Annotated in this window: 63 protein-coding genes (2 of these 63 cut by a window edge); 62 read left to right on the forward strand and 1 reads right to left on the reverse strand. The window is 42.5% G+C overall.

The features are described from left to right. From G590_RS0113310 to G590_RS19620, 44 genes are all read left to right on the forward strand, one after another. Nucleotides 1-2,291, forward strand: the 3' portion of a protein-coding gene (locus G590_RS0113310; RefSeq protein WP_022766161.1) for a VirB4-like conjugal transfer ATPase, CD1110 family. 139 nt of this gene lie to the left of the window's left edge; only the last 2,291 of its 2,430 coding nucleotides appear in the window; the start codon falls outside the window, past its left edge; the stop codon is at nt 2,289-2,291. A 4-nt stretch (nt 2,292-2,295) separates the two neighbouring features. Then, complete coding sequence (locus tag G590_RS19570; protein WP_196802500.1) at nt 2,296-4,005, forward strand: C40 family peptidase; 1,710 nt, start codon at nt 2,296-2,298, stop codon at nt 4,003-4,005. A gap of 24 nt (nt 4,006-4,029) precedes the next feature. Then, nucleotides 4,030-4,299: a DUF4315 family protein gene (locus G590_RS0113320; protein WP_022766163.1), complete on the forward strand. Its 270-nt coding sequence runs from the start codon at nt 4,030-4,032 to the stop codon at nt 4,297-4,299. Next, the gene (locus G590_RS0113325; RefSeq protein ID WP_022766164.1) at nt 4,283-4,948 is read left to right on the forward strand and encodes a DUF4366 domain-containing protein; all 666 of its coding nucleotides are present in this window, start codon (nt 4,283-4,285) and stop codon (nt 4,946-4,948) included. The genes G590_RS0113320 and G590_RS0113325 overlap by 17 nt, the downstream gene beginning before the upstream one ends. A gap of 61 nt (nt 4,949-5,009) precedes the next feature. After that, nucleotides 5,010-5,234, forward strand: coding sequence for a hypothetical protein (locus G590_RS0113330; protein WP_155828770.1), 225 nt, complete (start codon nt 5,010-5,012; stop codon nt 5,232-5,234). Beyond that, a complete protein-coding gene (locus tag G590_RS0113335; protein ID WP_022766166.1) occupies nt 5,231-5,569 on the forward strand; it encodes a DUF4316 domain-containing protein in 339 nt (112 codons plus the stop codon). The genes G590_RS0113330 and G590_RS0113335 overlap by 4 nt, the downstream gene beginning before the upstream one ends. Continuing rightward, nucleotides 5,526-5,858, forward strand: a complete 333-nt coding sequence (locus tag G590_RS0113340; protein WP_022766167.1) for a plasmid mobilization protein — start codon at nt 5,526-5,528, stop codon at nt 5,856-5,858. The genes G590_RS0113335 and G590_RS0113340 overlap by 44 nt, the downstream gene beginning before the upstream one ends. A 95-nt stretch (nt 5,859-5,953) precedes the next feature. Then, nucleotides 5,954-6,238, forward strand: coding sequence for a hypothetical protein (locus G590_RS0113345; RefSeq protein WP_022766168.1), 285 nt, complete (start codon nt 5,954-5,956; stop codon nt 6,236-6,238). A gap of 99 nt (nt 6,239-6,337) precedes the next feature. Next, complete coding sequence (locus G590_RS0113350; protein WP_022766169.1) at nt 6,338-7,510, forward strand: relaxase/mobilization nuclease domain-containing protein; 1,173 nt, start codon at nt 6,338-6,340, stop codon at nt 7,508-7,510. 141 nt (nt 7,511-7,651) lie between these two features. Then, nucleotides 7,652-7,945: a SpoVG family protein gene (locus tag G590_RS19575; RefSeq protein WP_022766170.1), complete on the forward strand. Its 294-nt coding sequence runs from the start codon at nt 7,652-7,654 to the stop codon at nt 7,943-7,945. A 27-nt stretch (nt 7,946-7,972) separates the two neighbouring features. After that, nucleotides 7,973-8,989 (forward strand): ArdC family protein, encoded by a 1,017-nt coding sequence (locus G590_RS19580; RefSeq protein WP_022766171.1) that lies wholly within the window; start codon nt 7,973-7,975, stop codon nt 8,987-8,989. Between the two features lie 134 nt (nt 8,990-9,123). Beyond that, nucleotides 9,124-9,423: a hypothetical protein gene (locus tag G590_RS0113365; RefSeq protein ID WP_026494151.1), complete on the forward strand. Its 300-nt coding sequence runs from the start codon at nt 9,124-9,126 to the stop codon at nt 9,421-9,423. 871 nt (nt 9,424-10,294) lie between these two features. Next, nucleotides 10,295-11,341, forward strand: a complete 1,047-nt coding sequence (locus tag G590_RS0113380; RefSeq protein ID WP_022766175.1) for a DMT family transporter — start codon at nt 10,295-10,297, stop codon at nt 11,339-11,341. 60 nt (nt 11,342-11,401) lie between these two features. Continuing rightward, on the forward strand, nt 11,402-11,773 hold the full coding sequence (locus G590_RS0113385; RefSeq protein WP_022766176.1) for a hypothetical protein: 372 nt from the start codon (nt 11,402-11,404) through the stop codon (nt 11,771-11,773). A gap of 310 nt (nt 11,774-12,083) precedes the next feature. Then, entirely contained in the window at nt 12,084-12,338 is a 255-nt protein-coding gene (locus G590_RS19585; protein ID WP_022766178.1) for a Fur family transcriptional regulator, read from the forward strand. Next, nucleotides 12,328-13,092 (forward strand): class I SAM-dependent methyltransferase, encoded by a 765-nt coding sequence (locus G590_RS0113400; RefSeq protein WP_022766179.1) that lies wholly within the window; start codon nt 12,328-12,330, stop codon nt 13,090-13,092. Before G590_RS19585 ends, G590_RS0113400 begins: the two co-directional genes overlap by 11 nt. A gap of 3 nt (nt 13,093-13,095) precedes the next feature. Further along, nucleotides 13,096-13,218, forward strand: coding sequence for a hypothetical protein (locus G590_RS21855; RefSeq protein ID WP_330361679.1), 123 nt, complete (start codon nt 13,096-13,098; stop codon nt 13,216-13,218). A 6-nt stretch (nt 13,219-13,224) separates the two neighbouring features. Continuing rightward, nucleotides 13,225-13,716, forward strand: a complete 492-nt coding sequence (locus tag G590_RS19590) for a class I SAM-dependent methyltransferase (protein WP_330361680.1) — start codon at nt 13,225-13,227, stop codon at nt 13,714-13,716. A gap of 18 nt (nt 13,717-13,734) precedes the next feature. Next, entirely contained in the window at nt 13,735-14,379 is a 645-nt protein-coding gene (locus G590_RS0113410; protein ID WP_022766180.1) for an L-2-amino-thiazoline-4-carboxylic acid hydrolase, read from the forward strand. A 16-nt stretch (nt 14,380-14,395) separates the two neighbouring features. Beyond that, nucleotides 14,396-15,001, forward strand: coding sequence for an L-2-amino-thiazoline-4-carboxylic acid hydrolase (locus G590_RS0113415; protein ID WP_022753577.1), 606 nt, complete (start codon nt 14,396-14,398; stop codon nt 14,999-15,001). After that, nucleotides 14,995-15,894 carry a methyltransferase family protein gene (locus G590_RS20795; protein WP_022766181.1) on the forward strand — a complete coding sequence of 300 codons (900 nt, stop codon included), beginning with the start codon at nt 14,995-14,997 and terminating at the stop codon, nt 15,892-15,894. The genes G590_RS0113415 and G590_RS20795 overlap by 7 nt, the downstream gene beginning before the upstream one ends. Before the next feature lies 1 nt (nt 15,895). After that, on the forward strand, nt 15,896-16,819 hold the full coding sequence (locus tag G590_RS19600) for a ketopantoate reductase family protein (RefSeq protein WP_022766182.1): 924 nt from the start codon (nt 15,896-15,898) through the stop codon (nt 16,817-16,819). A gap of 79 nt (nt 16,820-16,898) precedes the next feature. After that, nucleotides 16,899-17,678, forward strand: coding sequence for an alpha/beta fold hydrolase (locus G590_RS0113435; protein ID WP_022766183.1), 780 nt, complete (start codon nt 16,899-16,901; stop codon nt 17,676-17,678). Continuing rightward, nucleotides 17,648-18,835 (forward strand): alpha/beta hydrolase, encoded by a 1,188-nt coding sequence (locus tag G590_RS0113440; protein ID WP_022766184.1) that lies wholly within the window; start codon nt 17,648-17,650, stop codon nt 18,833-18,835. Before G590_RS0113435 ends, G590_RS0113440 begins: the two co-directional genes overlap by 31 nt. Beyond that, nucleotides 18,832-20,073, forward strand: coding sequence for a glycosyltransferase (locus G590_RS0113445; RefSeq protein WP_022766185.1), 1,242 nt, complete (start codon nt 18,832-18,834; stop codon nt 20,071-20,073). Before G590_RS0113440 ends, G590_RS0113445 begins: the two co-directional genes overlap by 4 nt. A gap of 6 nt (nt 20,074-20,079) precedes the next feature. After that, on the forward strand, nt 20,080-20,577 hold the full coding sequence (locus G590_RS0113450) for a hypothetical protein (protein ID WP_022766186.1): 498 nt from the start codon (nt 20,080-20,082) through the stop codon (nt 20,575-20,577). Between the two features lie 20 nt (nt 20,578-20,597). Next, nucleotides 20,598-21,290: a class I SAM-dependent methyltransferase gene (locus G590_RS0113455; RefSeq protein ID WP_022766187.1), complete on the forward strand. Its 693-nt coding sequence runs from the start codon at nt 20,598-20,600 to the stop codon at nt 21,288-21,290. Further along, entirely contained in the window at nt 21,287-22,225 is a 939-nt protein-coding gene (locus G590_RS19605; protein ID WP_051142158.1) for an alpha/beta hydrolase, read from the forward strand. Before G590_RS0113455 ends, G590_RS19605 begins: the two co-directional genes overlap by 4 nt. Beyond that, nucleotides 22,215-22,982 carry an alpha/beta fold hydrolase gene (locus G590_RS0113465; RefSeq protein ID WP_022766189.1) on the forward strand — a complete coding sequence of 256 codons (768 nt, stop codon included), beginning with the start codon at nt 22,215-22,217 and terminating at the stop codon, nt 22,980-22,982. Before G590_RS19605 ends, G590_RS0113465 begins: the two co-directional genes overlap by 11 nt. Before the next feature lie 19 nt (nt 22,983-23,001). Beyond that, nucleotides 23,002-23,484, forward strand: a complete 483-nt coding sequence (locus tag G590_RS0113470) for a hypothetical protein (RefSeq protein WP_242829786.1) — start codon at nt 23,002-23,004, stop codon at nt 23,482-23,484. An 18-nt stretch (nt 23,485-23,502) separates the two neighbouring features. Then, nucleotides 23,503-24,009 (forward strand): hypothetical protein, encoded by a 507-nt coding sequence (locus G590_RS0113475; RefSeq protein WP_022766191.1) that lies wholly within the window; start codon nt 23,503-23,505, stop codon nt 24,007-24,009. Between the two features lie 217 nt (nt 24,010-24,226). Then, nucleotides 24,227-24,814: an L-2-amino-thiazoline-4-carboxylic acid hydrolase gene (locus G590_RS0113480; protein ID WP_022766192.1), complete on the forward strand. Its 588-nt coding sequence runs from the start codon at nt 24,227-24,229 to the stop codon at nt 24,812-24,814. Nucleotides 24,815-24,892: 78 nt separating this feature from the next. After that, the gene (locus G590_RS0113485; RefSeq protein ID WP_022766193.1) at nt 24,893-25,672 is read left to right on the forward strand and encodes a class I SAM-dependent methyltransferase; all 780 of its coding nucleotides are present in this window, start codon (nt 24,893-24,895) and stop codon (nt 25,670-25,672) included. Between the two features lie 19 nt (nt 25,673-25,691). Next, on the forward strand, nt 25,692-26,411 hold the full coding sequence (locus tag G590_RS0113490; RefSeq protein ID WP_022766194.1) for a DUF6796 family protein: 720 nt from the start codon (nt 25,692-25,694) through the stop codon (nt 26,409-26,411). After that, nucleotides 26,408-26,890, forward strand: a complete 483-nt coding sequence (locus tag G590_RS0113495; RefSeq protein WP_022766195.1) for a hypothetical protein — start codon at nt 26,408-26,410, stop codon at nt 26,888-26,890. Before G590_RS0113490 ends, G590_RS0113495 begins: the two co-directional genes overlap by 4 nt. Before the next feature lie 12 nt (nt 26,891-26,902). Then, nucleotides 26,903-27,646, forward strand: coding sequence for an alpha/beta fold hydrolase (locus G590_RS21565; RefSeq protein ID WP_022766196.1), 744 nt, complete (start codon nt 26,903-26,905; stop codon nt 27,644-27,646). Between the two features lie 262 nt (nt 27,647-27,908). Then, nucleotides 27,909-28,736, forward strand: coding sequence for a class I SAM-dependent methyltransferase (locus tag G590_RS0113510; protein ID WP_022766198.1), 828 nt, complete (start codon nt 27,909-27,911; stop codon nt 28,734-28,736). A 20-nt stretch (nt 28,737-28,756) separates the two neighbouring features. Next, nucleotides 28,757-29,707 (forward strand): helix-turn-helix domain-containing protein, encoded by a 951-nt coding sequence (locus G590_RS19610; RefSeq protein WP_022766199.1) that lies wholly within the window; start codon nt 28,757-28,759, stop codon nt 29,705-29,707. A 118-nt stretch (nt 29,708-29,825) separates the two neighbouring features. After that, on the forward strand, nt 29,826-30,431 hold the full coding sequence (locus G590_RS0113520; protein WP_022753563.1) for an MptD family putative ECF transporter S component: 606 nt from the start codon (nt 29,826-29,828) through the stop codon (nt 30,429-30,431). Next, nucleotides 30,431-31,165, forward strand: a complete 735-nt coding sequence (locus tag G590_RS0113525; RefSeq protein WP_022753562.1) for an energy-coupling factor transporter transmembrane component T — start codon at nt 30,431-30,433, stop codon at nt 31,163-31,165. Before G590_RS0113520 ends, G590_RS0113525 begins: the two co-directional genes overlap by 1 nt. After that, nucleotides 31,162-32,643, forward strand: a complete 1,482-nt coding sequence (locus G590_RS19615; protein WP_022766200.1) for an ABC transporter ATP-binding protein — start codon at nt 31,162-31,164, stop codon at nt 32,641-32,643. Before G590_RS0113525 ends, G590_RS19615 begins: the two co-directional genes overlap by 4 nt. After that, entirely contained in the window at nt 32,585-34,363 is a 1,779-nt protein-coding gene (locus G590_RS0113535; RefSeq protein WP_022766201.1) for an ABC transporter ATP-binding protein, read from the forward strand. Before G590_RS19615 ends, G590_RS0113535 begins: the two co-directional genes overlap by 59 nt. Nucleotides 34,364-34,365: 2 nt before the next feature. Then, nucleotides 34,366-36,099, forward strand: coding sequence for an ABC transporter ATP-binding protein (locus G590_RS0113540; protein WP_026494160.1), 1,734 nt, complete (start codon nt 34,366-34,368; stop codon nt 36,097-36,099). Between the two features lie 87 nt (nt 36,100-36,186). Continuing rightward, on the forward strand, nt 36,187-36,522 hold the full coding sequence (locus tag G590_RS19620; protein ID WP_022766203.1) for a GNAT family N-acetyltransferase: 336 nt from the start codon (nt 36,187-36,189) through the stop codon (nt 36,520-36,522). Between the two features lie 76 nt (nt 36,523-36,598). Here the strand turns inward: G590_RS19620 and G590_RS0113550 are convergent, their stop codons facing one another. Beyond that, nucleotides 36,599-37,213: an HD domain-containing protein gene (locus G590_RS0113550; protein ID WP_026494161.1), complete on the reverse strand. Its 615-nt coding sequence runs from the start codon at nt 37,211-37,213 to the stop codon at nt 36,599-36,601. Between the two features lie 233 nt (nt 37,214-37,446). Between G590_RS0113550 and G590_RS0113555 the strand changes: the two genes are divergently transcribed. From G590_RS0113555 to G590_RS0113640, 18 genes are all read left to right on the forward strand, one after another. Further along, nucleotides 37,447-37,824, forward strand: a complete 378-nt coding sequence (locus tag G590_RS0113555) for a hypothetical protein (protein ID WP_022766205.1) — start codon at nt 37,447-37,449, stop codon at nt 37,822-37,824. A gap of 38 nt (nt 37,825-37,862) precedes the next feature. Then, nucleotides 37,863-38,528 carry a hypothetical protein gene (locus tag G590_RS0113560; protein WP_022766206.1) on the forward strand — a complete coding sequence of 222 codons (666 nt, stop codon included), beginning with the start codon at nt 37,863-37,865 and terminating at the stop codon, nt 38,526-38,528. A gap of 318 nt (nt 38,529-38,846) precedes the next feature. Beyond that, nucleotides 38,847-39,101 (forward strand): hypothetical protein, encoded by a 255-nt coding sequence (locus G590_RS0113565; protein WP_022766207.1) that lies wholly within the window; start codon nt 38,847-38,849, stop codon nt 39,099-39,101. A 340-nt stretch (nt 39,102-39,441) separates the two neighbouring features. Then, nucleotides 39,442-39,957, forward strand: a complete 516-nt coding sequence (locus G590_RS20800; RefSeq protein ID WP_022766208.1) for a sigma-70 family RNA polymerase sigma factor — start codon at nt 39,442-39,444, stop codon at nt 39,955-39,957. A gap of 403 nt (nt 39,958-40,360) precedes the next feature. Continuing rightward, nucleotides 40,361-40,945, forward strand: coding sequence for an excisionase (locus tag G590_RS20805; protein WP_022766209.1), 585 nt, complete (start codon nt 40,361-40,363; stop codon nt 40,943-40,945). Between the two features lie 89 nt (nt 40,946-41,034). Beyond that, entirely contained in the window at nt 41,035-42,210 is a 1,176-nt protein-coding gene (locus G590_RS0113580) for a tyrosine-type recombinase/integrase (protein ID WP_022766210.1), read from the forward strand. A gap of 132 nt (nt 42,211-42,342) precedes the next feature. Continuing rightward, entirely contained in the window at nt 42,343-43,440 is a 1,098-nt protein-coding gene (gene ychF, locus G590_RS0113585; protein WP_022766211.1) for a redox-regulated ATPase YchF, read from the forward strand. Between the two features lie 20 nt (nt 43,441-43,460). Beyond that, nucleotides 43,461-44,330, forward strand: a complete 870-nt coding sequence (gene lgt, locus G590_RS0113590; protein WP_022766212.1) for a prolipoprotein diacylglyceryl transferase — start codon at nt 43,461-43,463, stop codon at nt 44,328-44,330. Further along, nucleotides 44,323-45,714 (forward strand): shikimate dehydrogenase, encoded by a 1,392-nt coding sequence (gene aroE, locus G590_RS21570; RefSeq protein ID WP_022766213.1) that lies wholly within the window; start codon nt 44,323-44,325, stop codon nt 45,712-45,714. Before lgt ends, aroE begins: the two co-directional genes overlap by 8 nt. Further along, nucleotides 45,711-46,361: an epoxyqueuosine reductase QueH gene (locus G590_RS0113600; RefSeq protein ID WP_022766214.1), complete on the forward strand. Its 651-nt coding sequence runs from the start codon at nt 45,711-45,713 to the stop codon at nt 46,359-46,361. Before aroE ends, G590_RS0113600 begins: the two co-directional genes overlap by 4 nt. A gap of 38 nt (nt 46,362-46,399) precedes the next feature. Beyond that, on the forward strand, nt 46,400-47,311 hold the full coding sequence (locus G590_RS0113605) for a zinc ribbon domain-containing protein (protein ID WP_022766215.1): 912 nt from the start codon (nt 46,400-46,402) through the stop codon (nt 47,309-47,311). A gap of 28 nt (nt 47,312-47,339) precedes the next feature. Beyond that, complete coding sequence (gene argS, locus G590_RS0113610; RefSeq protein ID WP_022766216.1) at nt 47,340-49,142, forward strand: arginine--tRNA ligase; 1,803 nt, start codon at nt 47,340-47,342, stop codon at nt 49,140-49,142. Between the two features lie 164 nt (nt 49,143-49,306). Further along, nucleotides 49,307-50,644, forward strand: a complete 1,338-nt coding sequence (locus G590_RS0113615; protein WP_022766217.1) for an MATE family efflux transporter — start codon at nt 49,307-49,309, stop codon at nt 50,642-50,644. Nucleotides 50,645-50,682: 38 nt separating this feature from the next. Then, on the forward strand, nt 50,683-51,648 hold the full coding sequence (locus G590_RS0113620) for a LacI family DNA-binding transcriptional regulator (protein ID WP_022766218.1): 966 nt from the start codon (nt 50,683-50,685) through the stop codon (nt 51,646-51,648). 226 nt (nt 51,649-51,874) lie between these two features. Beyond that, nucleotides 51,875-53,251: an ABC transporter substrate-binding protein gene (locus tag G590_RS0113625; RefSeq protein WP_022766219.1), complete on the forward strand. Its 1,377-nt coding sequence runs from the start codon at nt 51,875-51,877 to the stop codon at nt 53,249-53,251. Then, nucleotides 53,238-55,550, forward strand: a complete 2,313-nt coding sequence (locus G590_RS19635) for a glycoside hydrolase family 65 protein (protein ID WP_022766220.1) — start codon at nt 53,238-53,240, stop codon at nt 55,548-55,550. Before G590_RS0113625 ends, G590_RS19635 begins: the two co-directional genes overlap by 14 nt. Beyond that, nucleotides 55,532-56,176 carry a beta-phosphoglucomutase gene (pgmB, locus tag G590_RS0113635; RefSeq protein ID WP_026494162.1) on the forward strand — a complete coding sequence of 215 codons (645 nt, stop codon included), beginning with the start codon at nt 55,532-55,534 and terminating at the stop codon, nt 56,174-56,176. The genes G590_RS19635 and pgmB overlap by 19 nt, the downstream gene beginning before the upstream one ends. 82 nt (nt 56,177-56,258) lie before the next feature. After that, nucleotides 56,259-57,671, forward strand: partial view of a glycoside hydrolase family 31 protein gene (locus G590_RS0113640; RefSeq protein ID WP_022766221.1) — the 5' portion only. Its footprint extends 546 nt past the window's final position; 1,413 of the gene's 1,959 nt are visible here — the first part of the coding sequence; the start codon lies at nt 56,259-56,261; the stop codon falls past the right edge of the window.

The following is a 57,671-nucleotide window of genomic DNA, read 5'->3' on the forward strand; positions in this document are numbered from 1 at the left end:
TCGAGAGGATGTTCCCCAGTGGTATCTGCAGGGAAGAGGGAGATTTTTATTCCAAGACGATCCAGTTTCAGGACATCAACTACAAGCTGGCCCAGGATGAGGATAAGACCATCATGTTTGAGGAGTGGTGCAGCTTCCTTAACTTTTTTGACAGCTCAGTAGAGTTTTCACTGACTTTCATGAATGTCAGCACTGATGCCACGAGCTTTGAAAAGAGCATAAGGATCCCACTTAAGAAGGATGGCTTTAATATCACAAGGGATGAATATTCAGGAGTCCTGAAAAGGCAACTTGAGAAAGGTAACAACGGTCTTACAAAGACCAAGTACCTTACTTTTGGCATCCACGCTTCTTCAATAAAGGAGGCGAAGCCAAGGCTCAATCACATAGAAATAGATATATTGAACAACTTCAAGCACCTTGGAGTCATGGCAGATCCGCTGACCGGAAAAGAGCGTCTTAAGCTCATGCATGACATCTTTCATATGGGTGATGATGACAGGTTCATGTTTGACTGGAAGTGGTGCGCTGAAAGAGGCCTCGGACCTAAGGACTTTATTGTACCCAGCAGCCTGGCTTTCCCTAAAAAGAGAATGTTTGAGATGGGAAACATGTACTGTTCAATGAGTTTTCTTTCAATTACTGCATCAGAGATAAATGATGAGATGCTGGCGGATTTTCTTTCCATGGATTCGTCACAGATCCTTAATATCAACATGCAATCAATTGACCAGAATACAGCCATAAAGAATGTAAAGCACAAGATCACTGAGTTGGACAGAAACAAGATCGAAGAGCAGAAAAAGGCTGTGCGTTCCGGGTATGATATGGACATCATTCCATCAGATCTTGCAACATACGGTACAGATGCCAAGGCACTTCTGAGGGAGCTTCAGAGTCAGAATGAGAGAATGTTCCTCATGACGTTCCTTATCATGAATACCGGAAGAACTGAGCGTGAGCTTGAAGCAAATGTTTTCCAGGCAAAGAGTATAGCCCAGAAGCATAACTGTATCCTCGTTCCGCTTGATTATCAGCAGGAAATGGGGCTTATGAGCAGCCTTCCTCTGGCACATAACCATATCGAGATACAAAGGGGCATGACAACTTCAAGCTCAGCCATCATGATCCCTTTTACAACACAGGAGCTTTTTCAGGAAGGAGATGAGTCTCTTTATTATGGACTTAATGCTTTATCCAATAACCTTATCATGGCAGACAGGAAAAAGCTCAAGAACCCCAACGGGCTTATCCTTGGAACACCAGGATCAGGAAAGTCATTTTCTGCGAAGAGAGAAATGGCCAATGTCATGCTGGCTACAGATGATGACATCATAGTCTGTGATCCGGAAGGTGAGTACGCACCTCTTGTGCAGAAGTTCAACGGCCAGGTCATAAAGATCAGTGCCAATTCTACCCAGTATATAAATCCCATGGATATCAACCAGAACTATTCCGATGATGACAATCCAATAGCTCTTAAAGCAGAGTTCATCCTTTCACTATGCGAGCTTGTCCTTGGCGGAAGAGAAGGCCTCATGCCCATTGAGATAACTGTAATAGACAGATGTGTCCACAAGATCTATAACAGATATTTTGATGATCCAAGACCTGAGAACATGCCTATCCTGGAAGACCTGTACAATGAGCTCTTAAAACAGGGCGAGTCAGAAGCGCGGAACCTTGCTACAGCCCTTGAAATATATGTAAAGGGGTCTCTGAATATTTTTAACCACAGGACAAACGTGGATGTCCATAACAGATTTGTCTGTTATGACATAAAAGAGCTGGGAAAGCAGCTCAAAAAGCTGGGAATGCTCATAGTTGAGGATCAGGTCTGGGGAAGAGTCTCAGCAAACAGGGACTGCGGAAAGAGTACCCGTTACTATATGGATGAGTTCCATCTGCTCCTAAGAGAGAAGCAGACAGCCAGCTACAGTGTGGAAATATACAAGCGTTTCCGTAAGTGGGGCGGCATTCCGACAGCCTTAACGCAGAACGTAAAGGACCTGCTTTCATCTCCTGAGATAGAGAATATCCTGGAAAACTGCGAGTTCATCTATATGCTCAATCAGGCAACCGGAGACAGAAATATCCTGGCTCAGAAGCTCGGTATAAGTGATCATCAGCTTTCTTATGTCACGCAGGCAGGTGAGGGTGAGGGGCTTCTCTTTTTCGGAAATGTGATACTTCCTTTTGCAGATCATTTCCCTAAAGACATCGAACTTTATAAGATTCTAACGACAAAGCCTAATGAGCTTGCCCAGTACAAAGAAGAGAAGGGAGCATAAAGATTTGGATGACAGAAAGCGTAAGAAAAGTAAGTTTCGGACGAAGTCCTCCATGAAGGAGGAGTTTGGAAAGAAGTTAAGGCATGGCAGGGGCAGTTATACAGCTTCTGGCCAGCGGAATGAAGCATCTGCAGAGGACGCAGAGATAACTAAGAAGGTTCTTAAAGGCAGGGAGCAGTCAAAAGAACTGTTGGGAGTAAAGGCTCAGATGAAAGCCCAGGAAAAAGCAGTTTCAGCACAGGAGGCTCAAAGAGCAGCCCACCGCCGAAACATGGGAAGATCTCCTATCGGCTCGGGCAGGGCTGCATTTATAGCTGCAGGCACAGTATCTGATGTGGCAGGGAAAAGCCAATATTCTGATGATGGTGATAACAACATTTCTGAAGATATCATAAATGATGCCGCACATGGCTCTGAAGAAGCTGCTCACATGTTAAAGGAAAGTTCCTACAGACAAAAGTTAAAGCGTGAGCATAAAGAAGAGAAAAAGCATGCCAACGAGCAGAATCCTAAGGACGGATCAAACCCAAGATCAAGAGCAGCGCAGAAAAAGAAAGTAAGGAAGTCCTATTATGACAGGGAAAAGGAGAGGCAGGCAGCAAAGGGGGGAATCACAAGGCTTGAAGATCTTGTGAACAATCTTTCTGAAAAGATAAGCGACCTTGCCGCGGCAATCGCCAACTTTGTCAGGGACAATCCAAAGCTCATCGTAGCCATCATAATCGTGGTGCTTATCATTATCATGCTGTCCACAATGCTCAGCAGCTGTTCTCTGGTCATGCCCGCTATGACAGATGGCGGAGCAGTCTCTTCTTATTCTGCCTATGATGAGGACATAACCGGAGTAGAGAAAGATTACCGGAAGCTGGAAAAAGAACTCAGCGATACCATAGAAGATACTGAAACTCTTTATCCTGATTACGATGAGTATGAGTACGAGCTTGATGAAATAGGGCATGACCCATTTCAGTTAGCAGCGTTTCTTACAGCAAAATATGATGATTACAAACGCAGGGACATGAAGAACATCATAAAGGAACTTTTCAAAAAGCAGTATAAGCTCACGTATTCATCAAGAGAAGAAACGAGAACAGATACCTGGGTAAATGATGACGGTACGACCGGTTCAAATACGTATACTGTAAGTATTTTGAAAGTGAAACTGGATAACAAGGGCCTTGAGTATGTTATTGAGCACTCCGGCTTAACTGATAAGCAGAAAGACCATTACGAGCTTCTCATGTATACCCGTGGCAACAAAGAATATCTTTTCGAGGATGTTTACGGTGATGGGGATGATGAGGATTACAGTATCCCCGGGGATGCACTTACAGATCAGCAGTTTGCAGCAATGATAGCTGAGGCGGAGAAGTATCTTGGCAGAGAGTATGTCTGGGGAGGGAGCAGTCCTTCAACAGGTTTTGACTGTTCCGGTTTTGTATGCTGGGTGATAAACCACAGCGGATGGCATGTAGGAAGGACAACTGCACAGGGACTTAGGAAGATATGTACCAGGATCTCACCGGATGATGCGAAGCCGGGAGATCTTATTTTTTTCCAGGGAACCTATGACACTCCAGGGGCAAGTCATGTGGGGATATATGTTGGAAATGGAATGATGATCCATTGCGGAAATCCTATTTCCTACACATCGGTCAATACCAAGTACTGGAGGAATCACTTCCTCTGCTATGGCAGGCTTCCGGAGCAGTAACATTTCATGAGAGGGGGGAGAAAAATGTTTGAAAGGTTAGACAGATATAAGGCTGAACTTGCAAAAGCCAGGGAAAGAAAGGCTGAGATCGATGCAAGGGTCAGGGCACTTGAAAAGAAATGTCAGGAGGAAGAAAAAACTGCAGTCCATGACATGATGAAGGCTGCAGACATTACTCCTGAGGAGCTTCAAAAGCTCATAACCTACACAAGGATAAAAGGGAACATGCCCGGTGATAAAAGTGTAGGGGAAATAGTAAATGAGGAGGGGATCACAGATGAAACAGAAGATTAAGGCATTACTTTTAAGAACGGCGATAATTACAGCAACCATTTTTGGTATGGCGGGACCATCCATTACTGCTTATGCCCATGTTGATCCGGCTGATATAGAAGCTGAGGAGACTGAGCCTGAACCACCGGCATATGATGAGACAGAGAAGATGGGACCACTCACTCCGGACGGGAATCTTACAATTGTTGATGACTATGGTGATCCTGATAAGAGTGGCAAGCAGTTCATCACTGTAACCACCAAGAATGGGAATATCTTTTATATCATCATCGACAGGGATGATGAAGGAGAGAACACAGTTCATTTCCTGAATCTTGTGGATGAAAGGGATATCCTATCTCTTCTTGATGAGGATGAGATAAAAGAGCTTAAGGGAGAAACTGACGAGGAAGAGATGCCTGCTCCTGTTGTCGAAGAACCAAAAGAAGAACCGGAGCCTGAACCCGAACCTGAAAAGAAGGGCGGCTCAAAGGTGGCTCTTATAGTAATAATCTTGCTGCTTGCAGGTGCCGGAGGTTTTTATATTTATTCCAACAGGGATGAGTTCATCCATAAGGAAAAAGAAGATCCTGATAAGGACTTCCAGGAGGATGAAGAGAAAAATGTTCTCGATAATGTTCCTGAGGAGAATGAAAATCCTGAGGAATGAAACACAATCGACAGCTGCAGATTCTATGTCTGCAGCTGTTTTCAGAAAGGGGGAAATAACCATGATCGAAGCAGAAGTAAATGAGAATCTGACCGCAGAAGAAAAGGTGGACATAATCACAAACCGTCTTTCCAGCTACAGCTTCAGAATGGGCGAGGTGGTAGATGCCAAAAAGAAAGAGGCAAAGAAAAAGAAACAGCTCATAAAGCGCGGGAAAACAGACGGCAGGGATTCTGTTCTTCAGAAACTGGAGAACTATAAAAAAGCAAAGGGGGTACTTGCATGAGCGGACTTGATATAGCAAATGACAGACTCCATAAGGAAGAAGAACTCACAGAAAAAGAGGAATCTATCCTTGAGCAGCACAGTATTCATTCCAAAAAGAACTACCTGAAATCTGTGGAGGATATCGTTGAATGTAACGACAATAATTTCGATGGCATGATCAATGCAGCGCCTGATGACAGCGATGGTGATGGGGATGCAACAACGGAACTGTCCAGTACCAAAGCCAGGGAATATGAGGAAGCAAGGGACAGGGCAATTGAGGAAGAGAGTGCAGCAAAGGAGAGAAAACATGCAAGAGCGCACGCACAAAATCACCGTGAGATTGACAGATGAGGAGTATGCAAGGCTCCTTGTCAAGATGGATGAGGTTGGTGTTAGTAGCATGAGCATGTATATACGGAAGATGATCCTTGATGGCTACTGCGTGAGACTGAAGACAGACGACTTTAGTGAGATCGTTTATCTTCTGAGGATGTGCTCCAACAATCTGAATCAGTATGCAAAAAAAGCCAATGCTTTTGGTGATGTATATGCTGCAGATATGGAAGACTTAAAGATGAGGCTCGATGAGATATGGGAGCATACCAAAAACATGATGATAGCTTTTTCTCAGATCAGGTAGCTTTACAATCGGCAAACTTGGCAGATATTTTTTGCAGACATATCATTATGGCAAAGGAAACGTAAACCTGAGTAACAGGGGATTGGAGGCATCATATGACTATAATAAAAATCGCACTTAAGATCATGCTCTTTCCGTTATTTCTGATAGTATTTACTGCAAATATGTTTGCTAAGATGTTCATGAACATATCAGGAGTTGTAGCAGGACTCATGTTCCTTATAGGAGCCGGCCTTATAATCTACTGCATTGCATCTCACATATATTTTGGAATCCTGATGGTATTTATTGCCGGTGTTATGGTGTCGGCGGTAATGCTTGCAATTGGATTTGGAGAGCATCTTCTTGATATGGCGGTTGAGCTTTATCAGGATTTCTGATATGAGGTGACAACTAAAACATGGCGCATGAGAGCAGTCTGTATTTTGAAAATATGGGCTGCTTTTATTATGCCCTGGAGCAAGAAAAGGAGAACATTCATGGCAGCAACAAGACTGATAGCACTGCATCATGTGAAAACCAAAACTGTGGCAGAGTGTCTTAAGCGAAGCATAGATTATGTGAGAGACCCCCGCAAGACCGAGGATGAAAAGTATGTCAGCACCTATGGCTGTGATCCCAATACCATACTTGGGGAATTTCTTCTTTCACGCAGAGACTATGAAGACAATATACGCAGGCCTCATAAAAATGATGTGGTCGCCTACCAGATCAGGCAGGCCTTTAAGCCCGGAGAGATAACACCGGAAAAGGCAAATGAGATAGGGTATGAGCTTGCCATGAGGTTTACCAAAGGGAAGCATGCATTTATCGTTACCACACATACCGACAGGCATCATATTCACAATCATGTGGTGTTCAACTCTGTATCGATTGATGGAAAGAGCCGATTCAGGAATTTTTATTTCTCTGGACTTGCTCTTGGCAGGATTTCAGACACTTTATGTATTGAGAACAACCTCTCTGTCATTCAGAGTCGTTATGAAGAAAAGCTTAAAGCAAAAAATAACAAGCCGAAATGGAAAGACAGATCACCGGACAGCTTAAAGTTCCTTGTGGATGTCGAAAAGAAAATGCGTGAAGGAAAAGGCAGAGGTTATGAGAATTGGGCCAGGAAGTTTAACTTAAAACAGCGTGCAAAGGTTTTACTGTTTTTGGAAGAACATGGCATTTCATCTTTTGAGGAACTTGTGAAGATCACAGATGAGATGCAGCCCAAACTTGATGCTCTGAACTCAAGGATAAAGAAGCGTCAGGAGCAGATGGCTGCCAACAAGGAAATGCAAAGAGCCGTCATAGTCTATGCCAAAACAAAAGAAATCTACACCGGCTATAAGAATAGCAAATACAGTAGTGATTATTACAGAGAACATGAAGATGCACTAAAGGAGCATGAGTGGGCAAGAGGAATCTATAGGATGTATGCAGATGGGGAACCTCCAAAAATGAAAGACCTAAGAGATCAGTATGGGGAGCTCCTTGCAGAGAATAAAACTGATTTTGCCGAATATGTAAAGCTTAAAAAAGACACCAGAGATTACCTTGTTGCAAGGAAGAACCTCGAACTTCTGATGACTGAAAAGGAAACAGAAGAGAGAGAAAAGGCGAAGTCGAAGACAAGCCGAGACTCGAGGTCGGAGACCTCGTTGTAAAAGCCACAAAACGCATTTGTCTGACAAATGCACTGCTTGCATGCGATCCAGCCAAAGGCTGAGGTCGTCCCGGGATGTTACCCGGAGAAAAAACAAAAAACACAAAAACTATATTTTTCAACAAAGAGGGGGATAACAATTATGAGGATCGATGTAAGAACAAAAGCACTTGAGAACTCAAATAACGGAGTAAAGGGAGTTGCAACAGTAACTTTTGGAAACAGCTTTGCTGTCAGGAATATTTCTATTGTAGAGAGCAAGGCCGGTAACCTTTTCATGTCCATGCCCAGTTACAAGACGAAGACTGTTGATGAAAATGGAAAGGCGCAGTTTAAGGACATTGCTTATCCTGTGACAAAGGAATTCAGGGAGAAGCTCCAGGAAATCATTCTTCAGAGCTATGAGAGTGGAATGGATGTTTCATTTGAGGCGTAAAGAACAGCGATATTGTGAGGAGCGTTTATGAACGAAGAATTTGAGAAGTCCAAAATGGATGCGGTCATGGATAAACTTGAGAAGGGTGTCCATGATCTTTTTAATTCCGAGAATTATAAGAACTATCTCAGTACCATGGCGAAGTTTCACACCTACAGTTTCAATAACACTTTGCTTATAGCCTTGCAGAGACCTGATGCGACACTGGTCGCGGGTTATCATGCCTGGAACAGAAATTTCGGAAGATATGTGAAGAAGGGTGCTAAGGGTATAAAGATTATTTCTCCTGTGGTCAAAAAGAAAGAGGAACCGGAAAAGGATAATATGATTCCTGTACTGGCTCCCGGGCAGACCATGGAGGATTACAAAATCCTGCATCATGATAAAAAGCCGGAATATGTTTCTGCGGGCTTTAAGGTATCGACCGTATTCGATGTGTCTGATACTGATGGGAAAGAACTTCCTGCAATTGGCGTTAAAGAACTCGGCGGCCAGGTTGAAAATTACGAAAAGATGATTGATGCTCTCAAGGCTATATCTATAGTTCCGGTCGAATTTGGAAACATAGATAGCGGTGCCAAAGGTCTTTACAGCATGACCGATAAAAAAATAGTTGTTCAGGATAATATGTCAAAGGTCCAGACAATCAAAACTCTGATCCATGAACAGGTCCACAGCAGGCTCGACGACCGGGACAAAATCTCAGCAGAAGGTCTTGAAAAGAGATCGCGAAATGACTCTGAACAGATTGCGGAGTCTGTGGCTTTTACTGTATGCCAGCATTATGGCATCGACACATCTGACTATTCCTTCGGCTATATAGCGTCCTGGAGTGAGGGTAAGGATACAAAAGAGCTCAAGGCATCTATGGAGACAATCAGAAAAACTGCTTCAACCATGATCAAAGAGCTTAACTCTGAGCTTGGCATAGAGGAGATAGGCAAGGAAAAGCAGAATTTTGTGGAAAGGCACGCTGCGGAGCATAAAGACATATCGACCGATAAGGCTGTGAAAGCCAAGCACTCGATGGAAATGGCAATATGATTTTATCATCAGCTGATGATGCTTTTGAGACACTGGTTATGACATGGATATCTATTATGTCCATAAATTTCTGTGTTCATTTTCATCGTCAGCTGATGATTGTTTATACTCGAAAAATACGAATTGGAGGGGCTATGAGTAAGCTTGAAAAAATAGAGTGTGAAACCATAGTCAACTGGAACAAGGAAGAACCTTTCGCTGTGGTCTATACACGGGATAAAGAAGTCATGAAGAAGCTGGACCAGATGTGCAGCAGATATCCTGAAAGCTATGAACTTACCAAAGAAACAGATCTTGATAAGTACTACCAGATTCCAAAGGGCTATGTCAGATTTCACAATCCGGCTCAGAATTCCGGTAAGGCCAGGAAAAACGCCAGTGACAGAATGAAGGAACTCAATAGAAAGCGATGGAATAATTCAAAGACGGACTAGAATGATCAGGCTGCATGGTCTGCAGCCTGAACTACATACCAAAAGGCATCATTGTCTCATGGCAGAAAAGTAAATACGATTTTATTATAGGTATCTCGTATAATTAACATCTGTCATTATTCCCAGCGCAATCATGGCACTTGAAAGTCCTCCTCCAAGAATGCCCGCAACCGCGATGGCTACCTGCTGTAACTAGTACGGTTTTGCCCGGCTTTTCGCCACAGATGATGATATGTGGAATGTGTATTTCAGTTCCATCTACATGTATATGGTCTTTTATCGTCTTGCCGGAACTAAGCTCGTGTCCGGCTATATTTATTTTCGCCATTGTCTTAACCCTCATTTCAGAGACAAGGTTATCATGTTAGAACCGGGACTTTCAAGCCCCCTGGGGGGTTACATAGCTTCCGCGTACACAAAAAACCATAAACATCAGTACCACATCTAATGAACCTCAGCCTCAGGATACTTGCTAAGTGCTGAGGTTTTTTTGTAGGAATGCGGTGTCAAAATTTAAAAATTTTGGCTCCGGTTTTCTGTTGTAGTAAAAATGCGGCATAGGGCAGTGTCAGATATACGTGTCATTAAGAAATAGCGCATACTCTGGAATTGCTTAAGAAAAACTCTTATAATCAAAGTTGCAGCTATGACAGTATCCTAAGCCTGCGTGAAGTGGGTCTTGATTATTTGCCGGATGATATAAAGAGGCCTGTTTCAGAAGACAAGATGCAGGAGTTAGTAATCCCACTCGACTATGTGAATGCAGAGTGGCTGCCTAGGGAGGTTCAAGATACCGCTGTAATCAGAAAGCAAGAAGAATCTTAGTATAGAATAACTTTCAGTTTTATCTGTTAAAGGAGAATGAATCATTTTGGACTCTAAGAAACTGAATGCGATTATATATGCATTATTAGCGGCATTGTTTTATGCAATAAACATACCGTGTTCGAAATTACTGCTTAATAACGTGCCACCGACGTTTATGGCTGCATTTCTGTATATGGGAGCAGGTCTTGGAGTCGGAATCATGTATATTTTCCATGCAAAGAAAGAATCCACAGAAGAAAGGCTTGGGAGAGAAGATATACCATATACTTTTGCAATGGTTGTTTTGGATATTATAGCGCCAATCCTGCTGATGATAGGCATAAAACTGGGAACAGCAGCCAACGCATCACTTCTTGGAAATTTTGAGATCGTTGCAACAACGTTGATTGCATTCGGACTCTTCAGAGAGAAAGTATCCGCAAGGCTGTGGGGAGCAATATCTCTTATTACAGTGGCAAGTATAATACTTTCATTTTCAGGAGAGGGGAGCTTTTCCTTTTCACTAGGATCGATGTTTGTTCTTGGGGCAACTGTTTGCTGGGGACTTGAAAATAACTGTACGAGAAAGATATCCGGGAAAAGCACTTATGAAATAGTGACTATAAAAGGAATCGGATCGGGGACAGGATCGTTCATAGTTGCTATGGTACTTGGAGAGAACATCCCGAGGCTTTCATATATAGGAATAATTATGATTCTTGGTTTTGTTGCGTATGGACTCAGTATATTCACGTACATCAGAGCACAGAAGACTTTAGGAGCAGCAAAGACAAGCGCTTATTATGCGGTAGCACCGTTTATTGGGGTGGTAATGTCAGCTGTATTTCTGAAAGAAAGATTCACGATGTTGTTTATAATTGCGCTGATAATAATGATTACAGGGACTGTACTTATTGTCAGGGATACATTGATACATAGCCATAAACATGCTCACACACATCTGATAACGCATACGCATGACGGATCTACACATACGCATGCTATCGAGCATTCCCATGATCACACCCATGTGATCAAGGAGGGAAAACATGGGCATACACACAGTGTAGAGGAGTTGGAAACCGCCCTGGGACATAGGGGAGCATTGTAAGATAAATCCGAATATATTATAGAGTAGAACTGATTATCAAGTATTAAGATGGAGCGTTTTATGATACATACCTTGATGAAAGAAGATGGGTTTGAAGGAATCCTGTTTCCGGGCAACGGAAGCAAGGACAAAGAAATAATAGTTATGTCCGGTTCAAATGGTGGAATGAATATGGCTAAACATGAGGCAGAGTTCTACCATAAGAACGGCATTCCGGCTATGTCGCTTGCACTTTTCAAGACAAAGCAGACATCTCCTGATCTGGTAAGTGTAACCATTGAATACGTTGAAAATGCTATCAGGTACTTAAAAGAAAAGTACTCAGAGATGAAGATTATCAATATCGAGTTGAATGGCGTATATATGATAAAGCAAGCCATGCACTTACCGACGGGCTTGATGAAATGTCCGGTTATGCCAAATGGGCTCTGAATCATATGCTTCCGGCTGAGAAAAAATATCCTAAAGAGTGCGAGGAGGCCAGACAGGACAGCTTTAAGCTAATATTGAAGTTCCTTGATGAGTGGGGCAATAGATCCTGCTGAATAAGAATAGGAGATGAGACAGAAAAAATACTGAAGTACTATTGAAAATGGAGTTAGCTTATGCTAACATTTGAGATAACTGATAATTATTTTCATGATATTAAATATCTATTAAAAACACCCGGTTAGTGCGGGCTTTTCTTTTGGGAATGGGTTAGTTGAAACTAACGAAATAATGTTTGGCTGGAAGTGATGGCATGATGAATAATGAGCAGATTGTTGAGGCTTTAAAAGAGAACGGTATGAGAATAACCAGACAGAGAATGATAGTTGCAGATGTCGTTGCGGATAATGACGGAGCCAGCTGTAAGGATATCTGCTGTATTGTACGAGGCAAAGATTCTTCTGTGGGAGTAGCTACGGTATACCGCATGATAAATGTGCTGGAAGATATCGGAGTAATTGAGAGGATAGATATGATCAAACATAGGAGGAATGGCGATGAAGGCTGATTACAAGAATTGGATGCCGAAGGGGATGGTACTTGGGACGATTGGAATTACTGCAGCGATATTCTTTGTTGCGGTAATTGTAGGTATGGCTTCAATAGTGGGAAAGGTATTGCTGATTTTAACTGTGCTGTTTGCCTTGATATCTTTGTGGATGTACCTGATGTACAGGGCATTTTCCTATAACGGAACACGTCAGATGTCTAAGCAGATAATAGAAGGTGTTTCATCCTATGTAAAAATCCCGGATGGCGGTAAATGCCTCGATGTTGGATGTGGAAGCGGGGCTCTAAGTATTGCCTGTGCAAAGAAAAATCCAGGCGCTCAGATAATTGGTATAGACAGATGGGGGAAAGAGTATGCTTCATTCAGCAAGAGTCTCTGCGAAAGTAATTCTGTTGCTGAAGGTGTAAATAACACATCTTTTCAGCAGGGCGATGCCTGTAAGCTTGATTTTGCAGATGAGACTTTTGATGCAGTTACAAGTAACTATGTGTATCACAACATACCAAGTAAGGACAGACAGGCGATTCTTCTTGAAACACTAAGGACCCTTAAGAAGGGCGGAACATTTGCTATTCACGATATTATGTCCAAGGCAAAATATGGAGATATGGAAAGCTTTGTAGAAAAGCTTAAAAATATGGGATACGAAGAAGTAAAACTTGTTGATACTACTAACGGTATGTTCATGAGCAAGTGGGAGTCCACCTGGATGGCTCTTACAGGTTCTGCGCTTCTTATGGGGAGGAAATGATTTATGGGACTTTTTAAAAACTTTGTAAGTCAGACAAGAAAGCCAGAAGGTTTCCTGGGACAGATGATGGTCAATGGCATGAACAGTGGGCACGCGAAGATGGCCGACTGGGGAATGGCACATTAAAAAACTATTGCACCGGAAGAAATTCTTGAAGTTGGATGCGGTGGTGGAAGAAATGCACATGAGTTGCTACGGAAGTATCCATCTTCTAAGGTTACGGCGATTGATTATTCAGATGTTTCGGTTGCAAAAGCAGCAGCTTACAACACAGGCATGATACAGAAGGGACGCTGCAAGGTTCAGCAGGGCGACGTTTCTAATCTGAACATGAATGAGCAGTATGATCTTGCAACAGCTTTTGAGACCATTTATTTCTGGCCGGGACTTGAGAAATGCTTTTCAGAGGTAAACAAGGCACTTAAGCCTGGTGGAATCTTCATGATTGTAAATGAGTCTGATGGAACTGATAAGGCGAGTCTCCAGTTTGAGAGCATCATTGATGGCATGAAGTGTCATACAGTAGAAGAAATCGAAGGGGCTCTGAAAGAAGCGGGTTTTTCAAAGGTTAAGTCAGATCATCATGAGAGTAAACCGTGGATTACAGTCATTGCAAAGAAATAAGGAGTAGATGGCGCGGTTATGATGAAGTATAAAGGAACTTATCTGAAGCTCTTTTCGATAATGCTTAAGAAGTACCTGAAGGAACAATATGGATCTGAAGTAACAAAGAAAGCTCTTAAGGAATCAAAGGCAATATATAAAGAAATGCTTGAAAAGGTGGATGATATTGGGGCAGATAATCCCATGGCGAGTAATATCTATTCCTGCTTTGTGTTTCTGGCCATATGGAAAGCTGCTGAGGGAGCAATCGATGTCGAAAGCTTCAGGACTGTGATAAAGAGATTCATGAAGAGCCCGATGGTCAGCAAAATCATGGGCAGAGCAGATTTGAACAGGCCGGAAGATCTTCAGAAAGCAAAAGACAAATTTCATGCCATGCAGGACTGGGCAGATGCGCATCCACAGTATAAAGATAAGACCTGGGATTTTAATTTTGATGATACTAAGCATAAAGACGGTAGCTATTATCATTTCACCCGGTGTCCTTTAGAGAAATTTGCCAGGGGAAATGGATATCTGGAAGTACTGCCTGTGTGCTGTGAAATAGATTATCTTTCTACAGAAGCTTCTCACGGGGTGTTGCATAGAGATTATACTTTGGCCACCGGAGGCCATATCTGTGATTACTGGATCGTACCTGATAAGATAGCGAATCCTCAGTAAAGTTGGAGGATAAGGGATGGACAGAAAGATAAAAGCCTATAAAAAGATATATCGAAAGGCCATTGAAAAAACTGGACTTAATAATGTCGATGACAGAGTTGAAGCATACGCTGTCCGACTTTCTAAGATGTATGCCTCTGATGATTTCAGGAAACACAATGTTTATCCATCAACAAGTACGCTTCATGTATATGCAGTAATTGCAATGTGTCTGGAACTAAAGCAATTTGGCTTTTCTGACACAGATATCATGGATTATATAAACGCTGGTTTTGAAGCAAGAAGGACATTTTTCAATGTGATAATTGCAATAATCAACGCACTTCCGAACAGTTTTGATATTGCCAGAAAGTGGAATATCGGCGACCATGAAAAACGAATGACTGATGGCAGCATAACCTATGATTATTTCAATGTCACCAGAGACAAGGTAGAATATAGAATTTCAAAGTGTATTTATGTTGAAATGTTTGAAACCTATGGGATAAGACCGCTTTGTAAAATATTCTGCAATACAGATACAAGAGCCTATTCGGGACTTACACGGCATGTAGAGTTTATCAGACATTCGGATTTATCAGATGGGCCTGCATGTCATGATGAGGTGATCAGAAAATGTTAAAGAACTACATGAAGGAAGGGCAGAAACTCCCTCTCTTTGGAGTCGGGCCATATATTGTTTATGGAATTGCTATGGTCAATGTAATAGGAATTATCTTGTTTGGCTATGTGCTTAAGATAGGAATCCTGTATAAGCCATGGATATTTATTTTCCGAGTGGTTGGTACATTACTCATCATAATGGGAATCGGAGTCTGGTATATAGGAGCTGTCCGGTCAGATATGGATGATTCTATAACAGAGAACAGGCTTCAGACCAATGGCATTTATTCATGGGTACGGAACCCGATGTACAGCGGCTGGTGGATTGCGCTATCTGGGATTACCCTTATGTGGCATAATGCATGGCTGCTACTTTTTCCGATTGTTGACTGGATTATTATGACAGTTGCACTTATAAAAACGGAAGAGAAGTGGCTTTTAGATTTATATGGTGAGGAGTACGCTGAGTATAAGAAAAACGTAAACAGATGCATCCCGTGGAAACCTGGCATTGGGATATATAGAACGGAGATATCCGCAGCTAAGTGGATGATATATGATTTGCCGGGTAATGCAGGCTGGATAATATGGATCGTTTGTACAGTGAAATGTTTGAGGCAAGAGGCGAATATGTATGCCGTACTTTCTGTCATAGTAGCAATTTTCATGATGATTGGCGTGTTGGAACTAATTAGTGAGAGGGCGGCAGGGCTTAACCGCATCCTTACAGCGACAAGGCTGCACAGGGGCTTTGGAGCCTTAACTCTGGGCGGGCTGATTGGAATCCCTGTTTCAATATATGGAATTATTTCAAAGACTGACCGAGGATTGCCGCTGTGGATGCTGACAGGAGCAGTGCTGTGTGCCCTGTTTGCCGGGCTCATACTCATAACGTTTAAGAGGGAAAAATAAGATGAGAATACTCGTTTATGGAGCAGGAGTGTTGGGTGGAAATCTGGCAAGCAGTCTGTACAGACAGGGAAAAGATGTCACACTTCTTGCTCGTGGAAAGTGGTATGAAGAGATAAAAAGAAATGGGCTTAGTATTCATAATTATTTCGGTAGAAAGACCAATGTGAAGATACCTGTGATTGATGGGTTGAGATCGGATGATAGATACGACGTTATATTTGTGGTGGTCAGATATACCCAGATAGATAGTGTTGTTCAACCTCTTAAAGATAATGCTTCCAGAAACATTGTATTTGTTGGGAACAATCTCAAGACAGACGAACTCACAAAAGCACTATCGAAGAAGTCAGTTCTTTTTGCATTTGCAATGTCTGCCGGGCACAGGGAAAAGAGCTATATCAGATCAGTGTCACTGAATAAGATAACAGTTGGAAATACTAAGGGGACTCCCTCGCAGGAGAATTTTGTAAGAAATGTATTCTCCGGAACAAACTTTAAAGTTGTGTATGAATCTAACATGGCAGACTGGCTTTTATGCCATGCAGCATCAGTAATACCAATAGCTTTTGCCTGTTATTATGCAAATGGTGATATAAATAAGCTTAGGCGCGACAAAGTCTATATCAACAGGATCATGGACGCAACTATTGCGGCTTATACAGTACTGGAAGACAATGGGCATGAAATTATGCCTGATTCCGATAAAGACTTTAGGAATCCAAAGTTCAAAAAGAAATACCTTCCGTTCTATCAATTCATTTTCGCAACGAAGCTTGGAAAACTCTGCACTTCAGACCATGCGATGAATGCAGTCGATGAGATGAGTGCGCTCAACAGGGATTTCAAGGCATACATCGGGCAATACGGCGATATTCCAAAGCAGTGGACAGACCTTGAGAGGGATACTAACGGATATCTGGTGTAAATATGGAGGCCGGACGGGGAAATCCATGGATGCTTGCTGGACTATTGATTATGGCGAAAAAGGCTAAGGTTGTTGATATATGACTATACACGAATTTGGAAAAGAAAATGACAAAGTCATAGTGTTGGTACATCCATCAGTTGTCATGTGGGATTACTTCGAGTATGTTATACCACTTATGGAAAAGAAATATCATCTGATTATTCCAGCAATTCCGGGATATGACCCTGACAATAAGAGCGATTTTACAAGCGTTGAGGATATTGCAGCAGAGCTGGAAAATTGGCTTATCAAGCATGGACTAAGTGATGCTACTTGTCTCTATGGTTGTTCTATGGGTGGCAGCGTAGTGGTCAGGATGCTCGCGGATAACAGATTAAACATACGAAGCGCAGTTATAGATGGCGGTATCACTCCTTATCAGCTGCCATGGATTATTACAAGGCTGATAGCGATAAAAGATTTTCTCCTGATATACACAGGGAAGATTGGCGGGGCAAGGCTGCTGGAAAAGGCATTTTCAACTGATGAACTGTCAGAGGAAGATGCGCAATACGCGGCAAAGGTTCTTAAAATGATCAGTGCAAGAACAATCTGGAGAACATTTGAATCATGTAACAATTATTCCATGCCTGAGAATGTCCATATTGACTGCAGGTATATAGAGTACTGGGTTGCAGAAAAGGAAGTCAAAGACCGAAAGTGGGATGTGTCATATATCAAAAATTACTTTCCACGGACGGTTTTCAGAAAGATAAAGGATGTAGGGCACGGGGGTCTTGCTCCGTTTAATCCGGAAAAGTTTGTGAGGGGGATCAATAGCGTTATATGGAAAAGTACGATATCACAAGACCGGTAATCCTTAAAAAGGGTGTATATAAGCTCAATGATGAAGCAAATTTCAATTATCAGCTGAACCGTGTTATCAACTGGGATGGTGGCAGACTGGAGGATGTCCAAAAAGTTTCCGGCAAGATCCACAACAGTGACGATTGGAAAAGAGAACTTATCTTGCTCGGCGACGAAGCCATGAAAGAGGGCAGGACAGATAATGCCATTGCCTATTATCGAATGAGCGAGTTCTTCATGTATGACGGTGATCCTGATAAGAGAAAGTACTATGAGAAGGCAACCAAGCTCTTTTACGAGTACTATGCAGATTTCTTTGAGGGAGAAAATCCAAGGATTGAAAGATATGATGTCCCCTATGAGAATGTGAAACTCCCTGTGATGCATGTGGTGCCTTATGGTGAGAGCAAGGGGACTATACTTATCCATGGCGGCAATGACAGCTATTTTGAGGAATTTCTTTTCACTGTCCTATATATGCAGGAACAGGGGTTTGAAGTCTACATGTTTGAAGGCCCCGGGCAGGGTGGCGTAATGCGCGTTCAGGGAATGCATTTCACCCATGAATGGGAGAAACCTGTTAAGGTAATCCTGGATTATTTCAAGCTTTCTGATGTGACTATCATAGGCATATCTCTCGGAGGTTATCTTGCCCCAAGAGCAGCGGCTTTTGACAAACGCATAACTAAAGTGGTTGCCTGGTCCATATTCCCATGCTTTCAGGATATTCTTGTGAGTATGCAACCACAGGGTACGCAGAGAGCATTCCATATCCTCATGAAGCTACATGCCCGTCCACTTCTTAATCTGGTATTTGGCAAAAAAGCTAAGAAATCTCCCATAATCGACTGGGGAATCAAGCATGGATGCTATGCCTATGAGGCAAAGGATGCATATAGTTATGCCAAGAAGCTGAAGCTATATGACATTGCACCCGTCGCAGATCAGATTACGCAGGATATGCTGATTCTTGGGGCCAGTGGAGACCATTTCATTGATTACCACCTTATCGGAAAAGAGATCAACATGCTAAGGAATGTCAGAAGCCTTACATTTCGCCTGTTTACTGACAAGGAAGAAGCGGAAAATCATTGTAATGTTGGTAATGGGAAATTGGCTATAGATGAAATACTTAGTTGGATTACACGTATTGGGAGTAAGGAATGATTGTTACAGCTGTCGCAGTGGGAACCAGGGGAGATGTAAATCCTCTGGCAGAGCTTGGCGAGGAAATGACAAAAAGGGGACATGAGTTCCGGATACTGACATCGGAGGCTTTCCGTCCGCTCATAGAAAGTAAAGGCGTGACCTTCTTAAGGCTTGATACGGATGCAGATCATGTCATGAAATATATGGTTACAGACTATAAGACTAGCCTTGATTTTGTTAATGGGCTGTTTAAGCTTAAGAAAGAAAATCCGAGGTTCATGGAGCAGACCATTGATGCTATAAAAGGCTCTGACCTTGTAATGTATGGTACGTGCTCAGCTTTTGCAAGACATGCGGCTGAGTATCTTGGAATCAAATGTGCAAGATATTTTTACAGTCCGATGGATCCGACCAGACAATACTCGCTTTATACTGATGATTTTAATTCGGACAAAGTGCTTAAAAGCTATGATGGACTATCGGATGGGATGAGCCTCATGACAATGGTAGCTCTTAATAAATGGAGAAAGAGTGCAGGACTCTCAAAGTGGAAGATAAGCAGCAGATATACGGAACTTGATGGAAGAAAAGTACTTACTTTTTATCCGACAAGTCCACTCCTTATGCCACTGGATCCTTCATGGGGAGACCATATACATGTGACAGGATACTGGTATCACCCGGAAGAGAGTATAAAAGATTATGAAGAACCCAAGGAATTGACGGACTTTTTGACAGCGGGTGAGAAACCGATATTTGTAGCTTTTGGAAAGGCAGAGTCACCTGAACTTGCGAGACTACAGCTGCTGACATTAGATGCTTTAAAAAAGACCGGAATTCGTGCTGTCGTGCAGGCATACCAGATACCTAAAAAAGACAAGATAAATACTGACAAGTTGTTTTTTATAGATAACGTCCCATATGCTTATATCTTCGGAAAGGTGAGAGCAGTAGTGCATCATGGCGGAAACACTACAAATGGTCTGGGACTTAGGGCAGGGCTTCCAACACTGGTGATAGCACTGGCGCTTGACCAGTATTTTTATGGGAGAGTTGATCACAAACTCTGTTGTGGACCTAAACCATTGTACATAAGAAAGAGATTATGTACTGCTGAAGAAATCTCAGATGCTCTACAAGACCTGGTCAGCGGGAAATATGATGTTACAACGCAGACTATTTCGGAACTGATAATGAAAGAAAACGGTGTAATGGAGGCTGTTAAAGCAATAGAGGATTATATTTCAGAGGGGTAAACGAGTATGCTGTTAACTGTTTTTCTGGCGTTGGTTTTTTGCGTGGCGATTACACTTATGATGTTCTCAGCTGTGGCATTTATTCAGGATAAGAAGTTCTTTTCTTCAGCACCGAAGGAAGCACAGGCGGTGCTTCGTCATAGAGACAAGGAACTTTTCTATGGGGCGAGGATAATTGGATGGACACTTATGATATTCAGCCTTCTGATGATACTTGGTGTTGGAGTGATTTCAATCTGGGATGGCTTCAGGAGTGGGTTCACGTTTGGGCAGTTCTTCTTCAGATTTGTTTTTATATTCACTGTCTATAAACTCTATGACATGATCTGTTTCGATTACTTTTTGCTGATTAAGTTTCATTTCTTTCAGTTTTATTATCCAGAGGTGGAAAATGTTTATAAGAATAGGAAGTATGGCTATAACATAAAGAGTCAGTTGCTGAAGCTATTTATAATATTCCCGGCAGCGTCAGCTATTGTGGCCTGGATATGTACATTGTTTTAAGAAACGTGGAGGAGGCAGATATGTCTGACAGGAAAACTGAGATAAAGAGTGCGTATAAGAGTCTGGGAAAGGCTCACGGCTTTTATGATGGGATGATGACCTGCAGTACCTTTATGGGCAGGTTAGTCACAAAACTTGTGTGGAACATGGACAGAGAGGATGCGCTGGAATATCAGGCGAGAGCTTTTGAGATGATACCTGCAGACTTTTCAGGGAAACTACTTGAGGTTCCGGTGGGCACCGGTGTCCTTTCAATGCCGGTTTGGAAAACGCTTCCGAACGCAGACATTACATGCCTTGATTATTCGGAAAACATGATGGCATCTGCATCTCAAAGAGCAGATGAAATGCGGATAAAGAACATAGTATTTAAGCAGGGGGATGTGGGAAATCTTCCTTTTGAAGACAGTACATTTGATGCGGTTGTTTCGCTGAATGGTTTTCACGCATTCCCGGATAAAGAAGCTGCTTATAAGGAGACATTCAGAGTTCTCAAACCAGGTGGCATTTTTACCGGATGCTTTTATGTAGAAGGCGCCAACACACATACTGATAAGATGATAGACAGGTTATACATAAAAAGCGGATTCTTCACAAGACCGTTCGAAACAGTAGAGTCTCTGGAGAAGCGACTCAAGGGACTGTACATTGAAGTCAATGTTACAAATGTTGAGAGCATTGCGGTATTCCAGTGCAGAAAGAAGGAGCTATGAGCATTAAATATGAGATCCTTAAGCGGGTAGTGAAAGCCGCGGGTTTAAAGAAGATGTGGGATGGAAAAACTGCTGAGGAGATTGTTGCAGCAAAGAAAAAGGAAAATGCAAAGAACCAGATTCCTGAGCTTAAAGATCCTGAGTTTGATATAGACCGGATCAAGGTGATGGGATTTACGGTGATCAGGATGAAGCATAAAGCTAAGGCATCTCACGCTAATCTCTTTATCATCGGTGGCGGAATGGTAATGGCACCAAGACCTGACGCTGTCAAGAAAGCACTCCGTTTTGCCAAGGAAACAGGAGTGGATGTGTACGTGCCTTACTATCCCCTTTGCACGGATTATCCCCTTACCAAAGCATATGCAATGATCCATGAGACATATAAAGAGATGCTAAAGGACTATGACGCTGGGAACATCTCGGTTCTAGGTACATCATCAGGCGGTAATCTTGCGCTGGGAATGGTTCCATACATCAATGACGGGCATGATGATACACCGATGCCTGGCTATATTCTTGCCATTTCACCCGGAACCTGCGTTGAAACAGATGAAGAGTGGGAGCGGATGCTGAAGCTTAATAAAAAAGATGTGGCAATTCCGGCAAGCTATATGAGAACCGCTGTGGATATCATGAGACATGGCGATTTGTCAGTTCCTGAATACATGATATGGCTTCAAAAGGCCGATTTTACCAATTGTCCGCAAGTGACTTTTGTTTATGGCTCCGAAGAAACGTTGTATGCCTGCGCTCCATCTTTCGAAAAAGTTATGCAAAAATATGGAGTGGATTATGAGATGATCGTAGGCGAAGGCATGTTCCACTGCTATCCGGCATTCCCAATAGTGAAAGAGGCCAAGGAAGGCTGGGATAAGATGGTGGATTTAATCAGAAATACTACAAAACAGGGGAGTATAAAAAATGCAATTTGAAGAAATTGGGAATATGTCAGGAAAGACGCTTATGCTGCTTCCCGGGACATGCTGTGACTGGCAGACAAACTTTGGAACAGTAATCGATAGGTTATCAGAGAAATATCATCTTATATGCGTGAACTATGATGGGTTTGATGGAAGTGATGGTATCTTTCCTGATATGATTACGGTAACAGAGAAAATCGAGAAATATATCTGTGAGAAGCATAATGGCAGGCTTGATGGAGCTATTGGATCTTCTCTTGGTTCAAGTTTTGTGGGTCAGCTTGTTATGAGAAAGAACGTGCATATAGATCATGCTATCTTTGGCAGTCCTGACCTTGATCAGAGCGGGCCGGTATCAGCAAAACTCCAGTCAATGCTTGTTGTGCCTCTTTTAACAAGCTTTACAGGCAGTGAAAAGAAACGGAATAAATCCAAAGAAAAGCTGAAAAAAATCTTTGAAATGGATGATGAAAATGCTGAGAAATTCATGAACTGTTTTTCCAAGTTTAATCCCCGGTCCATAAAGAATGAGTATTACACAGACCTCCTGACCCATCTTAGGGATGATATCAATGTTGAACATACAAGAGCTCATTTTATCTATGCCAACAAAATGGGTGAGAAGTATCTTGAACGCTATAAGAAGTACTTCCATGATCCTGACATCAGAGAGTTCAACATGCAGCATGAGCAGTGGCTGTTCGGTGGGAAAGAATACGCAGAACCTGTGCTGAAAGCTATAGATGAATTTATGGTAATGACAGTTTGAGGGTAATATGGGGGTGACTATGGTTCTAATATTAGAGTGCATTGTGGTTTGCTTTATACTATTTCTCCCCTGTGTAGTTGTTATAGCAAATGGAACAGAACAGGGAGCTTTTTTATATGAAAAAGATGTACAGGATCGCGTCGTAGAGATGGGACTTATAACAAAGTCACAGATCGATAAGAATTGTAAATTATTCAAGATAGGCACACTTACAGTGATGATTGCTTTTGTGCTGTGGTCAGTTTATGGCATCAATGGAGCAAGAGGATTTATAGTGCCATTTCTCCAAATATATGCTATGACAATGGCAGAAGGACTATTCGATAGATTCTTTATTGATTGGTATTGGGTGGAGCATACAAAAGCCTGGACGATTCCGGGAACCGAAGATCTAAGGCCTTACATCCCCAAAAAGACGAAGATTGTGAAGTGGCTGATTACGATTGTAGGCAATCCTATTATTGCAGCTGTACTGGCAGGGATTATGATGGTCGTATTATGAGGGAGGGAAGCAGGTAACATGGTTTGGTATGTATTGGTAATTGAGGCGATAGTATTTGCAGTATTATTTACAACAATTCTTTTTGTGTCTTTTCATGGGGAAAAAATATACAGTCCGGCATGTATCCATAATTACCCGCCTGATATTCAAGAAGAATACTTCAAAACACATGAAAGAGTGGATGTTTCATATAAATCAAAAAAGGTAGTACTGGCGAAGTCCTGTGGAATAATCATGTTTACAGTTATTCTTACCATATGCGCGAAGCTTGCCGGGGCAGTTACATTTGGGCAGGGATTCGCGATCGCTTTTGGACTCATGGTATGGATTGGAGCCTATGACACACTCTTTCTGGACTGGGTGCTATTTGCAAATATGAAAATGTTCAGGCTGGAAGGAACAGAGCACATGGACAAGGCTTACCATCAGAAGTGGTTTCATTTAAAAGGTGCTATATTCCCAGGGCTGTTGTTTGCACTGATTCCGGCAGCGATTGTAGGACTGTTCATAAGTTTGATGGGTTGAATAAGAAAAGAGCTTTGATTAAGTGGTAAGCCAGGAACAGAGCATGAAACATGTGGGTACAAGAACGCTTGGGGAAAAGAGCTTTATGTATGATCTTGTAAGAGAAAAATGAAATGATAAATTTTTGAGAAAAGTTAGCAACAACTAACATTAAGTAGTATCATGAAGTATAGTAAGTAAAAGATTGGGGATAAAGAAGTGACGGAGAGCAGTCTGTATGAGCAATACTCTTAAAAAATCTTCTATATTTAAGCGTTTTTATTCGGAATTGGCTGAGAAATACGGAAAAGCTAAGGCAAAAGATATATGGGATTATGCTGAAGAGGAGTTTTCCAGATTAAAGAATGCTGAACCATCCGCAGATAAGGCGAGTGTGTCATATGTCTTTCCGGCAGTAGCACTGTATCGTTCAGTTGAGCATTTCTATCCCGGAGAAGCTTTGGCTGTTACAAGAGGCTTTGGAACAAAGATGGGACGCAGACTACAAGGTATCTTTAGCAAGATTACTGCTTTTCCGGGCATTCCTTCACTCATGTGGAAGAGGATGGATAGAATTGCTGCAAAACTGAGCGATGGATATGAAATAAAGAACCTTAAAGTTACCAAAGAACAGTGCTTCATGGATGTGGTAAGCTGTCCTCTTTATGATAAGGCACGGGAACTTGGGACTCCGGAAGCTGTTCAGATGATCTGCTGCATGGATAAAGAATACATGAACGGCTTCAGGGGAGTTGATTATAAACGGACTAAATCAGTGGCTGAAGGTGATGACTGTTGTGACTACAGGCTCACAAAGTCGTTGTAAAGGCTATAGACATGAGAGAAAGAGAATGCTATGATTTAGAGTTAGCATAAGCTAACGTTTTAAAAGGAGGAGTGGACAATGGAACTTACTTTTGGTGATGTACAGGAAACAGCTCTTATTCCACTTGCGATAAAGGCAAGTGAGACAGCAAGATCTAATGCCAGGATAATTGATCTTAAGGCTAAAGAGATCATTGATGCGCTTGGAGTTGACGTTAGTAAATACGATCCCTTTTTATCACATGAGGGTGTAGTGGCTAGAACAATACTATACAGAAATGAGTTGAAGCGGCTTATCAGTAAATATCCGGATGCACTCTGCATAAATCTTGGATGTGGTTTTGATGATAAGTTCTTGCAGGTAGACAATGGCAAGATCACGTGGTTTGATGTGGATCTTCCGGATCAGATAGAGAAGAGACGTAAAGTGTACTCTGACAGGGACAGGTGCACAATGCTCGATGGGAGTGCGCTTGACGGAGAATGGACAAGGAAACTTCCTAAGCGAGAAATGACCATCGTGGTTATGGAAGGAGTCCTTGAATACTTTTCCAAAGACCAGGTAAAGACATGCATCAACATGCTTTGTGACAGCTTCGAACATGGATATCTTCTTGCGGAGCTTCATTCTCCGTTCCTTGAAAAGAATGGTAGCCATCACGATGCTGTGAAACATACTAATGCTTCTTTCGGCTGGGGAACAAAGTCAGGCCGTGAATATCTGGATCTTGAACCAAGAATGAGCCTTGTGTCTGAGACGAATTATAACGAAGAAATGAAGAAATACTCAATACGCGGAAAACTTTTTGCTATCGTTGGAAAGAACATCAACAACAGACTGGCAGTATTTAAATGGTAAAGCATTAAGGGCGGAATGTATGGATAAGTTTAATGACATCGAAATTGATGACAAGTTAGACTGGAACAGGATAGAGAAGCTTATGCGGATAGGCATATTTGCCGCATGCATGGTGCTTGTGGGAGATGTGCTTATAGGTTATGGGATGCATGATTCCTCTAAAACAGGTATGGAATGGTTCTTGTCAGCATATTTGCAATTATCGGATACCAGAATGTTTTGGTCAGCATTTCTGGGATTCATAGGTATTCCGCTTGAGGCACTTTGCTATTTTGGAGTGTACAGGCTGATTGTTCCTAAATCACAGAAATATGCTCATCTTTATAGAACAGGAATACTTGGGGTATTGGCTTTCGCGGGATGTGGAGTGCATGTCCCGTGTTTGTCCACATGCTTCTTTTACAAGTATATGAACGATGCTGCCCCGGAGATTGCAGTAGATGCAGCAGTGAAATTTGGTAAATACTTTCTTTTGCCGGGAATGATAGTGTTCTTTCTATTCTGGATCATCCAACATGTGGCACATATTGCAGCATTCACAAAAGGGCTGACTCCATATCCTAAATGGTGCTGGATATTCTGTCCTGCGGTAGGAATGGCCGCAGTCATGCTGTTTAAGGTCCTTCCTGAATCAGAAGTTCGCAATGCTATTACTGCTGCTTGGATCAGTATAGGGAATTTGTGGATGTTTGTTGGACTTTTGATTATGGCGAAGAAAGTCAAGGTTGGAGACAGATGATTATTCTGATACAGATGGTTTTATTCTGCCTGCTTTTTACTGCGATGGTCATGTACGCGGTAAGAGGGGGCGCTATTGATGGATTGTATTTCTATCCGAAAGCAGTACAGGAAAGGGCTATAGATATAGGCTTTATAACAAAAGAAACTATGCAGAAAAAGCGCAAGGTCTTCATGACAGAGTTTTACATAGTAATGCTGACAGCGCTTGTACTCATTATCGGATTATGGAACAGAGTCTCTGATTTCAAAACGGCATATTTACAGGCTCTGCTATTTCTTGAAGTAATGAATATCTATGATGGTATTGTCATAGACAAGATCTGGGTTGGACATAGCAGGTTTTGGATCTTGCCTGGCTGTGAAGATATTCCATTTGTTCAGACCTGGGGCCAGGTTTTGAAAAAAAGAAGCTTGCTGGCAATGATATGGATAGCAGGAGCTGCTATAGTTGCAGGGATTGTGGTGTTTTTGTTTTGAAAGGGAAATGAGATGTATATCAACGAGTATGGAAATCCGAATAATCCAAAGCTCATATTGCTGGCGCCAATGATGATATCCGGTGCAAATCTGTATGATCTGATGAGCCCGTATCTTAAGGGAGATTACTTTATCATCGCTCCCGATCAGGGAGGTCATGGTAAAGCCGGGGCATATATCAGTGCTGATGATGAGTACAGACAGCTTAAATCGTATCTGACTGATAAAGACTATAAGGATATCAAGCTTGTATACGGAGCTTCACTTGGCGTAGCAGTTGCATGGCGGCTATTCTGGGATTTCGATTTTAATTTAGAACGTGCCTGGTTTGACGGTGTTGCACTCAATAAGAGTTCTAAGATGGCAGAAGTGCTTGTGTGTAATCTGTTCAGAAAGAGAAAGAAACAGCTGGATAAGACTCATGTGGAAGCATCAAAATCCCTAGTGGATTGGTATGGCTATGACTTCGCAAAGATGATGACTAAGAACTTTGAAAGAATCACGCTGAGTGATATCGATGCAATATGCCATGCATGCTGTACCTACGATATGAAGCCACTGTCAAAAGAACAACAGGCCAAACTCCATCTTGAATATGGCGAAAAGGATTTTGACCTCAAACTTTCTAGAAAATCTTTTGCCAAGTACTTGCCAGATGTGAAGGTGGTTATTAGAAAAGGGTATCCGCACTGTGGATACATGGCTGCGCATACCAGAGAGTATGTTGAAGAAATAGAGGAATTTGTAAATGTTTAAAAAGACAAAGAATATAAGGGGACTTATTTGTGGAATCATCGGATGACTATGCTATGGATGCTTTTGTAAAGCAGATAAAAAAAGTGAGTACTCTTGAAATTGAAGTTAGCAGGTGCTAACATATAATACAGCTGATAATAATTTTCATGATACATCAGTACACCAAATAATAAATAACTGCATCAAAATTCTCGGCGGATTTGTTTCGGTTATTTATTATTTGGTGTATTAGGGGGCAGGATGAATAAGGAGCAGCTGGTATATGTATCACATTGAGAAAAACACAGTGCAGGAAACGCTTATAATCCCACTGTTTGGAAGAAAAGTATGCTCGGAGCATTTTCCGGAATTGTTTAAAGACCCAGAGGCAGAACGCATCTGCTCCATGCTTGATTATGATTTTGCAGAGAATGGTCAGAAGATGGAGAGTGCAGTCGGGCTTTTTGGCGCGCTTGAAGTTGCGCAGAGACAATATGACCTTGCTTGGGAGGTCAAGGAGTACCTAATAAAGCACCCCTATGCTGCTGTCGTAAATCTCGGGTGCGGATTGGATGACACCTTCAGAAAATGTGATAACAAAGCCTGCGTGGGCTTCAATATAGATATGCCGGATGTAATAAAGGTCAGAAATGAGATCCTTCCAGCCGGAGAGAGGGAAAACAATCTCGGATACGACCTTAATGATGAACACTGGATGGATGAAATAGATCCATCCCATGGTGCTGTGTTCTTTGCATCCGGTGTTTTCTATTATTTTAAGACTGAGGCTGTAAGGAAACTGTTACAAAAGATGGCAAAGAAGTTTCCAGGAGGAATAATAGTATTTGATTCCTGCAATCAGCGTGGGGCTAAGATGATGACTAAGACATGGCTTAAGGAAGCGGGAATCTCAGACGTGGGCGCATTTTTCTCTGTTGAAGATAAAGCTGAGATTGAGGTATGGAGCAATGATTTCACATCAGTAACTGCACGAAGCTATATGAGGGGCTATCGTGATATCTATAATGAGGTCAGGCTTCTACATAAATTGATGATCAGGTTCTGCGACAGTCTTGTAAAGATGCAGATCATAAAGATTACATTCAAGTGAGACCTATAAGGAGATGCTGAATGGCTGTTTTTATAAATAAGAGCACACAGATTGATTTTAAGCTTCCGGCAACTGACTGCGGGAATGAAGGAAAAATGAAATGGATTGTATATGATGATCTTTTTCACGCCGGCTATATAGATATATGGTCAAGGTATTTACCGGAAACTATTTTCAGGTCAACCTCATTTAAAAATCAGGATACGGTACCAGTCAAGATAAATTACTGCTTTCGTGGTCGATGCGAGGTACTGCTCAACTCGGGGGTGACTACCTTTGTTGTGGGTGATGAACTGGCAATTGATTATGGCACTTCCCAGAACAACGAGGAAGCATTCTTTTACCCAACGGCAGAATACGAGGGGATAGAACTGATTCTGTATCCTTCTGAGGAACTTGGCAAGATCCTTTCATTTAATGGCAAAGAAAATATTATAAATGAAATAACACAAAAGTGTACTGATAGAAGCATTCCATTCATAACCGTGGCAGAAGAGCGTATCAGAAGATGTGTGGAGGATCTTAAGGATGATATTCTGGGGCAGACTGACAGTAATCTTTTGCTTATGGATATCATAAAACTTTTGTATCTCATCAACGGTATGTCTTTTAAGTCTGACAAAAGAAGAACCTTTTGCACCTCTTCACAGGTGGATATTGCTAAAGAAGCCCTGGGGATTATATCAGCTGATTTATCAAAACGTCATTCAGCAGCCGAGCTGGCTGCTTCTTTTGGTATAAGTGAATCCTCGCTTAAGAATTATTTTCGTGCAGTATTTGGAAAAGGGTACAGTGAGATTATAAGCGAAATAAGGATGAGAAAAGCAGCTGAGCTTATCAGGGAAAACAAAGAAAACCTTGGTAAAATCGCAGAAACTGTAGGTTACCAGAACCAGTCGAGATTTTCAGAAGCATTCCTTAAGTATCACAAAGTTCTCCCAATGGAATATAAAAGAATAAGTCGATGCTAAAAAGGCTAAAAATGCTATTTTGCTGTAGAAATATAGGAGGCAAATAACTAAAATCATATAGTGGTGTTAGCGGAAGCTAACAATCACTATAATGCCAGTGTGGCGGAAGGAGAAAAATATGGATGGGATAATGACTCAGAAAAAAAATAATGAAAAGCTTGGAGGAAAAGACCTGATAAATATCGGAATTTATGCAGCTATCTATCTTGTGATAATGACTGCAATCTCTATGTTGGGATTCATTCCGATCATGATGCCGATGTTATCTGTTCTATGCCCTCTGATTGGTGGTATTACCATGATGCTATTTTTTACAAAGGTTAAAAAGTTCGGGATGATCACAATTATTACTATTATAATTGGAGCATTTTTGTGGGTTACAGGAATGGGCTTCTGGCCGTTTATTTTTGGAATTATATGCGGAATTGTTGCGGATCTTGTTGCAAAGAGCGGAGATTATTCAAGTAAAAAGAAGACAGTCTTAAGTTATGGAATTATGTGTATAACAATCTTTGGGTGTTTCCTGCCATTATATCTTGACATAAACGGATATTTTTCAACAAGAACATCCTTTGGAAGCGACTATGTTGAGGCTATGACAAGGATATTCAGACCATGGACAGCACCTATAATCCTGGCATGTTCATTTGTCTTCGGGGTTCTCGGAGCACTCCTTGGAATGCATTTCCTTAAAAAGCATTTTGAGAAAGCCGGTATCGTCTGATGGAAAGTGCGGTATATAACCCGGGAAAACTTGATCGTGGACTTATCATGGATCCCAGAACAAAGCTGGCATTACTCATCACGGTAACAACCTTTGCATTGGGCGGTGCCGGAGGTAGAAGATGCGGAATGCTTGTACCTGTACTTTGCATGGTGCCTTTTCTCCTGCTTCTAACTGCAAAGAGATTCAAAACAGCGATTATTGGAATAGTGCTGTTTTGGGGATCGAGTATGCTTCTGGCCTTTGCTAATGCGCATGATTTGAGAGGGCTTATTTACTATATTATCCTCGGCTCATGCGGAGTGCTTGGAAGGTTCCTTCCCTGCATAATGATGGGGAGGTATCTGATGGAGTCTACAACTGTAAGCGAATTTACAGCAGCAATGAAAAAGCTCCATGTAAGCGATAATTTCATCATTCCGTTATCTGTTATGTTCCGTTTTTTTCCTACAGTTGTAGATGAGGCTGATTCAATTAGCTGCGCGATGAAAATGAGAGGAATAAACATTGGGGGGAGACATGCTTCCAAGATTATAGAGTACAGGATGGTTCCTCTTATGACCTGCTGTGTAAATATCGGAGAGGAACTATCAGCAGCGGCTCTTACAAGAGGTCTTGGCGGCGAGGTGAAAAGAACTAATATCTGCAGGATAGGTTTTCATCTGCAGGATTACGCTGCATTGTTATTGTGCCTGGTCCCGTGGGTATTACTGATTGTGGATGTGGTGAGATGATAGAATTTGAAAATGTCAGCTTTAATTATTTGAGGACAGAGCAAGCTTCTGTCAGGAATATTAACCTTAAGATAAACAAGGGAGAGACGGTGCTTTTATGTGGTGAATCCGGATGCGGTAAAACAACGCTTATCAGGATGATAAATGGTCTTATCCCGCATTTCTATGAGGGACGGATGAATGGAAGTGTATCGGTTGCTGGGATGGATACGACAGAAGCAGAACTTTATGAGACGGCAAAAGTTGTAGGTTCGGTATTCCAGAATCCCAGGAGCCAGTTCTTCTGTGTGGACAGCACAAGCGAGCTTGCCTTTGGCCCTGAAAATATGGGACTTCCGGAGGAAGAAATAAGGGAGCGCATAGACACTACTGTGGCTTTGATGAAGATCAGATCTTTAATGGACAGAAGCATATTTGAAATGTCGGGTGGAGAAAAGCAAAGAATAGCCTGCGCATCTGTAGATACGCTAAATCCAGAGGTTTGTGTTTTGGATGAACCTTCATCTAACTTAAGTCTTGAGGCTATTGAAGACCTTAAGAATACTCTCCTTGGCTGGAAGCAGAAGGGAAGGACGATTGTTGTAGCTGAGCATAGGCTGTACTGGCTTAAGGATATCTGCGACAGGGTAATCTGCCTTAAAGAAGGGAAGATCATCTTTGATATGCCGATGAAAGAGTTCAGAAATCTGTCTGAGGAAGAGTTAAGACGCCATGGTCTTCGGTCTATAAATGAGAATCTTTCGATGGCGCCAATTGAAACAGGGAAGATGAATCCTGAGACCATTACCTTTGAGAAGCTTTTCTACAATTACAGAAATTGTGATGCTCTTCATATAGACAGGCTTGAAATACCCCGGAATGAAGTAATAGCAGTAGTCGGTTCCAATGGTGCAGGCAAATCCACATTTTCGAAATGTATATGCGGGCTGATGAGGGGATTTAAGGGTTATGCCATCATCGGAAAAAAGAAGCAAAAGAGTAGAAATCTTCTGAAGAGTTCATACATGGTCATGCAGGATGTTAACCATCAACTGTTCTGTGAAACGGTTATGGATGAGGTCACGTTGGGAATGGATGAGGAAAACAGACAAAGAGTAGTTGAAATCCTGGATAAGCTTGGGCTTAAGGAATTGGCAGACAGGCATCCCATGAGTCTTTCAGGTGGACAGAAACAGAGGGTTGCAGTTGCAAGTGCGCTGCTTTCTGATAAAGATATTATCCTGTTTGATGAGCCCTCCAGCGGGCTTGATTTCTATAACATGGAGCGCGTGGCAGAGCTCATACGGTCACTGCGTGGCCAAAAGACAGTTTTTGTTGTTACTCACGATCCGGATCTTGTCAGGAGATGCGCTACTGTGGTTCTCCGGTTAGAGAACGGGCAAGTTGTAAATACTAATTCAAGCGGGGAGATAAAAGATTATGGGAGAGAAAAAGAAAAGTGTTATAGCGCAGCTGTTCGAATATGCGGGCAACCATAAGTATTTTACCATATGTTCATGGATACTGGCAGCCATAAGTGCTCTTGTGGCACTTGTGCCATTCTATTACATATGGTTCATCATAAAAGAGGTTGTTGAAGTAAGGCCTGACTTTGACAGGGCAACTCACATAGTATCTCATGGCTGGAGCGCTGTGGGTATGAGCCTTTTAGCCATGGTCATATATATCGCAGCTCTCATGTGTTCACATATCGCAGCCTTCAGGGTTCAGGCTAACATGAGGACTGCAATGATGGAGCATGTTATGAAGCTTCCCATGGGGTATATAGAATCCGAGGGGAGCGGAAAAATCAGAAAGATAGTTGCGGAGTCAAGCGCTGCTACAGAGACATTCCTGGCACACAGTCTGCCGGATAAAGCCGTGAGCTACGCAACTCCCATTGGGCTTATTGCCATGCTTCTTTTCTTTGACTGGAAGATAGGTCTTATCTGCCTCATTCCTGCTGTCATCGCATTCCTTGCCATGGGAGGCATGATGGGGGAAAAGATGCAAAATGACATGAAGGAATACCAGAATGCGCTTGATGAGATGTCCGCCGAGGCTGTTGAATATGTCAGGGGAATTCCGGTTGTTAAGACCTTTGGACAGTCAGTCTTTTCTTTTAAGAGGTTTAAGGAAGCAATAGATAAATATGAAAAGTGGACCATTACCTATACAATAGGAATGAGAATGCCCATGATAGGCTTTACAACAGCTGCTAATGGTGTGTTCGCAGCACTTGTGGCCTGCAGTCTCATTTTTGCCGGGAACGGCGTCCCAGATACATTCCTTTATAACATTCTCTTTTACATCATAATTACTCCGATACTCACGGTAACCCTGATGAAGGTGGCTTATGCGGGGGAAAGTCAGATGGTGGTAAAAGATGCTCTGGAAAGGATGTACTCACTTTTAGAGGTCGAGCCCCTTAAGGAGGCTACGAATCCTCAGCTTCCTAAAGATAGCAGCATCAGCATTGACAATATCATCTTCACTTACGACGAAAAAAAAGCCAACGCCATCGATGGTATCACACTGGATATAAAGCCGGGTGAACATGTGGCATTTGTGGGACCTTCCGGAGGAGGAAAGACCACGCTAGCATCCCTTGTTGCAAGATTCTGGGATGTTAAAGAGGGCAGTATTAAGATTGGAGGTGTCAATGTAAAAGACATTGCGTCCTCTGAGCTTATGAAACAGGTATCTTATGTTTTTCAGGACAGTAAGCTCCTTAAGATGTCGATACTTGATAATGTAAGAATGGGGCGACCGGATGCTACACAGGACGAAGTGGTACAGGCTCTTAAGGATGCCATGTGCTGGGATATAATAGAAAAACTTCCGGACGGCATAAATACTATGATCGGAAGCAAAGGTACATATGTATCAGGTGGCGAAGCACAGCGAATATCCATAGCAAGGGCTTTTCTTAAAAATGCACCGATACTGATTCTGGACGAGGCGACAGCCTTTGCGGATCCGGACAATGAGATAATGGTCCAGCAGGCCTTTGCAAATCTGTCAAAAGATAAAACATTGATCATGATCGCCCATCGTCTGTCAACTGTAGTAAATGCAGATAAGATATGTGTCCTTACAGATGGTAAGATTGCAGAATCCGGAAAGCACGAAGAGCTTCTTGCAAAGAGGGGAATCTACAGCCATATGTGGAACGAATATCAGAAATCAGTAAACTGGAAGGTAGGTAAGGGCGCATGAGTATAGTGGAAAAATTACAGCATAAATACGCCCTTTCAGAGCAGGGCGCCAAGGACATGTTAAAAGCGTTTGCGGCATGCACGCTGGCAAATCTGGCACAGATGATGCCTGTAGGGATCCTCTTTATGATGACAGGAGATCTTTTAAATGGGCAGTTGCCGAAAAATCATGTGGTAATATTCATTGTGGGGAGCATTATCTGTCTTTTGCTTATAGCAATTACTGAATATTTCCAGTATAATGCAACGTTTTTCTCAACCTATGTCGAAAGCGGCGTTAGAAGACGTTCTCTTGCAGAAAAGTTAAGAAGGATACCGCTTTCATTCTTTGGTAAAAAAGATCTGGCAGACCTGACCAATACCATCATGGCAGACTGTGCAACGCTTGAGACTGCTTCATCTCACTGGCTGCCGGAGCTTGTGGGCGCTTTCATTTCTACAACGCTTGTAGTAATAAGTCTGTTCTTCTTTGATGCAAGAATGGCTATAGCAGCTGTATGGGTGCTTCCTGTAGCATTTATCATAGTGTTTTTCTCAAGAAATGTGATGCATGCTGTAAACAGGAGAGGAAGCAGATATAAGGTGGCATGTCTTGACGGTATACAGGAAGCGCTTGAGACAGTGCGCGACCTGAAAGCCTACAATGCTCAGGATACATACATGGAAGAACTTAATAAGAAAATCAAGGCTGTTGAGTCCCACAATATCTTTTCTGAGTTTCTGAATGCAGCATTTGTCTGCAATGCCCAGATGATCTTAAAGTTCGGCATCGGAACTGTTTCAATTGCCGGTTCAGCTCTTCTTATTAAGAATGAGATAAATGTTGTCACTTTTTTTATGTATCTTCTTGTCGTATCAAGGATGTATGAACCTTTGCAGATAGCACTTCAGAATTTTTCTGCACTTATAGCAACGGATACTCAGTGTGAGAGAATGGATGAGATTCTTTCACATAGGGAACAGACAGGCATAGATACCCTTTCAAACAAAAACTATGATATTGAGTTTAAGAATGTGCATTTTTCATATGAGGATGGAGAAACAGTATTAAACGATGTGAGTTTTGTGGCAAAGCAGGGAGAGGTTACAGCGCTTATCGGTCCTTCCGGCGGCGGAAAGACTACTGTATCAAGACTAGCAGCAAGGTTTTGGGATATTGACAGCGGGCTTATTACTGTTGGTGGAATGGATATATCAAAGATTGAGCCGGAAACTCTTTTATCAATGTATTCCATAGTGTTCCAGGATGTGACTCTTTTCAATAATACTGTTCTTGAGAATATCAGGATTGGCAAAAAAGAGGCTACAGATGGGGAGGTACGGGCTGCAGCAAAGCTTGCCCACTGCGATGAGTTTATTGATAAGCTTCCTGATGGTTACAATACACTCATAGGAGAAAACGGCTCTGAGCTGTCCGGTGGGGAAAGGCAGAGAATATCCATCGCCAGGGCATTCCTTAAGGATGCACCTATCATTCTTATGGATGAAGCCACAGCGTCCCTTGATGTAGATAATGAATCACTGATCCAGGAGGCCATCAGCGACCTGATAAAGGATAAGACTGTCCTTATCATCGCCCATCGCATGCGCACAGTTGATGGTGCAGACAAGATAGTTGTGCTAAAGAATGGTACAGTAGCAGAGTCGGGAAAACCTTCTGTGCTTAAAGTTAATGACGGTATCTATAGTCACATGATATCAGTTCAGATGCAGTCAGAGAATTGGGTATATAACTGAAGAACTAATCCTTATCACGGCGTTTCATATGATGAATATATTGCAAAGGTACTTCCGACCCTCATTTCATATGAGCATCCTATAAATATGCCAGACTGGTTTGTGCCTGAAACGTATTACTACTTATGGAATGAAGGGAAGCTGATTGGAGAGTTTCGTATCAGACATCATCTTACAGAAGCTCTTAGGAATGGTGCAGGACATATTGGTTACAGCATCAAGAGGGATGAAAGAGGAAAAGGATATGGTACAGCCGGCCTAAAGCTTACTATTTCCGAGGCGAAAAAGATTATTCCAGAGGATGAGATTTATCTTCGTGTCAATAAAGACAACATCGCATCCCAGAAGGTAATGCTGAATAATGGGGCATACAGAGCAGGTGAAGACGAGGACCATTATTTCATGAGGATTAAAAAGTACTAAATACGACAAAGAGGAGACCGGCAAACGATGACAGGTTTGCTATTACTCCTCTTTTATATTGGAAAAAACGATATGGTCACGCTGTTTTATTGGAGATATGTTCAGCAGCCAGCTTCTGGTTTATGATATCTTCACATGCCTGCATCGCCTGCAAAGTCATGGTAAGAAGCTTATCAAGTTCCCAACCGAGCTGGGCAGCGCCTCTTTCTATAACCTCTCTGGAACAGCCTGCTGCAAAGCCTTTACTTTTATATTTCTTTTTCAAGGACTTTAGTTCCATGTCTTTTGTGCTCTTTGAAGGCCTCATGAGAGCAGCAGCCCAGATCAGGCCGGTCAGTTCGTCAGCAGCAAAGAGTACCTTTTCCATTTCTAAGGTGGGCTCTACGTCTATAGTTGTGCCATTTCCGACAGTTATTCCGTATCCGTGAGAGCAGACTGAGTGGATAATGTCATCACTGACGCCTCCTTCTCTGAGAAGCTCAGGAGCTTTTAGGCAGTGTTCATCCGGATATAACTCGAAATCAATATCATGAAGTAATCCAACTATTCCCCAGTGTTCTTCTTCAGCTGAATAACCAAGTTCTTTTGCGTACCATTTCATGACAGCTTCTACAGTAAGAGCGTGCTGGATGTGAAATGGATCTTTGTTATATTTCTTTAATAGTTCAAATGCATCATCACGTGTGATCATAATATCCTCCAATCTTTCAGAATATTCTACTCCATTTTTGCTCGGATGGCGATTAACTATTTACGATAGTTGGCGATAGCAACGGTATAAGGAAACGATAAATAATCAGTGTCTGAGTAGTATACAGCTGCATACTAAAACATTCATAAATCGTATACCGGTGTTTATTTTTACTGCAAACTTATTGAAATAAAATAATATCAAGGGAGGCTTCGCGTGTAAGGAGGCATTTTATGGATGAAATCGCAACTGACTATATTTATTGCAGAATAATGACGCTTGCTGATGAAGTTGAAAAATCACTCTATCGTGTCGCTGTTGATGGAGGGCTCGAGAGAAATCAGATATATAATATGATGAAAAGAGGATCCATGCCGGATTTGAGGATACTTAATAAGATATGTCGGGGATTAGATGTAACATTAAAAGAATTTTTTGATGAGGAGTTTCATGCAGATAAAAATGAAAGAATATTGATAGAGACATATCGATCATTTAAAGGACAAGAAAACAGAAACCGATTCACAAGGTATGTTGTTGGATTTGCTGGAGCAATGAAAGATGAAAATACGGAAGGCTTGAAGAACGTAAATGACAGGGAGGCTAATTGATAGCGGATCTGTCTTTTTTTAATTATGGAGGGAAAAGCATGCAAAAAGTAACAAGAATGACAGCGGAAAGACTTGCCGAAGAATTGTGTAAGCAGGAAGGTTTTGATGTTAAGGATGCTTCTGACTTTGCAGAAGACATGCTTACCAGGTTGTTGGCAGGACAAGTTGTAGCTGAAGAGGACGCAAATAACAATGTGCCTGCAGTCATACAATCCCAGAAGCTTAGGCTTAGACATTGGTACATTCTTCTGGTTGATCAAATGCCGAATGTTTTTAATCACGATAAACCGATACCAATTCCTGCCGAATATGGAGGACGTGGAGATTTTATATGGGAACTTGTACGTACTATTTGGATCAAAGGAAAGTCAGATGGGATGCTTGATAAAATAGAGAGGATGCTTGATGGTAATGTGTCAGGTACGCCATATGATCCCGAAAAAGACAGACGTAAGGATGGTAAGCTTATTAGGACGATACTTACAGATTGCTTTTTTACTGGAGAGGCAAGTTCACTTACTAACGAGGAGTATGCCAGACAATTACAGATAAGCCGCTCAACTCTTGAGAGTAAAAAAGAAGCAGGCATGGCAATTTTTGGAATCTTGATGTGGATATATGCTGTCAGAAGAGAAATGGAAGATATAGAAGAAGGAATTATACCAAGACCAGAACAGCATAGATGGTGGATGAAATATGTTTAGGGAGCAGCTTTGAGGCTGCTCTTTTACATTAATTGAGAAACACTCAACAATTACGCAATAAAAAACATATAAACTACGTCTAATGTTTAACAAACTTCATTAAATCCGCCAAATGCCAGTGATCATGTGATAAAATGCCTATCGTTGCAGAAAGGAGGAGTCATTATTTGGGGAAACATATCACTAAGTGGGGAGCTAGTGATTGTTATGAAAAAATGTGTAAATGCTTATATGGTCGAATAAGATGTGGGCCATTGCAATTCCGGGGAATCTGATTTTAATTAGGAAGAGTAAAAAGAATTGTTGGGAGAAAATGCAATGGCAGATATAAATGTAGCGGCTTGCTTTGAGAGGGAATTGGAGGAATTACATTGCCCATACTGTGGGAAGTGGGTGTGTGATACCGATATGGATATTGGGCGCATTATAGAGCCCTGCAGAGAATGCGGAAGAAGGCTTGTCATAATGAATATGGGAGAGGGACCATTTATTTTTAAGGACAGAAGAAAGGTTGCCAGAATCCGCAGAAAAGAAAAAAGAATGCAAAAAAAAGGCATTCATGAATACAACTAAATATTGATATGAGCTGTATGTATTGGGCGTTGAATCCGTAATTGAGGAAGGTTCGCAGCATGCAGCAAGAGTTTGCTTAGAAGGACTATGAACAGTAATTGATGTTGAAAGGCGGAGCAGAACAGAGGAAATATCCATGACGGGTATTCTGTTTTGCTACCGTCTTTTTATTATGCCCATTTTTAGCGTTCAAATTTGAACTCATTTCGGAGATTTTTCTCTGTTTTCTCTGAATAAGGTTCAGATTTGAACATTTTTAATTGGGAAACTTACATAGGCAGATATCCGTGAAGCCCGGTTTTTGAAACTGACAACTTTCAAAAATCGGAGGAAACGGATAATGAATATTAATGAGAAAAATGAATATGAAATAATAGACCTTGGCTATGAGTATCCAGGAATGACAGGAGGAGTCAAGTGGGCTGTTATCACGGAGCTTGATAGTGAAATGCTTATAGAAAAATATGGAGATGAATTATCTATGTTCAAGCCATTTGTTGTCATGACAAAAGCTCAGGGAGAGGTGCTTAAGGATTATGACAGAAATGAGGCTAAACATAGAATGAGAAGAGTCAGAACCTGCTCACTGGACGGATATGTGGAGGGAGAAACTGAGTATATATATTCTGTTTTTTCAAAGGATGAACCAGAGGATATAGTTGTCCAGATGGATGAGGTAGAATGCTTACGTAAGGCTGTTGAAACTCTTACAGATATTCAGAAAAGGAGGCTCAAACTGTATTTTTATAATGATTTGACTGCGCGTGAAATAGCTGAACTAGAAGGTGTTTCACATAAGAATGTGTTGAAATCTTTGAACGAGGCAATTAAGAAAATTCAAAAATATAAAAACTAAGGGGTACCATCAGTAACTTCTCTGTTCGGATAGATGAGAGGATAAAAACTCATTTGTCGGACATTGAAAAGTAAATAGCCATTCATCAGGTACGTTCCTGTTATTCAAGCCCCAAAGGTACGCCTTGCGCGATATAGCCTCACTGAAAGCCGGTAGCACCGGTCTGGCGATGACAATAACATGGATAATGATACTTCCGCTCAGCCACAACTCATCGTAATGGGAGCGGCCCGGCGAGATCCGCGGGGAGGTAAAGAGCCTATGGAGCTGTCAGCTGCAGCCGCCTGATGACTTCCGAAATCCGGGTGTCGAGGACAAATAGATACAATATAAATATTTTGGAGCGTTTCTTCCATATTTTATTTATGAAGGAAACGCTCTTTTTTTAGGAGATATAACAAATATGAGAGAAGTTTTAAGAGGAGACATATACTTAGCAGATCTGGGTGAAAACATAGGATCTGTACAGAGAGGCGAGCGTCCTGTTGTAATAGTACAAAATAATAAAGGAAATAAGTATTCGCCTACAATTACGGTAATACCTGTGACGACTAAGATTCATCGAAGTAAAGGATTTCCCACGCATGTGCTTTTGGATCATATTGGGGGACTTGATGAAGAATCAGCGTCTATGGCAGAGCAGATAACTACCATAAGCAGGAGTAAGCTCATAAGATACATTGGTAGTTTGCCAGAGGACTTTATGAAAGCGAGAATCAATAAGTCAATTCGTATACAGTTAGGGCTGGATAAAATAGAGAAAACTGCTAAGAAGGATTTGATAAAATCGGATCCGTCTGGGGTACCAATTTGGCACAAAACTTCAATGACTGTCGAAGAAGCATCGGAGTATTCGAATATTGGAATAAACAGAATAAGGGAATTATGTAAAGATCCCTTAATCAAAATCTCTTTTCAGGTAGGAAGAAAAATATTGATAAAACGAGAGGCGTTTGACGAGTATTTAAATAATGTGGAACTCATCTGATAGAGCCTGCCAATCTTGAAAAAAAGGCTTTTCTATGTTATTTTTATACACGCGTGATGATGCTTCCTTTATTAAGAAGGAGTGTTATTGTGGGTAAAGATTTAAGAGGCCGAGAAATCGGCGAAGGAATTGTGCAGAGAAAGGATGGTTTATATTCAGCCAGATTTACTAACAAGAGTGGAAAAAGAGTAGAAAAATATTTTGATAATGCTGCAGATGCCAAAAAGTGGGTCACGATAAGCCGGCTTGAGGATGATAAAAAACCGGCCACAGCCATTGAATATAGCATGACTGTTGATGAGTGGTTTGTATATTGGATAAAAACATTTAAGAAGGGTTTATCGCCAAATACGATAAGAAATTATAAGGATCGTTACTATACTAATGTCCAAAACCATATAGGTAAGATGTTGCTTATAGATGTTAAGGCGATGCATTGTCAGCAGATTCTTAATGAAATGCAGGCAGATTACGCAATATCTACAGTCTATCAGACATACATTTGTCTTGGCTCAATGTTCAAATCTGCTTTGCTAAACGATCTTATTCCTAAGCATCCGCTTGATGCAGTGAACTTCAGAGCAAAAAAAGTAAAGACACCGCGCAGAGTTCTCACTGTGGAGGAACAGGAAAAATTCCTCGAATTTGCAGATAAGAATCATAATGCAAAACAATTTAGGTTGCTTTTGCAGACAGGACTTAGAACCGGTGAGCTGATAGGTCTAACTTGGGACAGCTTTGATATTGAGAATAGAACCCTGACAATTGATAAAGCACTTGAGTATAGACATGAGCGTGGGTATTGGAGAGCTGGACCACCAAAAACAATGGCCGGATTCAGGACAATACCGCTTACTGAAGAAGCTTTTGATATATTATATGGGTTGTATCAAAAGCGGCACACCAGGAAAGAATCCATGGCACTGTCACAGGTATTAACCTTCATTGACCCGAGAACCGGACTTGAGAGAACAGTAAACATGAAGGAATTGATATTTGTAAATTTTCGGACCGGAGAGCCTATCAAGAATTCTACTTATGATACCAATCTTTATAAGATATGTGATAAGGCAGGAATTAAACCTTTTTGTATGCACGCATTAAGACACACATTTGCTACCAGATGTATTGAGAGAGGAGTTAATCCGAAGTCTCTTCAAAAGATTTTGGGACATGCACAGTTGTCTACCACGATGGATACATATGTACATGTGACTGATGATTCTTTACTTCTTGCGATAAGACAGTTTGAGGCTGCTGTATAGCCTTTATAATTTTGTATAAAAGTTGGGAAGTAAAAAAATAATCAAAACTTATCATTTCTGGTGTAAAATGGTGTATATTTCATTATTCTAGATAGAAAGAATCCCGTAAATACGGGCTGGAGGTAATAAAAAATGAAACTAGGCATAGTTGGACTTCCTAACGTAGGAAAGAGCACACTTTTTAATTCACTTACAAACGCAGGGGCACTGGCAGCAAACTACCCTTTTGCAACAATAGATCCCAACGTGGGAGTTGTGGCAGTACCTGACAAGAGACTCAAACTCCTCGGAGATCTTTATCACTCCAAGAAGGTAACACCTGCAACAATCGAGTTCGTTGATATAGCAGGACTCGTTAAGGGCGCATCAAAGGGCGAGGGCCTTGGGAACCAGTTCCTTGCCAATATTCGTGAGACAGATGCTATTGTTCACGTAGTAAGGTGCTTTGAAGATCCTAACGTTGTACACGTTGACGGATCTGTTGATCCTGCAAGAGATATTGAGACTATCAATCTCGAGCTTATTTTTGCAGATCTTGAGGTTCTTGAGAGAAGAATAGCCAAGGTTGCCAAGCTTGCCCGTATGGATAAGGCAGCAGCAAAAGAGCTTGAGATTTTAGAAAAGATAAAGGCCACCCTTGAGGATAACAAGATGGCAAGTGAGCTTGAGCTTGACGATGAGGAAGATAAGGCTTTTGTAAATACCCTTGATCTTCTTACATGGAAGCCTGTCATCTATGCAGCTAACGTTAAGGATGACGATCTTGCCGATGACGGAGCATCCAACCAGTATGTAGCAGCAGTAAGAGAACTGGCAGCTAAGTCGGGAAGCGAAGTATTTGTTATCAGTGCTCAGATCGAGGCTGAGATATCAGAGCTTGATGAGGACGAGAAGGCAGAATTTTTGGAGAGCCTTGGCCTTACAGAGTCAGGTCTTGATAAGCTTATTGCAGCAAGCTACAGAACCCTGGGACTTATGAGTTTCCTTACATCCGGTGAGGATGAGACAAGAGCATGGACAATCAAGATCGGAACCAAGGCACCTCAGGCAGCCGGCAAGATCCATACTGACTTTGAGAGAGGCTTTATCAAGGCTGAGGTTATCAACTATGAGGACCTTTTAAGAGAAGGTTCAATTGCAGCAGCCAAGGAAAAGGGCCTTGTTCGTATGGAAGGAAAAGAGTATGTCGTTCAGGACGGCGATGTAATACTCTTTAGATTTAACGTCTGATTGGCTTTTGGGAGGATAATATGCCTGACATAATGGGGAAAATGGACATCGCATTCCCTAACCTGGGATTGTATTTAAAAGATGTTCCTAAGAACTTTACAATATTTGGATTTACCATAGCTTTATATGGAGTGATCATAGGACTCGGCTTTCTTATAGCTCTTTTGATAATTGCGAGAGTGGCGAAATGGACAGACCAGAACCCTGATGATTACTGGGATATGGCTATATATGTAATTATATTTTCAATAATCGGTGCAAGGATCTACTACGTATTCTTCGCCTGGGATTACTACAAGGACAATCCCATAAGTGTATTTAATATAAGGAACGGCGGCCTTGCGATTTATGGCGGAGTACTTGCGGGCTTTGCCACAATCTACATCTACACCAGGATCAGGAAAAAGAGCTTTCTTAAGATGGCTGACACAGTAATGTTTGGCCTTGTATTCGGACAGATCCTCGGAAGATGGGGCAACTTTACAAACAGAGAAGCCTTTGGAGAGTACACAGACGGACTCTTTGCCATGAGACTTCCTTTGGAAATGGTCAGAAGCGGAGAGATCACAGAGCTTATGAAGGCTCACATGGTAGAGGGAACCAATTATGTTCAGGTGAGCCCCACATTCCTTTACGAGAGTATGTGGAATTTATGTCTTTTGATTATTCTGTTCCTGTACTGCAAACACAAGAAGTTTGACGGTGAGATAGTTCTTTTGTACCTTGGAGGCTATGGCCTTGGAAGAGCATGGATTGAGGGACTTAGAACCGATCAGCTGATCATGCACACAACAGGACTTCCTGTATCACAGATGCTGGCTATATGCTTGGTAATATTTGCCGTAGTGATGGATGTAATTACAAGGATAAGGTTAAAGAAAAATGCTTAATTATACTGATGGCAACACCTATGTATGCGGAATAATCGGAAATCCGGTAAGGCACACATTATCTCCGCTGATACATAATACATTTTCCGATATGCTCGGCATAAACCTTGTCTATGTTCCCTTTGAGGTAGAGGCTGATGGTCTTAAGGCTGCTGTAAGGGGAGCGTATGAGCTTGGACTAAGGGGACTTAATGTAACGGTTCCTTATAAGAGCGATGTGATCCCTTATCTTAAGTATGTGGATCCTTTGGCCGAGAGCATCGGTGCAGTGAACACCCTTGTACGTGATGAGGCTCTTAAGGGATTTCGCGGTTATAACACCGATATGACAGGGCTTTATCGCGCTATGTCTGAAGAGGGCATTGAACTAAGCGGAGAAACAGTTGTTATTTTAGGAGCAGGTGGCGTTGCCAGGCCAACTGCTCATTTGTGCATAAATAAGGGCGCAAGAAAAGTATATATTCTCAATCGTACTTTGGAGAAGGCCGAGGCCATTGCAGAGGAGCTTGATGATGAGCGCGTAGTGGCCATCGATATTGCGGATTATAATGAGGTCCTTCTTAGAGAAGAGAGCTTCTTTGCTATTCAGTGCACATCAGTAGGTCTTTTCCCGGATGTGAACAGTGCGGTTATCGAAGATCCTGAGTTCTATAAGCATGTTCATGCAGCTCTCGATGTTGTCTACAAACCGCTGGATACCAAGTTTTTGAAGCTTGCAAGGCAGGCCGGAGCGAAAACTTTCTCGGGACTCAAGATGCTTCTTTATCAGGGAATTGACGCCTATGAGCTGTGGAATGCAGACCTTTCTGTCAAGATCACCAAAGAGATGGCTGATGAGGTATACAAGTCACTTTCACTTGAAGTTGCAGGTGCCAGAAACATCATACTTGAGGGCTTTATGGGAAGCGGCAAGACCACGGTTTCCGAGATACTATCGGACAGGCTTGGGCTTGAGCTCATGGACACCGATGTAACTATAGAAGATACGGAAGGACGAAGCATCAGCAGCATATTCAGGGAGGACGGAGAAGAGGCCTTCAGGGATATGGAGACCGAGCTTCTACAGATGATAGCCGGGGACCATTTAAGAGACATGGTTATTTCTCTCGGCGGAGGAATGCCGGTACGTGAGAAGAACAGAGAGCTTCTCAAGGAGTCGGGTAAGGTGGTGTATCTCAAGGCAAGTCCCGAGACGATCTATGAGCGTGTTAAGGGTGACACCACAAGACCTCTGCTTCAGAGCGAGGATCCTCTTTTGAGGATTAAAGAGCTCATGGAGGGACGCAGCGATGTATATGATGAAGCTGCCGATCTGATAATTGATACGGATAACAAGACACCTGATGAGATTTGTGATGAGATAATCAGGGAACTGGGTTTATGAACAAGAGGAATTATTCAAAAGAGCTTGATGCTTTCATAGAAGATTTTCAGAAAAAGGGAGAATATCCCAAACTCCTTCTGCATGCCTGCTGTGCGCCGTGTTCATCTTACTGCATGGAGTTTTTAAGAAATTATTTTGATGTGACTGTCTTTTTTTACAACCCCAATATCACTGAGGAAGCTGAGTATCAAAAGAGGGTTCTCGAGGAAAAGAGACTTATCGGTGAATACAATAAGCTGGAAGGCAGAAAGATCGAGATCATGGAGGGCGAGTATAAGCCGTCTGATTTCTTTGACACGGTAAGAGGCTTTGAAGATTGCAAGGAGGGCGGAGAACGGTGCAGAAAGTGCTTTGAACTGAGGCTTTCTGAGACAGCCAGAGTGGCAAGAGATAAAGGATTTGATTTCTTTACTACAACTCTCACCATAAGCCCACTCAAAAACGCAGATGTCCTTAATGAAGTCGGTGAGGCAGCAGGTAAGGCTTGGGGAATAGCTTTTTTGCCATCCGATTTTAAAAAGAAGGAAGGCTATAAGAGGTCGATTGAACTGTCCAAAGAGTACGGACTGTACAGGCAGGACTACTGCGGATGCAGCTTTTCAAAGGCTCAGAGAGAACTTGAAAAAAACGGCAGTGCTAGTATATAATGTGGCTGTTTGTGTAGAGAAAAGTATTGGAGAGAAAAATGTTTTGTACAAATTGCGGAGCACCGGTTGAACCGGGGCAGAAGTTTTGCAACAAATGCGGAGTTCCGGTCAGCGTGGGGGCTGTAAATACCAATAATACCATGCCACAGCAGATGCAGGCCGGAGCCTATATGCAGACGCAGCCTAAAAAGAAAAAGAAGTGGCCGATAGTTCTTTTGATAATAGCTATTTTGCTGCTTATTGCAATCGGTATCGTATTTGCCGGATACACTGTATACAATACGATAAATGCTATAAACACCGGAAAAGTTGATACGCCCGTAGACTATTTGATACCGGAATCTGAAGAGGTTGAGGATATCACTGTGCCGGATGCAAATACTGACATAGAAGATCTGCTCGATGAAATCTATAACGAGATGGGTGTCAATTATACGGACTATGCATATGCCAAGGTTTATGATATGGATACGAATGTACTCATAAGCCCGAACGATACAGTCAGTGATGATACAGTGATCTGGAACGGCAAGACTCTTGGCGGATTCTGTGATTTTGTAGACAGCCAGGTCTTAAGTGAGGGAACAACTGTTGACAGAGAGCTGCTTTATAAGCTGGTTTCTATTCATGTTATCGATCCTGCAATTGTGGCAGACGATCATATTTTTGAAATACTTATGAAGTATTGCGTGGTTGTCGGTAACGAGTTTGGTCATAGCGGAGCTGCTATTAAGAATGCATCTTTCAGCAAGGATAAGCCCAATACATATAACTATGAGGTTGAGGTGGATGGCAAGACCAGCACCTGGATCATTGATTATGACAGCAAAAAGGTTTTGCTCAACAATGGTAATACAGAGTATACCTCGGCCGGAGAATACGGAATGTTTGCTGACAAGACAATGACAGCATGGACATATATCATTGATCAGTATTTTGGAATCTATTAATTATTTTTTATAGAAAGAAGGAACTGTTTTGGAGAAAGTACTTGAGTTAATTTCAAAGGAAGTCGGAGATGCTTTTGAGGCAGCAGGGTATGAGAGGGAGCTTGGAAAGACAACAATATCCAACAGACCTGACCTGTGTGAGTATCAGTGCAACGGCGCTATGGCAGGAGCCAAGAAATACGGCAAGGCACCATTTATAATTGCAGATGATGTCGCTGCAAGACTGCAGGGCAATGCAATGTTTGAGAAGGTGGAGTCTGTTAAGCCCGGATTTTTGAATATCACAGTCAGCGGTGATTTTGTCAGGGAGTACATTGTGAGAATGCTTCATGAGAAGCACATGGGTGTATCAATGCCCGGACATGCGCCTACTATAATCCTTGACTACGGCGGAGCAAATGTTGCCAAGCCTCTTCATGTAGGACACCTTCGTCCTGCCATTATCGGTGAGGCTGTAAAGAGAATACTTAAGTATGCAGGCAATAATGTGATCGGTGATATCCATATGGGAGACTGGGGCCTTCAGATGGGTCTTATTATCACTGAGCTTAAGGCTCGTCACCCTGAGCTTCCTTATTTTGATCCTGATTTTAAGGGCCCTTTCCCAAAAGAGGCTCCGTTTACAATACAGGAGCTTGCTGAGATATACCCTGTTGCAAGTGGTAAGACTAAGGTCTCCGATGATGCATCAGAGGAAGAGAAGAAGGCTGCAGCAGAGTACAAGGCTGAGGCGCTTGAGGCAACAAAGCGCATGCAGGATGGCGACAAGGCTTACAGAGCTATCTGGCATCACATCATGAATGTCTCACTTCCTGATCTTAAGAAGAATTATGACAGCCTTAATGTTCACTTCGATCTCTGGAAGGGTGAGTCTGATGTTCACGACCTTATCCCGGGAATGGTTGATTACATGAAGCAGCACGATTATGCTCATGAGAGTCAGGGAGCTTTGGTTGTTGATGTTGCTGAGGAGTCTGATACAAAAGAGATGCCTCCTTGCATGATCCTTAAATCTGACGGAGCAGCTCTTTATGCAACAACAGACCTTGCAACCATACAGGAGCGTATGAAAGAGTATCGCCCCGATGCTATATACTATTTCACAGATAAGAGACAGTCTCTTCATTTCGAGCAGGTATTCCGTGCAGCCAAGAAGACAAGGCTCACACTGCCTGAGACAGATCTTAGATTTGTCGGAAACGGAACTATGAACGGTCCCGACGGCAAGCCCTTCAAGACAAGAGAGGGCGGAGTTATGCACCTTGAGAGCCTTGTACAGGAGATCAACGACAAGATGTATAACAGGATCAAGGAGAGCAATCACGACATCGACGAGGAAGAGGCAAGAAGCACAGCCAAGAAAGTTGCTCTTTCAGCACTTAAGTATGGTGACCTTTCAAACCAGCCTTCCAAGGATTATATCTTTGATATAGATAAGTTCACTTCCTTCGAGGGAGACACAGGCCCATACATCCTTTACACAATTGTACGTATCAAATCAATCCTCAGCAAATATGCGGCTGAGGGCGGTAATGTCAAGGATGCCAAGCTCGATAACCCTGAGAATCCTGCAATGAAGGATCTCATGCTTGGACTTACAAGATTTGCCGATGCGGTAGAGAGCGCAGCAAGAGATCTTGCACCTAACAGGATCTGCGCATATATCTATGAGCTCAGCAACTCCTTCAATAGCTTCTATCACGGAACCAAGATCCTTGCAGAGCCTGATCAGAACAAGAAGGAGAGCTACATTGCACTCCTTGCAATAACACTGAAAGTACTTGAGACAGGAATAGATTTACTTGGTTTTGACGCGCCGGAGAGGATGTGAGCGATATATGGAATGAGTAAGCACAATGTCGTGCTCGCACGAATCATTGTGCTTATGAAATAACATAACGGACATGAGGAAGTAGGACGGTAGTCCGGATTCCGAATGGATGTAGGATTGCGAGAGCGTAAGCGGAGCAATCCGTATATCGCGGAGTAAATAAAATGAATTCAAAACACATATTCAGCAACAGGAAACTTTTCCTGTTGCTGATTCCGATTATAGCTGAACAATTCTTAAACTCCCTTATGGGCATGGCTGATTCTATGATGGTAAGTAATGTAGGAGCAGCTGCACTTTCGGGAGTTTCTCTTGTGGACTCAATCAACAACCTGGTTGTCCAGGCTTTTGCTGCCATGGCAACCGGAGGCGTTATCATCTGCTCAACCTATATTGGTCAGAGAGATATCAAAAGAGCTAATGATGCAGCCTCTCAGGTTCTTCTTGTATCAGCCTTTTTATCAGCGGTCATTATGGTCTTATGCCTTATTTTCAGAGGAAGTCTTCTCTCAATGATATTTGGAACCATAGAGCCTGACGTTATGAGAGCTGCAAGTACATATTTCCTTCTGAGCATTCTCTCGTATCCGGGCATTGCCTTGTCTGCCGCGGGGGCTGCGGTTTTCAGGGCACAGTCCAACACAAGACTTCCCATGAATGTTGCCATTATCTCCAATATTCTTAATGTAGCAGGCAATGCGCTGTTTATTTTTGTATTAAATATGGGCGTTTTCGGAGCAGCACTGGCGACACTTCTTTCAAGGCTCTTTTCCGCAATAGTTCTTTTGGTACTGCTTGGCAGAAAGAATCAGGAGATCAGAGTTTATCAATATCACAAGATCCGTCCCGACGGGGATAAGATAAAGAGGATCCTGGCTATGGGTATTCCCAACGGAATTGAAAACTCAATGTTTCAGTTCGGTAAGCTGGCAATTCAGTCATCAGTTTCACTCCTTGGTACAACAGCCATTGCAGCCCAGGCCATGGCCAATATCTTTGAGAATGTAAACGGCGTTGCAGGCTGTGGCGTTGGAATAGGTCTTATGACCGTGATAGGTCAGTGCCTTGGTGCAGGAAGGAAAGACGAGGCTATCTACTACACCAAGAAGATGATAGTCTGGGGATATATTGCAATTGCGGCGAGCTGCCTTTTCACCTATGCGATAGCAAGACCGGTCACAACGCTGGCGGGTATGGAAAAAGAGAGCGCGGCTCTTTGCATCTATATGCTCGGATGGATCACGATTGTTAAACCTCTGTTATGGTCACCGTCCTTCATCACTGCATACAGCTTAAGGGCTGCCGGTGATGTGAAGTTCTCAATGCTGATCTCAACGCTTACCATGTGGCTTTGCAGAGTTACCCTGGCTACGTACCTTATCAGAGTCGTGCACATGGGACCTATGGGCGTATGGATTGGTATGTTCAGCGACTGGGGTATTAGAGGTATAATATTTACAATAAGATTCCTTAGAGGTAAATGGATACATCAGGTAGTGTAACAGTTGGTATTTGGCTATAAGCAGCGGGGGTTAAAGCTATGGCGGGGATAAAGGATATAGCAGATAAGGCGGGCGTGTCGATCACCACTGTATCCAACGTTCTGAACAAGAAAAAGAACGTAGGTGCAAAGACCAGAGAGAAGGTCATGGCGATTGCAGCAGAGCTTGGCTATACTCACAAAGATCAAAACGGTATTGACGGCAAGAGGCGCACCATTATCGTAAGCTTCAGCGACTTCGATACACTCTTTTATCTTGATATCCTTCATGGGATAAGCGATTATGTCGGCAGACAGGGGTATCATATCCTGATATGCAACGGTGATGACCTTGCTCATTATTCGGATCCGGATGAGGTGTGCGGCTGCATTATTCTCAGTTCACAGATAACGGATGCACAGGTTCTGGCTGTTGCGGATAAAGGACTTCCGGTGATAACTCTTGATCGTGAGCTCAAGCACCCTATGATCAAGGCCATGATCGTCAGTAACTACGAAGGCGAAAGGCAGCTAATGCAAAAGCTTGTGGAGGCCGGATTTAAGTCTTTTGCGTTTCTTACCGGACAGGATACTGCCGATAATAAAGAGCGATATACAGCTTTAAGGGATGTACTTAAAGAGAACGACCTTCCTTTTCACAGAAACGATCTGTATGAGGGGGACTGGAAAGAGAAGAGCGGAGCCCAGACAGCAAGGCTCATTATGTTAAGAGACCGTATGCCTGAGGTTTTGGTGTGTGCCAACGATATGATGGCGATCGGAGCTATCCGCCATTTCCAGGAGAATGGTATAAGAGTGCCTGAAGATATATCGGTGTGCGGCTTTGATGATATCATCATCTCCAGATATCTTGGACTTACGACAGTCAGCGTACCTGATTACGAAAGAGGTTTTCTGGCCGGACAGGCTCTTTTAAACATTTTGGACGGCAGCGGAGATTATGAGACTTATAAGATCGGCGCCAGAGTGAAATGGAGGCGGACGGTGGCGCTTCCTCGCAAGTAAAACCTGGATTTTACTAAAATTTAGTAAAATCAAACAAGATTTTAGTAAAATGAATATGACTTTAGTAAAATAACAAACCTTCCATGTGTGAAAATTACATATGGAAGGTCTTTTTTTGTGTCAAACAACCAAAAAATATTTGCGATATTGCGGTATTTTCAGTAAATAGCTTAGCATATAAGTATCAGAGCGAACGTAATATTGTTCATATAAAAAGGAGGATAATATGAAAAAGAAAGCACTGACACTGCTGCTTGCAGCAACAACTACACTCACATTTGCACTGACAGGATGTGGAACAACAGGTACAACCGGAACAACTGAGGCACCTGCAGCCACAACTACAGAGACAGCAACAGAGGCAGCACCTGCAGATGCACCTGCTACAACAGATAGCGGCGAAGGCACAACTATCAAGCTGGTTAACAACAAGGCAGAGATCCAGGAAGGTCTTGCAATCCTTGCTGACACTTACAAAGAGCAGACAGGTGTTACAGTTTCCATCGATACAATCGGTGGTGGACAGGACACGCAGGCTATCCTGAAGAACTACTATCAGGCAGGAGATATGCCTGACATCTTCGTATTCGAGGGTGACACACACTATGAGACATGGAAGGATCTTCTTGCAGATCTTTCAGACGAGGCTTGGACAAGCGACACAGAAGCTGAGTATGTAGGACCTGACGGACATGTTTACGGATTCCCTACAACTACAGAAGCTATCGGTCTTTCTTACAACAAGTCAATTCTTGACAAGGCAGGTATCGATCCTAAGTCAATCACAGGTCCTGAGAGCATGAGAGCAGCTTTCGAGAAGATCGATTCTATGAAGGATGAACTTGGACTTACAGCAGTTGTAGGTTACTACACAGAGTCAGCTAACCTCTGGTGGACAGCAGGTCAGCACCTCTTCGGAACATATCTTGATTCCGGTCTTGCACGTAACGACACAACATACCTTGATCTTATCAATGATGGCGGAAAGCTTGATCCGGATCGTATGAAAGCTTTCGCTGAGATGGTAGCTCTTTTCAACGAGTACACAGATCCTCTCGGAGTTTCCGGCTCATATGATGATCAGGTTCTTGGCTTTGCAAGCGGCAAGTACGCTTTCGTAACACAGGGTTCATGGATCGGCGCATCAATGACAACAACTTATGCTGATCAGTATGCAGCAGCCGGCAATTTCGAAGTAGGTATGATCCCTTACGCATTCATCGAGGGACAGGATACAATCCAGACCAATTCACCTAACTGGTGGGGACTTTACAAGGACGGCAACGTTGACGCAGCTAAGGCATTCATTCAGTGGTGCTCACAGAACGACGGCGGACAGCAGATCCTTGCAGAGAAGTGCGGATGCGTATCACCTTTCGTATCTTCACAGTATGCACCTGCAGATCCTTATGCTAAGACAATTGCTGATTACACAGCAGCAGGAAAGACTTCTGCATGGCATTGGCAGGGATGGAAAGCAGGTCTTGCACAGAACGTATCTTCTGTAGTATTCCAGGATTTTGCTAAGGGTTCAATCAAAGATACAGATCAGTTTATCGATACACTTCAGAAAGCAGTAGAGGCATATTATGCACAACAGTAATCGTGTCATTATACGAGACGAGAACTACGACAACAAAACACTTAGATTAAACGAAACATTGTTTTCAAATGCCAATGGGTACATTGGAGTTAGGGGCACACTTGAAGAAGGTGTGCCCGCTGACTTTTCGACTATGAGAGGAATGTATCTTGCAGGAGTTTATGAGATCATTCCGATGAAACAGGCTGAGAGCCTTTGCAATCTCATTGAGAAAAAACAGACAATGCTCAATGTCGCGGATACACAGTCCATTGACCTGTATGTCTGCGGAGAGCGTTTTGACATGGGTACGGGTGAGCTCATTTCCAATCAGAGAATTCTTGATATGGACAACGGCTTTACATCAAGAAAGGTCATATGGAAGAGCCCTCTTGGGAATACGATTAAAATAGAGACAAAGAGGATGACACACCTTGGCATTCCTCAGCTCTTTACTATTGAATACAGTGTTACATCAATGGATTTCGACGGTGAGATAGTTTTTGACTCATGGCATATAGCCGATGTCAAGAATTACTCGGATCCCACAGATCCGAGACTCGCTGCGGAGAGTCCGTCATATCTTACGGTCAATTGTGCTGAGGCCATTGACAATTCCACACTTTGTGTGAGCAGTACCGGTGTCAGCGACATCAGTATTGCATCTGCCACTTCAGGCATCCTGCTGGGGGAGGACGATTTTATCGACGTGTATGACAATACCGATGATAGGCGGGTATGCACCTATTATAAGGGGCATATTTCAGAGGGACAGGAAATACGCCTCGTGAAGTTCTCAACTTTCTCTGATTCACAGATAAGTGATGATCCGGGAAAAGACGCTTTGGCGGTCCTTCAGGATGCTCTTGAAGAAGTGAAGGCAGATGGAAGCGGCCTTTCGCACTTATATGATAAACAGACAAAGATCCTTAAAGAATTCTGGGATCAGTCGGCTTTAAAGATCATGGGCGATGATGATCTTGATCTTGCCATGAGCTTTAATATGTATCAGATGTTCTGCTCGGCTCCGAGAATTCCCGGATACAGTATTGCTGCCAAGGGACTTACAGGAGAGGGCTACGAGGGGCATTATTTCTGGGATACGGAGATGTATGCACTTCCTTTCTTTACACTCACTGATACAAAACTTGCAAAAAACATACTTCATTTCAGATATAAAACACTTCAAAAAGCCAGGGAGAATGCAGGTCTTTTAGGACATAAAAAAGGCGCACTTTATCCATGGCGAACCATTACAGGTGAAGAGTGTTCCGGATATTTTCCCAGCGGAACAGCTGCTTATCACATAAATGGCGCAGTTTCTTATGCCATCGTTCAGTACTATCTCGCAACAGGGGATAAGAATTTTATCCTTAAAGAAGGCGCTGAGATAATGATAGAAATAGCAAGGCTGTGGCTTGATACCGGTAACTACGACAGGAAGGGACGCTTTGTGATCAATGAGGTTACAGGTCCCGATGAGTACACCTGTATGGTGGACAACAATTTCTATACCAATTGCGCGGCTGCACATGGTATGAAATGGATGGTCAAATTCCTTCAGATATTTGCCAATACCCCGGAGATAATATCTCTTAAACAGAGACTTAAGCTTACTGATAAGGAAATCTCTGAGATTACAGAGGCGGCAGATAAGATGTATCTTCCTTATGACGAAGAACTCGGAATAAATCCGCAGGATGACTCATTCCTTCAAAAGCCCGTATGGGATCTTGAGAACACACCAAGGGAAGAGTTTCCTCTGCTTCTTCATTATCATCCGCTGCATCTGTACAGATATCAGGTCTGCAAACAGGCTGATACGGTTCTGGCACATTTTCTTTTCCCTGAGGATGCTGACAAGCAGACTATGGAAAAGAGCTTCAGGTATTATGAGAAGATAACGACTCATGATTCATCCCTGTCTACCTGCGTGTTCTCCATGCAGGCATCAAGACTTGGACTTTATGATGAGGCGGCTGCATATTTTGGAGACTCTGCAAAGCTTGACCTTATGAACCTTCACGGAAACAGCTCTGACGGAGTTCATACCGCCAATATGGGCGGCTCCTACATGGCCTTTATCTATGGCTTTGGCGGAATAAGGATAGGTGAAGACGGACTGTCTGTCAATCCGTTCCTGCCGGGCATGCTCAGCGGATACTCCTTTAAATTCAAGTATCACGGCAGACTCATTGAAGTTTCTGTCAGTGAAAAAGAGATTCTGGTTGAGCTTCTTAGCGGCGATGAGCTGGAATTCAGTCATGGAGAAAAAAGGTATAAGATTACCGGAGGAGAAAAATGCAATATAAAGCAATAATTTTTGATCTGGACGGAGTGCTGGTCTTTACTGACAAGTATCACTACCTGGCCTGGAAGAAGCTTGCGGATAAGCTTGGAATAGAGTTTACGGAAAGGGACAATGACAGGTTAAGGGGCGTAAGCAGAGAAGAGAGCCTTGACATCATATTAGAGAAGTACCACGGCGAGCCAATTTCTCCGGAGAAGAAAAAAGAGTATCTGGAGGAAAAGAACAATATCTATAGGGAGAGTCTTTCAGAGATGACCGGAAAAGACGTGTCTTCCGAAGTTAGACAGACTCTGAAAAAGCTGAAGGAAGCAGGATACAGACTGGCTATCGGCTCTTCAAGCAAGAATACAGCTTATATACTTGAGAGGTGCGAACTGACGGATGCTTTTGAAGTAGTATCGGACGGGACAATGATCACCAGATCAAAGCCGGACCCTGAAGTATTCTTAAAGGCAGCGGAGCTTCTCTCAGAAAATCCTTCCGATTGTCTTGTGGTGGAAGATGCTGATGCCGGAGTTACTGCCGCACATGCTGCAGGAATGGATGTGGCAGCCATAGGCACTGCAACGGCCAGTGGAAGGGCAGATTATGATCTTGATAAATTCGAGGACTTATATGACGTTTTGGAAGGCTGAATAGATTATATGGAATTATAGAAAGGGAACTGTATGTCAGTTCCCTTTTTGTGATAAGATTTTTAGGCAGGAGGATTTAAGGATGGTAAGAAAGTACAGGATTGGGAATCCGATACCGACGGATTCCGTTGTAAAAGAGTTTCAGATTTCAGAGGAGAGCATTCCTCATTTTGACAGAAATGATGAGAAGAAGGAACTTTCTCTTTTACTGAAGAAAAATGACAAGGTCTTTGGCCTTGGAGAGACTGTCAGAGGCATGAATAAAAGAGGATGGCTTTATACTGCCAATAACTCTGACGATCCAAATCATACAGAAAATAAGAACTCATTATATGCTTCCCAGAACTTCTTTGTTGTTTTTTCAAAGGAAGATCAGTTTGGCGTATACGTTGATACTCCGGGGAAAGTGAGTTTTGACATAGGCTACACGTCCTTGGATAAGCTTGTGATCTCTTTTGAGGACTTCGATGCGGATATCTATATTGTCGAGGGCAGTGATGTTCTTGATATAGTTTCTCAGTTCAGAAGCATAATCGGACGCAGTTATATTCCGCCAAAGTGGGCCTTTGGATTTGGTCAGAGCAGATGGAGCTATATGACGGCTGACGAAGTAAGGGAAGTGGCCGACAAGTATGCGGAAGCCGGAATTCCTCTTGATATGATCTATCTGGACATCGATTACATGGAGAAATACAAGGACTTTACCGTTGACGAGAGCTCTTTTCCCGAGTTCCCTAAGTTCGTGGAGGAGATGAGAGCGCGCGGCATTCATCTTGTTCCCATCATCGATGCAGGCGTCAAGGTTGAAGAGGGATATGATGTCTACGATGAAGGCGTTGAGAAGGGATATTTTGTCAAAAAAGAAAACGGAGAAAACCTTCTGGCTGCTGTATGGCCCGGACTTGTTCATTTCCCTGATTTCTTAAATGACGATGCAAGAGCCTGGTTTGGGAATAAATATAAGGTGCTCATCGACCAGGGAATAGATGGATTCTGGAATGATATGAATGAGCCGGCTATTTTCTATACGCAGGACCATTTGGATGAGGTCTTTGAGCAGATTGAGGACTACAAGGGCAAGAATCTTGATATTAAATCATTCTTTGCATTTAAGGATCTTGTTGGGTCAATTGACAATAACCCTGAGGATTACAGGCGCTTTTATCATGAATATAAGGGAAAGAGGATCAGACACGACAAGGTTCACAATATATTTGGCTATAACATGACAAGGGCTGCAGGAGAGGCGTTTGAGAGAATCTGTCCCGATAAGAGGATACTTATGTTCTCTAGATCTTCGTATATCGGAGCACATCGCTACGGCGGAATCTGGCACGGAGACAATCATTCCTGGTGGGCACATCTGCTGCTTAATATCCAGCAGATGCCTGCTGTAAATATGTGCGGCTTCCTTTATACCGGCGCTGATATCGGTGGCTTCGGAAGTGATACTACAGAGGATCTTGTGCTGAGATGGACTGCCTTTGGCATATTC

The sequence above is a fragment of the Butyrivibrio sp. XPD2006 genome (genome assembly GCF_000420865.1).
In the GTDB taxonomy this organism is placed as follows: domain Bacteria; phylum Bacillota; class Clostridia; order Lachnospirales; family Lachnospiraceae; genus Butyrivibrio.

Coding starts and splice junctions, on each gene's coding strand:
- G590_RS19585 (WP_022766178.1), top strand. CDS start 12,084: ATGATGAATAATGAGCAGATTGTTGAGGCTTTAAAAGAGAACGGTATG.
- G590_RS0113440 (WP_022766184.1), top strand. CDS start 17,648: ATGGAAAAGTACGATATCACAAGACCGGTAATCCTTAAAAAGGGTGTA.
- G590_RS19575 (WP_022766170.1), top strand. CDS start 7,652: ATGAGGATCGATGTAAGAACAAAAGCACTTGAGAACTCAAATAACGGA.
- G590_RS0113560 (WP_022766206.1), top strand. CDS start 37,863: ATGCAAAAAGTAACAAGAATGACAGCGGAAAGACTTGCCGAAGAATTG.
- G590_RS0113485 (WP_022766193.1), top strand. CDS start 24,893: ATGGAACTTACTTTTGGTGATGTACAGGAAACAGCTCTTATTCCACTT.
- G590_RS0113450 (WP_022766186.1), top strand. CDS start 20,080: ATGCTGTTAACTGTTTTTCTGGCGTTGGTTTTTTGCGTGGCGATTACA.
- G590_RS0113435 (WP_022766183.1), top strand. CDS start 16,899: ATGACTATACACGAATTTGGAAAAGAAAATGACAAAGTCATAGTGTTG.
- G590_RS0113475 (WP_022766191.1), top strand. CDS start 23,503: ATGGTTTGGTATGTATTGGTAATTGAGGCGATAGTATTTGCAGTATTA.
- lgt (WP_022766212.1), top strand. CDS start 43,461: ATGCCTGACATAATGGGGAAAATGGACATCGCATTCCCTAACCTGGGA.
- G590_RS19580 (WP_022766171.1), top strand. CDS start 7,973: ATGAACGAAGAATTTGAGAAGTCCAAAATGGATGCGGTCATGGATAAA.
- G590_RS0113470 (WP_242829786.1), top strand. CDS start 23,002: ATGGTTCTAATATTAGAGTGCATTGTGGTTTGCTTTATACTATTTCTC.
- G590_RS20795 (WP_022766181.1), top strand. CDS start 14,995: ATGTTAAAGAACTACATGAAGGAAGGGCAGAAACTCCCTCTCTTTGGA.
- G590_RS19615 (WP_022766200.1), top strand. CDS start 31,162: ATGATAGAATTTGAAAATGTCAGCTTTAATTATTTGAGGACAGAGCAA.
- G590_RS0113385 (WP_022766176.1), top strand. CDS start 11,402: ATGATACATACCTTGATGAAAGAAGATGGGTTTGAAGGAATCCTGTTT.
- G590_RS0113345 (WP_022766168.1), top strand. CDS start 5,954: ATGACTATAATAAAAATCGCACTTAAGATCATGCTCTTTCCGTTATTT.
- G590_RS19635 (WP_022766220.1), top strand. CDS start 53,238: ATGCACAACAGTAATCGTGTCATTATACGAGACGAGAACTACGACAAC.
- G590_RS0113615 (WP_022766217.1), top strand. CDS start 49,307: ATGAATTCAAAACACATATTCAGCAACAGGAAACTTTTCCTGTTGCTG.
- G590_RS0113555 (WP_022766205.1), top strand. CDS start 37,447: ATGGATGAAATCGCAACTGACTATATTTATTGCAGAATAATGACGCTT.
- G590_RS0113535 (WP_022766201.1), top strand. CDS start 32,585: ATGGGAGAGAAAAAGAAAAGTGTTATAGCGCAGCTGTTCGAATATGCG.
- G590_RS0113415 (WP_022753577.1), top strand. CDS start 14,396: ATGGACAGAAAGATAAAAGCCTATAAAAAGATATATCGAAAGGCCATT.
- ychF (WP_022766211.1), top strand. CDS start 42,343: ATGAAACTAGGCATAGTTGGACTTCCTAACGTAGGAAAGAGCACACTT.
- G590_RS0113340 (WP_022766167.1), top strand. CDS start 5,526: ATGCAAGAGCGCACGCACAAAATCACCGTGAGATTGACAGATGAGGAG.
- G590_RS20800 (WP_022766208.1), top strand. CDS start 39,442: ATGAATATTAATGAGAAAAATGAATATGAAATAATAGACCTTGGCTAT.
- G590_RS0113620 (WP_022766218.1), top strand. CDS start 50,683: ATGGCGGGGATAAAGGATATAGCAGATAAGGCGGGCGTGTCGATCACC.
- G590_RS0113455 (WP_022766187.1), top strand. CDS start 20,598: ATGTCTGACAGGAAAACTGAGATAAAGAGTGCGTATAAGAGTCTGGGA.
- G590_RS0113490 (WP_022766194.1), top strand. CDS start 25,692: ATGGATAAGTTTAATGACATCGAAATTGATGACAAGTTAGACTGGAAC.
- aroE (WP_022766213.1), top strand. CDS start 44,323: ATGCTTAATTATACTGATGGCAACACCTATGTATGCGGAATAATCGGA.
- G590_RS0113465 (WP_022766189.1), top strand. CDS start 22,215: ATGCAATTTGAAGAAATTGGGAATATGTCAGGAAAGACGCTTATGCTG.
- G590_RS20805 (WP_022766209.1), top strand. CDS start 40,361: ATGAGAGAAGTTTTAAGAGGAGACATATACTTAGCAGATCTGGGTGAA.
- G590_RS0113445 (WP_022766185.1), top strand. CDS start 18,832: ATGATTGTTACAGCTGTCGCAGTGGGAACCAGGGGAGATGTAAATCCT.
- G590_RS0113625 (WP_022766219.1), top strand. CDS start 51,875: ATGAAAAAGAAAGCACTGACACTGCTGCTTGCAGCAACAACTACACTC.
- G590_RS21855 (WP_330361679.1), top strand. CDS start 13,096: ATGGGACTTTTTAAAAACTTTGTAAGTCAGACAAGAAAGCCAGAAGGT.
- G590_RS0113600 (WP_022766214.1), top strand. CDS start 45,711: ATGAACAAGAGGAATTATTCAAAAGAGCTTGATGCTTTCATAGAAGAT.
- G590_RS0113565 (WP_022766207.1), top strand. CDS start 38,847: ATGGCAGATATAAATGTAGCGGCTTGCTTTGAGAGGGAATTGGAGGAA.
- G590_RS0113525 (WP_022753562.1), top strand. CDS start 30,431: ATGGAAAGTGCGGTATATAACCCGGGAAAACTTGATCGTGGACTTATC.
- G590_RS0113350 (WP_022766169.1), top strand. CDS start 6,338: ATGGCAGCAACAAGACTGATAGCACTGCATCATGTGAAAACCAAAACT.
- G590_RS19610 (WP_022766199.1), top strand. CDS start 28,757: ATGGCTGTTTTTATAAATAAGAGCACACAGATTGATTTTAAGCTTCCG.
- pgmB (WP_026494162.1), top strand. CDS start 55,532: ATGCAATATAAAGCAATAATTTTTGATCTGGACGGAGTGCTGGTCTTT.
- G590_RS0113550 (WP_026494161.1), bottom strand. CDS start 37,213: ATGATCACACGTGATGATGCATTTGAACTATTAAAGAAATATAACAAA.
- G590_RS0113520 (WP_022753563.1), top strand. CDS start 29,826: ATGGATGGGATAATGACTCAGAAAAAAAATAATGAAAAGCTTGGAGGA.
- G590_RS19605 (WP_051142158.1), top strand. CDS start 21,287: ATGAGCATTAAATATGAGATCCTTAAGCGGGTAGTGAAAGCCGCGGGT.
- G590_RS21565 (WP_022766196.1), top strand. CDS start 26,903: ATGTATATCAACGAGTATGGAAATCCGAATAATCCAAAGCTCATATTG.
- G590_RS0113605 (WP_022766215.1), top strand. CDS start 46,400: ATGTTTTGTACAAATTGCGGAGCACCGGTTGAACCGGGGCAGAAGTTT.
- G590_RS0113330 (WP_155828770.1), top strand. CDS start 5,010: ATGATCGAAGCAGAAGTAAATGAGAATCTGACCGCAGAAGAAAAGGTG.
- G590_RS19600 (WP_022766182.1), top strand. CDS start 15,896: ATGAGAATACTCGTTTATGGAGCAGGAGTGTTGGGTGGAAATCTGGCA.
- G590_RS0113510 (WP_022766198.1), top strand. CDS start 27,909: ATGTATCACATTGAGAAAAACACAGTGCAGGAAACGCTTATAATCCCA.
- G590_RS0113480 (WP_022766192.1), top strand. CDS start 24,227: ATGAGCAATACTCTTAAAAAATCTTCTATATTTAAGCGTTTTTATTCG.
- G590_RS0113325 (WP_022766164.1), top strand. CDS start 4,283: ATGAAACAGAAGATTAAGGCATTACTTTTAAGAACGGCGATAATTACA.
- G590_RS0113410 (WP_022766180.1), top strand. CDS start 13,735: ATGATGAAGTATAAAGGAACTTATCTGAAGCTCTTTTCGATAATGCTT.
- G590_RS0113320 (WP_022766163.1), top strand. CDS start 4,030: ATGTTTGAAAGGTTAGACAGATATAAGGCTGAACTTGCAAAAGCCAGG.
- G590_RS0113365 (WP_026494151.1), top strand. CDS start 9,124: ATGAGTAAGCTTGAAAAAATAGAGTGTGAAACCATAGTCAACTGGAAC.
- G590_RS0113335 (WP_022766166.1), top strand. CDS start 5,231: ATGAGCGGACTTGATATAGCAAATGACAGACTCCATAAGGAAGAAGAA.
- G590_RS19620 (WP_022766203.1), top strand. CDS start 36,187: ATGCCAGACTGGTTTGTGCCTGAAACGTATTACTACTTATGGAATGAA.
- G590_RS0113400 (WP_022766179.1), top strand. CDS start 12,328: ATGAAGGCTGATTACAAGAATTGGATGCCGAAGGGGATGGTACTTGGG.
- G590_RS0113495 (WP_022766195.1), top strand. CDS start 26,408: ATGATTATTCTGATACAGATGGTTTTATTCTGCCTGCTTTTTACTGCG.